This window comes from Methylocystis borbori, assembly GCF_036576025.1.
Lineage (GTDB): Bacteria > Pseudomonadota > Alphaproteobacteria > Rhizobiales > Beijerinckiaceae > Methylocystis > Methylocystis borbori.
In genome coordinates, this window is record NZ_JAZHYN010000003.1 from 1 (window position 1) to 57,671 (window position 57,671).

The 57,671-nt window shown below is 62.0% G+C and carries 47 protein-coding genes, 1 tRNA gene and 1 pseudogene (1 of these 49 running past the window's edge); 13 read left to right on the forward strand and 36 right to left on the reverse strand.

The window, feature by feature from the left end; translation table 11 throughout:
* The 16 genes and pseudogenes from V3H18_RS01525 to V3H18_RS01600 form a co-directional block, all read right to left on the reverse strand.
* Positions 1-457, reverse strand: a pseudogene (locus V3H18_RS01525) (hypothetical protein); the annotation flags it as partial.
* A gap of 237 nt (positions 458-694) precedes the next feature.
* Positions 695-1,459 carry an outer membrane protein gene (locus V3H18_RS01530; RefSeq protein ID WP_332080110.1) on the reverse strand — a complete coding sequence of 255 codons (765 nt, stop codon included), beginning with the start codon at positions 1,457-1,459 and terminating at the stop codon, positions 695-697.
* A gap of 69 nt (positions 1,460-1,528) precedes the next feature.
* Positions 1,529-4,057 (reverse strand): TonB-dependent receptor, encoded by a 2,529-nt coding sequence (locus V3H18_RS01535; RefSeq protein ID WP_332080111.1) that lies wholly within the window; start codon positions 4,055-4,057, stop codon positions 1,529-1,531.
* Between the two features lie 333 nt (positions 4,058-4,390).
* Positions 4,391-5,200: a cytochrome b/b6 domain-containing protein gene (locus V3H18_RS01540; protein WP_332080112.1), complete on the reverse strand. Its 810-nt coding sequence runs from the start codon at positions 5,198-5,200 to the stop codon at positions 4,391-4,393.
* 21 nt (positions 5,201-5,221) lie between these two features.
* Positions 5,222-5,728, reverse strand: a complete 507-nt coding sequence (locus tag V3H18_RS01545) for a c-type cytochrome (protein ID WP_332080113.1) — start codon at positions 5,726-5,728, stop codon at positions 5,222-5,224.
* A 70-nt stretch (positions 5,729-5,798) separates the two neighbouring features.
* On the reverse strand, positions 5,799-6,353 hold the full coding sequence (locus tag V3H18_RS01550; protein ID WP_332080115.1) for a peroxiredoxin: 555 nt from the start codon (positions 6,351-6,353) through the stop codon (positions 5,799-5,801).
* 75 nt (positions 6,354-6,428) lie between these two features.
* The gene (locus V3H18_RS01555; RefSeq protein ID WP_332080116.1) at positions 6,429-6,974 is read right to left on the reverse strand and encodes a rhodanese-like domain-containing protein; all 546 of its coding nucleotides are present in this window, start codon (positions 6,972-6,974) and stop codon (positions 6,429-6,431) included.
* Between the two features lie 46 nt (positions 6,975-7,020).
* Positions 7,021-7,914, reverse strand: a complete 894-nt coding sequence (locus V3H18_RS01560) for a dienelactone hydrolase family protein (protein WP_332080117.1) — start codon at positions 7,912-7,914, stop codon at positions 7,021-7,023.
* 53 nt (positions 7,915-7,967) lie between these two features.
* Entirely contained in the window at positions 7,968-8,381 is a 414-nt protein-coding gene (locus tag V3H18_RS01565) for a hypothetical protein (protein ID WP_332080118.1), read from the reverse strand.
* Complete coding sequence (locus tag V3H18_RS01570) at positions 8,378-8,734, reverse strand: cupredoxin domain-containing protein (protein ID WP_332080120.1); 357 nt, start codon at positions 8,732-8,734, stop codon at positions 8,378-8,380. Before V3H18_RS01570 ends, V3H18_RS01565 begins: the two co-directional genes overlap by 4 nt.
* Positions 8,731-10,194, reverse strand: coding sequence for a DUF1501 domain-containing protein (locus tag V3H18_RS01575; RefSeq protein WP_332080121.1), 1,464 nt, complete (start codon positions 10,192-10,194; stop codon positions 8,731-8,733). Before V3H18_RS01575 ends, V3H18_RS01570 begins: the two co-directional genes overlap by 4 nt.
* Positions 10,195-10,238: 44 nt before the next feature.
* Positions 10,239-12,584, reverse strand: coding sequence for a DUF1549 and DUF1553 domain-containing protein (locus V3H18_RS01580; protein WP_332080122.1), 2,346 nt, complete (start codon positions 12,582-12,584; stop codon positions 10,239-10,241).
* A gap of 374 nt (positions 12,585-12,958) precedes the next feature.
* Positions 12,959-13,408, reverse strand: coding sequence for an RrF2 family transcriptional regulator (locus V3H18_RS01585; protein ID WP_332080124.1), 450 nt, complete (start codon positions 13,406-13,408; stop codon positions 12,959-12,961).
* A 120-nt stretch (positions 13,409-13,528) separates the two neighbouring features.
* Positions 13,529-15,817 carry a family 2A encapsulin nanocompartment cargo protein cysteine desulfurase gene (locus V3H18_RS01590; RefSeq protein ID WP_332080125.1) on the reverse strand — a complete coding sequence of 763 codons (2,289 nt, stop codon included), beginning with the start codon at positions 15,815-15,817 and terminating at the stop codon, positions 13,529-13,531.
* Between the two features lie 68 nt (positions 15,818-15,885).
* Positions 15,886-16,833: a family 2A encapsulin nanocompartment shell protein gene (locus V3H18_RS01595; protein WP_332080127.1), complete on the reverse strand. Its 948-nt coding sequence runs from the start codon at positions 16,831-16,833 to the stop codon at positions 15,886-15,888.
* 229 nt (positions 16,834-17,062) lie between these two features.
* Positions 17,063-17,701, reverse strand: coding sequence for a helix-turn-helix domain-containing protein (locus V3H18_RS01600; RefSeq protein WP_332080129.1), 639 nt, complete (start codon positions 17,699-17,701; stop codon positions 17,063-17,065).
* A 234-nt stretch (positions 17,702-17,935) separates the two neighbouring features.
* Between V3H18_RS01600 and V3H18_RS01605 the strand changes: the two genes are divergently transcribed.
* Positions 17,936-18,427, forward strand: coding sequence for a GlcG/HbpS family heme-binding protein (locus V3H18_RS01605; protein ID WP_332080131.1), 492 nt, complete (start codon positions 17,936-17,938; stop codon positions 18,425-18,427).
* 59 nt (positions 18,428-18,486) lie between these two features.
* Complete coding sequence (epsC, locus tag V3H18_RS01610; protein WP_332080132.1) at positions 18,487-19,434, forward strand: serine O-acetyltransferase EpsC; 948 nt, start codon at positions 18,487-18,489, stop codon at positions 19,432-19,434.
* Positions 19,435-19,601: 167 nt separating this feature from the next.
* On the opposite strand, the gene V3H18_RS01615 is transcribed toward epsC, so the two are convergent.
* From V3H18_RS01615 to V3H18_RS01635, 5 genes are all read right to left on the reverse strand, one after another.
* On the reverse strand, positions 19,602-21,080 hold the full coding sequence (locus tag V3H18_RS01615) for an MBL fold metallo-hydrolase (protein ID WP_332080133.1): 1,479 nt from the start codon (positions 21,078-21,080) through the stop codon (positions 19,602-19,604).
* A 113-nt stretch (positions 21,081-21,193) separates the two neighbouring features.
* The gene (gene tam, locus V3H18_RS01620; RefSeq protein WP_332080213.1) at positions 21,194-21,964 is read right to left on the reverse strand and encodes a trans-aconitate 2-methyltransferase; all 771 of its coding nucleotides are present in this window, start codon (positions 21,962-21,964) and stop codon (positions 21,194-21,196) included.
* Between the two features lie 115 nt (positions 21,965-22,079).
* Complete coding sequence (locus V3H18_RS01625; RefSeq protein ID WP_332080134.1) at positions 22,080-25,208, reverse strand: efflux RND transporter permease subunit; 3,129 nt, start codon at positions 25,206-25,208, stop codon at positions 22,080-22,082.
* The gene (locus tag V3H18_RS01630) at positions 25,205-28,327 is read right to left on the reverse strand and encodes a multidrug efflux RND transporter permease subunit (protein ID WP_332080135.1); all 3,123 of its coding nucleotides are present in this window, start codon (positions 28,325-28,327) and stop codon (positions 25,205-25,207) included. The genes V3H18_RS01625 and V3H18_RS01630 overlap by 4 nt, the downstream gene beginning before the upstream one ends.
* Complete coding sequence (locus tag V3H18_RS01635; RefSeq protein ID WP_332080136.1) at positions 28,324-29,583, reverse strand: efflux RND transporter periplasmic adaptor subunit; 1,260 nt, start codon at positions 29,581-29,583, stop codon at positions 28,324-28,326. The genes V3H18_RS01630 and V3H18_RS01635 overlap by 4 nt, the downstream gene beginning before the upstream one ends.
* A gap of 277 nt (positions 29,584-29,860) precedes the next feature.
* On the opposite strand from V3H18_RS01635, the gene V3H18_RS01640 reads away from it, so the two are divergent.
* Positions 29,861-31,219 carry a PQQ-dependent sugar dehydrogenase gene (locus V3H18_RS01640; RefSeq protein ID WP_332080137.1) on the forward strand — a complete coding sequence of 453 codons (1,359 nt, stop codon included), beginning with the start codon at positions 29,861-29,863 and terminating at the stop codon, positions 31,217-31,219.
* A 136-nt stretch (positions 31,220-31,355) separates the two neighbouring features.
* Here V3H18_RS01640 and V3H18_RS01645 read toward each other — a convergent pair whose 3' ends face one another.
* From V3H18_RS01645 to V3H18_RS01680, 8 genes are all read right to left on the reverse strand, one after another.
* Entirely contained in the window at positions 31,356-32,141 is a 786-nt protein-coding gene (locus tag V3H18_RS01645) for an enoyl-CoA hydratase-related protein (RefSeq protein WP_332080138.1), read from the reverse strand.
* A gap of 146 nt (positions 32,142-32,287) precedes the next feature.
* Entirely contained in the window at positions 32,288-33,637 is a 1,350-nt protein-coding gene (locus V3H18_RS01650; RefSeq protein ID WP_332080139.1) for a nicotinate phosphoribosyltransferase, read from the reverse strand.
* A 17-nt stretch (positions 33,638-33,654) separates the two neighbouring features.
* Entirely contained in the window at positions 33,655-34,239 is a 585-nt protein-coding gene (locus tag V3H18_RS01655; protein WP_332080140.1) for an isochorismatase family protein, read from the reverse strand.
* A 202-nt stretch (positions 34,240-34,441) separates the two neighbouring features.
* Positions 34,442-34,696: a hypothetical protein gene (locus V3H18_RS01660; protein ID WP_332080141.1), complete on the reverse strand. Its 255-nt coding sequence runs from the start codon at positions 34,694-34,696 to the stop codon at positions 34,442-34,444.
* A gap of 116 nt (positions 34,697-34,812) precedes the next feature.
* Positions 34,813-35,760, reverse strand: a complete 948-nt coding sequence (locus V3H18_RS01665) for an aldo/keto reductase (protein ID WP_332080142.1) — start codon at positions 35,758-35,760, stop codon at positions 34,813-34,815.
* Between the two features lie 18 nt (positions 35,761-35,778).
* Positions 35,779-36,108, reverse strand: coding sequence for a 2Fe-2S iron-sulfur cluster-binding protein (locus tag V3H18_RS01670; RefSeq protein WP_332080143.1), 330 nt, complete (start codon positions 36,106-36,108; stop codon positions 35,779-35,781).
* A 41-nt stretch (positions 36,109-36,149) separates the two neighbouring features.
* Complete coding sequence (mtnC, locus tag V3H18_RS01675; RefSeq protein WP_332080144.1) at positions 36,150-36,854, reverse strand: acireductone synthase; 705 nt, start codon at positions 36,852-36,854, stop codon at positions 36,150-36,152.
* Between the two features lie 20 nt (positions 36,855-36,874).
* Complete coding sequence (locus V3H18_RS01680) at positions 36,875-38,953, reverse strand: thioredoxin domain-containing protein (protein WP_332080145.1); 2,079 nt, start codon at positions 38,951-38,953, stop codon at positions 36,875-36,877.
* Positions 38,954-39,240: 287 nt separating this feature from the next.
* Between V3H18_RS01680 and V3H18_RS01685 the strand changes: the two genes are divergently transcribed.
* The gene (locus V3H18_RS01685) at positions 39,241-40,476 is read left to right on the forward strand and encodes a class I SAM-dependent methyltransferase (RefSeq protein WP_332080146.1); all 1,236 of its coding nucleotides are present in this window, start codon (positions 39,241-39,243) and stop codon (positions 40,474-40,476) included.
* Positions 40,477-40,501: 25 nt separating this feature from the next.
* Here V3H18_RS01685 and V3H18_RS01690 read toward each other — a convergent pair whose 3' ends face one another.
* From V3H18_RS01690 to V3H18_RS01700, 3 genes are read right to left on the reverse strand one after another with little or no spacing between them, the layout of a single operon-like run.
* Positions 40,502-43,615, reverse strand: coding sequence for an efflux RND transporter permease subunit (locus tag V3H18_RS01690; protein ID WP_332080147.1), 3,114 nt, complete (start codon positions 43,613-43,615; stop codon positions 40,502-40,504).
* A gap of 15 nt (positions 43,616-43,630) precedes the next feature.
* Positions 43,631-44,773, reverse strand: coding sequence for an efflux RND transporter periplasmic adaptor subunit (locus V3H18_RS01695; RefSeq protein WP_332080214.1), 1,143 nt, complete (start codon positions 44,771-44,773; stop codon positions 43,631-43,633).
* A gap of 46 nt (positions 44,774-44,819) precedes the next feature.
* Positions 44,820-46,370 (reverse strand): efflux transporter outer membrane subunit, encoded by a 1,551-nt coding sequence (locus V3H18_RS01700; protein WP_332080215.1) that lies wholly within the window; start codon positions 46,368-46,370, stop codon positions 44,820-44,822.
* A gap of 404 nt (positions 46,371-46,774) precedes the next feature.
* Here V3H18_RS01700 and V3H18_RS01705 point away from each other — a divergent pair, with 404 nt between their 5' ends.
* A complete protein-coding gene (locus V3H18_RS01705; protein WP_332080148.1) occupies positions 46,775-47,425 on the forward strand; it encodes a TetR/AcrR family transcriptional regulator in 651 nt (216 codons plus the stop codon).
* 47 nt (positions 47,426-47,472) lie between these two features.
* On the opposite strand, the gene V3H18_RS01710 is transcribed toward V3H18_RS01705, so the two are convergent.
* Together V3H18_RS01710 and V3H18_RS01715 are read right to left on the reverse strand one after the other, a co-directional pair.
* Positions 47,473-48,816 carry an LLM class flavin-dependent oxidoreductase gene (locus V3H18_RS01710; protein ID WP_332080149.1) on the reverse strand — a complete coding sequence of 448 codons (1,344 nt, stop codon included), beginning with the start codon at positions 48,814-48,816 and terminating at the stop codon, positions 47,473-47,475.
* 79 nt (positions 48,817-48,895) lie between these two features.
* Positions 48,896-49,660 (reverse strand): SDR family NAD(P)-dependent oxidoreductase, encoded by a 765-nt coding sequence (locus tag V3H18_RS01715; RefSeq protein ID WP_332080150.1) that lies wholly within the window; start codon positions 49,658-49,660, stop codon positions 48,896-48,898.
* 281 nt (positions 49,661-49,941) lie between these two features.
* Here V3H18_RS01715 and V3H18_RS01720 point away from each other — a divergent pair, with 281 nt between their 5' ends.
* From V3H18_RS01720 to V3H18_RS01730, 3 genes are all read left to right on the forward strand, one after another.
* Positions 49,942-50,982 (forward strand): alpha/beta fold hydrolase, encoded by a 1,041-nt coding sequence (locus V3H18_RS01720; protein ID WP_332080151.1) that lies wholly within the window; start codon positions 49,942-49,944, stop codon positions 50,980-50,982.
* Positions 50,983-51,084: 102 nt separating this feature from the next.
* The gene (locus V3H18_RS01725; RefSeq protein WP_332080152.1) at positions 51,085-51,729 is read left to right on the forward strand and encodes a DUF938 domain-containing protein; all 645 of its coding nucleotides are present in this window, start codon (positions 51,085-51,087) and stop codon (positions 51,727-51,729) included.
* A gap of 150 nt (positions 51,730-51,879) precedes the next feature.
* Positions 51,880-52,236, forward strand: a complete 357-nt coding sequence (locus tag V3H18_RS01730; RefSeq protein WP_332080153.1) for a YdhR family protein — start codon at positions 51,880-51,882, stop codon at positions 52,234-52,236.
* A 30-nt stretch (positions 52,237-52,266) separates the two neighbouring features.
* On the opposite strand, the gene V3H18_RS01735 is transcribed toward V3H18_RS01730, so the two are convergent.
* Entirely contained in the window at positions 52,267-52,869 is a 603-nt protein-coding gene (locus V3H18_RS01735) for a nitroreductase family protein (RefSeq protein ID WP_332080154.1), read from the reverse strand.
* A 328-nt stretch (positions 52,870-53,197) separates the two neighbouring features.
* Here V3H18_RS01735 and V3H18_RS01740 point away from each other — a divergent pair, with 328 nt between their 5' ends.
* From V3H18_RS01740 to V3H18_RS01755, 4 genes are all read left to right on the forward strand, one after another.
* Positions 53,198-54,265: an SGNH/GDSL hydrolase family protein gene (locus V3H18_RS01740; protein WP_332080155.1), complete on the forward strand. Its 1,068-nt coding sequence runs from the start codon at positions 53,198-53,200 to the stop codon at positions 54,263-54,265.
* A 167-nt stretch (positions 54,266-54,432) separates the two neighbouring features.
* Positions 54,433-54,855, forward strand: coding sequence for an SxtJ family membrane protein (locus V3H18_RS01745; RefSeq protein ID WP_332080156.1), 423 nt, complete (start codon positions 54,433-54,435; stop codon positions 54,853-54,855).
* A 60-nt stretch (positions 54,856-54,915) separates the two neighbouring features.
* Entirely contained in the window at positions 54,916-55,065 is a 150-nt protein-coding gene (locus tag V3H18_RS01750; RefSeq protein WP_332080157.1) for a DUF5989 family protein, read from the forward strand.
* A gap of 8 nt (positions 55,066-55,073) precedes the next feature.
* Positions 55,074-56,909, forward strand: a complete 1,836-nt coding sequence (locus tag V3H18_RS01755) for a carbamoyltransferase family protein (protein WP_332080158.1) — start codon at positions 55,074-55,076, stop codon at positions 56,907-56,909.
* Positions 56,910-57,144: 235 nt separating this feature from the next.
* Here the strand turns inward: V3H18_RS01755 and V3H18_RS01760 are convergent.
* A tRNA-Gln gene (locus tag V3H18_RS01760) sits at positions 57,145-57,218 on the reverse strand.
* Between the two features lie 289 nt (positions 57,219-57,507).
* On the opposite strand from V3H18_RS01760, the gene V3H18_RS01765 reads away from it, so the two are divergent.
* A protein-coding gene (locus V3H18_RS01765) for a Ppx/GppA phosphatase family protein (protein WP_332080159.1) crosses the window boundary here: on the forward strand, positions 57,508-57,671 show its 5' end (the start). It continues 862 nt past the right edge of the window; only the first 164 of its 1,026 coding nucleotides appear in the window; the start codon lies at positions 57,508-57,510; its stop codon lies off the right edge, out of view.

The following is a 57,671-nucleotide window of genomic DNA, read 5'->3' on the forward strand; positions in this document are numbered from 1 at the left end:
GCGCGGCGACCGCCGGGGCTCCCGTCGCGCGCGGCGCGGCGCTGGGCTTGGGGGCGACTTTCTCGGTCTTCGGCTTAGCCGGCTGCGGCGGCGGTTTGGGCTTTTCTTCGACCGGCGCGATGGGATCGATAACCGCGGGCGGCGGCGGCAGTTCCGGAATCTCCATCGTTTCAGGAGGCGGCAATTCGTCTTGCGGCGGCGGCTCCTCCTGGACCGGCATCGGCGCCAGTTCGATGACCTGCTCTTCCTCGGCGATCTTTTCGGCGGTCCTGAAAGTCAGCGTGACGAGCGCGCCCAGAATCACCGCATAGAGCAGAACGGCGCCGACCTGGGCGGGATAATGCGGGCGCGCGGGAGTGGATTGAAGCAGCGACTGCACGCCCTGCGAGTCGCCCTGATCGTCGCCGAGCGCATGATTAGTGACGTCTTGGTAAGTCGGCGCAGCGGCGATCGACATCGTCGGGAACCTCTTTCGCGGGTAAAACTCGATCAGCAATATATGATAAATCCTATCGTCGCAATATGATTATATAAGCAGATCAAAAAAATCAGCCCGCGCTGCGCAATATCGCCGCGCGAAGCAAATACCTAGTATTCCATAACAGAAGCGGCGGGCCCGAGCGCCAGCCCGACCCCGCCGCGACATCGCGATCCATGTGGTTATTAACTCATGTTTCTCTAGCGGGCGTAAAGGCTATTTCGTCACGGGCGGCGGAGGGGGAGCCGCCGCCAGCGGCGTCGCCGGCCCGCCAAAGGCGAAATGATAATTCAACCCGCCGCGCACAATATGGCCTGCGCTTCGGACATTCGCCGGGATGGACCCGAGCGTCGTCGCGTAATTGACGCCGGAGTTCGCGAGCCAGGCATAGAGATATTCCGCCTTGACGGAGATGCGATCCGACCAGGCGTATTCGACGCCGGCGCCGGCGGTCCAGCCGGGACGCACGGTCGGGCCGGTGCTGACTTCGCCGAATGTCAGGGGAAGAGTCGCATCGAAGCGACGCGGCGTGAAATTCGTGCCGAAGACGAAACCGGCGGCGCCATAAGCGAGCCAGCGCGGCGCGAAGGCGTATCCGACGCGCACGCGCCCCGTGCCGAGGACGCCGCCATAGGTCGCGCTCGGATTGACGTAATTGACGCGCGCGACCTGCAGCGGACCGCGATAGCCGAAATCGGCCTCGAGGCCGAGAACGATATGTTCGTCCCACTGCCAATTATAGCCGACCGCGCCGCCGCCGACGAAAGCCTCGCCGCGCAGCGGCGTCGAAGAGAGCAGCGTGAAGTTCCCGTCGCCAAGCAGGGCGCCGGCGTAAATGCCGAGATAGGGCCCCTGCCAGCTGAAGACTGGCGGAGGAGGAACCGGCGGCGCTTTAGTCGCGGGAAGGTCGGCGGCGATCGCGCCGCTCGCCGCCAGGCTGAACAAGCCTCCGATGAACCCCGCTTCGATTTTCCGTATCATTGTCGCTGCTCCTTGAACTGACGCTTTTGCATCCGGGTGATTTGTTAAGAGGGTCATGGCGCGCGCCTCTCAGTACAATTTGACGCGCAAGGTGACGCCATAAGTGCGCGGATTGTCGGCCGCGAAGGTCAGTGTGGACGCCGCCGTCGGACTGCCGAACGCTTCAGTGACGACGACGCGTTCGTCGAGCAGGTTCCTCACCCAAAGGTTCGCGCTATAGGTCTCGTCTTCCGTTTTCAGACCGACGCCCGCGTTGACGAGCGCGTAAGCCGGCTGAAAGATCGGATAGATGGACACGGGGCTCGAGAGCTGCGTCTTGTCGCGCCATGTCGCATTGGCGTAGCTGAACAGCGTCACCGGAACCTGATAGCTCGGTCCGAAATCGCTGAAGATCGCGCCGAGCGGATATTCGTGATTGTAGCCGACGTTGAATGAGACGCGCGGCACCGGATTATTGCCGGAAACGCCGCCGGTGATCGGCATGCCGGAGAGGCTGATGTAACCGGGCGCGGGCAAGCCTGCGAAAATGCCGACGCCGCCCGCGTTGGCGGCGGCCGGCCAGGTCCATTCCTGCGGCGGCGCGGCCTTCGCATAGTCGATATAGCGCGCTTCCGTCAGGGCGCCGGAGAAGGTGAGCCAAAGCCGCTCAATGGGACTCCAGCGTCCGTCCCATTCAAAGCCGCGCAAGCGCACATGCCCGATATTGCCGAGAAAATTCTTGCGCAACGGAACGCCGGTGACGTCGGTATAATCCGTGTTCACGAGGATCGACTGAAAATTATAGATGTCGTTCCAGTAGAAGTTGGCGTTTAAAATCAGCTTGCCGTCGAGCCAGTTGGTCTTCGCGCCAAGTTCGTAATCCCAAGACGTTTCCGGCTTGGTGATGAGCGGCTGCCAGGCCTTGAAGTTGCCGGCGCTGTCGAGGATCGGCAAAGCCTGGGTGTTGATCGCGCCAGATTTCTCGCCGCGCGCGACGGAGCTATAGACCATCACATTTTCGTTGTAGCGGTAGGAGGGGTTGAGGAGTCCCGAAAGCGAATTGTTGCTCTTTTCCTGTCCGCCCGTGTCGAAATAGCTCGTGCCGCCGGTAGCCGTCTTCACCGCGGCGATCTGATTGACCGAACTTATCCCCTTGATCCAGCCGAAGTCGGAGCCGCCGCGAATTTCAAATGTATCGCGCAGGCCGAAGGTCAGCGCCCATTGTTCGTCGATGTGCCAGGTGGCCTGTGCGAACAGCGCCGTGCTGAATGTGCGCGCCTTGCCGTCGTTGCGATATTCGAGTCCCCAAAGCCCGTAGGGACTGGCGTTGAAGTTATTTTGGAACCATTGATTGGCCTGCGAACCGTAATCGACGTGATTGTAGGACCAGATTTTCTCGTAGAGATTATAGTTGCCGACCGTCCATTCGAGCGTCTGGCCGGAGGGCGAGGCGAGCCGCGTCTCATGCGAATATTGGTCGACATAGACGTCGTAGGCGTTGCTGCTGATGTCGGTAAGATTATTGCCGGTCGAATTTCTCGGATGCAGCACGAATTCGCGCCATGCCGAGACCGCCGTCAGCGTGTTCTCGCCGATCGTGTAATTGATCTCGTTCGACAGACCATGGGTGCGCTGGTCGAGCTTGCCGAGCCGCGTCAGATAAGGCTTGTAGGGATCAAAGGAAAATACCGGCCAATGCAAACGACTCGCGAGATTTTGCGAGTAGAGCCGCGCGGGCGCGCCGTTCGCCCATAAGGGGAAGGAATCGCCGATCGCGCCATTACCGTAATTGTTGTACTCGTCCGAACGGAGCCGGTCGAAGATGAGGCGGTCGGTGAAATTGTCGCCGACATAAAGGAGCTGGCCACGGACGCCCCAACGATTATTGTCCAATAGCTTTTGGCCGTTGAACTGGTTCTGAATCCAGCCGTCGCCCTTGTCGAAATAGAATGTCACGCGCCCCGCGAGCTTGTCGTCGATGATTGGCCCGGTGACATTCAGCTTCTCGATGAAGCGATTGTAATTGCCGAAAATCTGTTCGTAGGTCGCTGACCGCACGAAGGACGGAAGCTGCGTGCGAATGACCACGGCGCCGACGGTCGTGTTCTTGCCGAGCAGCGTGCCTTGCGGGCCGCGCGCCACCTCGAAGGACTGAAGATCGACGAAGTCGGCCCATTGAAAGCCGACATGCGTATAAAAGACATTGTCCACGATCAGGCCGACCGCGGATTCCGATCCGTCGGCACCCCCTGAAATGCCCGAGATGCCGCGAATGGACATCGCCGACGTGCGCGGATTGTTGATCGAGGGAATGAAGTTGGGAACCTTTTGAGCGAAATCCTGCATACGCTCCAGGCGTTCGCGCTCCTGCGTCTTGGGGCCGACGACGCTTACGGGCAACGGCACATCTTGCGCCTTCTCCTCGCGCTGACGGGCGGTGACCTTGACGTCCTCGACCTGCGCGCTTGCCGCCGCAGCCGCCGCCGGCTGCGCATCCTCCGCCAGAGCGCAGCGCTCGGCGCTCAACAGGCCTGCCGCAACGCCTCCCATGAGCGCCAAGGGCGCAAAGCGCACGCTCGACAGCAATCGCTTACGCAACGCATAATCGCTGGACCCCATTTCCCTCGCTCCATTCGCGCCGCCGTCGCCCTGACGGCGAAACAATTTCTACTGGCTCCGCGGGTGGCTGGCCGCGCATCCATCGATGTTCAATCGATCTATTGACTATGTAGGATTATAGCTAATGGTCAATATTTCACGGCATATCTGGCGCATGAATCATTTAAAATAGATGCGATTAATAGATAATGTTGCAAATCCGCAACAAGCGCGACGTCGGTCGCGCGGCCCATGACGCATGCGGAAAGCGGCCGCTCGCGCAAAAGCGCGCGAGCTTCGCGCGGATGTTCAGCGCGCCGCGCAAATCCCCTTCAGGAGAATTTTCTCAAGTCTTCAATAGTCGCTAAGACCCGCATCCGCTTGCGGGACGAAATGGAGCGCGAGCGCAAACGCGGCGGAAATCGCAAGCAGCAGGAAAATCGCGAGCCAGCTTTTTGAAGAGACAATGGCGTCCTCCGCGCCGACGAGATGGGTCGGCTTATGGCCCGTCACCATGGCGCGAATAAGCGGCTCGCCTTTGATCGTCACGTGAACGAGCACCGCGACGATATGCACGCCGACCGCGGCGGCGATCACATAAAAAATTTTGCGATGCAGGGAGGTGAGCGCGAGACTCGTCTCCTTGCTGACGAGACCTGCCAAAGGCCCGGCGTTGAAAATTTCGTCATCGCCGAAGAGGCCGAGAGCGGCCTGAACGCCGAGCGTAAATAGAAGCGCGAGCGCCATGAGCGCGCCGAGCGGATTATGACCCGCATAGCGCGTGCGCAGCCCGCGACCGACGGCGCTGAGATAGCGCAGCACGCTGCGCGGCCCCCGAACGAAATTATGGAATCTGGCGTGCCGCGTGCCGACGAATCCCCAAATCACGCGGAATATGACGAGAACGATGACCGCATAGCCAAACCAGAGGTGATAGACGAAATAGCTCGCGCCGAGCTTGTTGGTGACAAAGGCGCCTATGAAGGATGCGGCGAGGCTCCAGTGAAAGAAGCGCGTGGGCCAGTCCCACACCTTCGCCTTGCGGCCCGGCGCCGCCGGCGCGCTTGATTGCGCGGCGGACGAAAGGCGATCATTCTCGAGCGTCGTCATCGCGCGGCCCTGTCGATCTTCGAAAAGCCCCGCCCGCGTCGCGCGCGGGGCCATTTCTTGCTTCGTCTTATTTCCTTACTTCGCCTTATAGCTGTCGTGGCAGCCCTTGCAGTCCTGCGCGAGCGATGCGATCGCGGTCTTCAAGCCGTCGGTCGCGCCTTTCTCCTTGGCGTTGATGTCGACGAACGCCTGCGCATGCGTCTGGAAGTCCTTCAGCTTCTTGTCGAAATCGGCGCGGTTGCTCCAGACGTCCGCCTTCGCCTTCGAATCCGGCTCGCCGACATTCGAACCTTCGGGAAAGGATTCTTCGAGCAGGCCGGAAAGGAATGCGATGCGGGCGGCGCGCTTCGTCGCCTCGGCCTCGTCATAAGCGACGGTTCCTTTCGCGACGCCGCCGAAATAGCGGAAGTAATTTCCGATCAGGGAAAAGGCGGCCTTCCGGTTTTCGACCGCGACTTTCGTCGGCGAAGGTCCCGCGGGCTGCGGGCTCTGAGCTCTTGCCGACGCAAAGACAAGGGCGCTTAGGGCTGCAGCCCCGGCGACAGTCGCCATGCGGCGGGGACCGGTGGAGGATTGAAGCATATTTATCCCACTCCTGTTTGACGAAGACGCATGTTCTCGGCGCGGCCCTTTCCCCGCGACGGCTATTCTCTCAATACTTATGTTCTTCATGCCACTTGCGGACGAAGGCCAACGTCTCCTCGACATGTTTGACGGGGTTGGAGTCGACGAGAGCGAAGGCCACCTTTCCATCGGGCAGGATGACGTATGAAATCCGGTCGGCCACAGCCTCTCCGGCGGCGTTCGGCTTCAGCCGCTTCGCGTCATAAGCGTTGATGACGGAAAAATTCGGATCGGCGCCGATCGGAAATTTGCTCGCGCATTCCTTGGTGGAGAATTCGCGCTGCGTCTCGATCGGATCGCCGGAAACGCCGATCAGGCTAGCGCCGGCCGCGACGAATTTCTCATGCCCTTCGGCAAATTCATGCGCCTCGATCGTGCATCCGCGCGTGAATGACTTCGGATAGAAGTAGAGAACGACCGGGCCCTTTTTCAACGACTCGGCGAGCGAAAAATTAAAGTCCTTTCCGCCGATCGCCGCAGGCAGGTTAAAGTCCGGCGCTGACTCGCCGATGTTCAACGCCGCCTGGGCGCAGGTCGCCGCGAGCGTGAAGCACAGGCCCATGAGCAAACTTCCCGGTTTCATGACGCACCTCATTTCTGTCTGGTGAAAATGTCGCGCCGCGACGCGCGGCGCGAAGAAAAAGCGCGGTCGCCAGCTTTATTTGGCTTGGGGGGTGGCTGCAGTCGGCTCGGCCGCGGCCGTTCTTGGCGGCGGCGGCGCGATCTTGGTCAGCGTTCCGCCTTCATCCTGATAGTCGAGCACGCCGATGGCGCCGACGACATGAAAGCCGTAACTCGCCAGAAGATCGCCGATGGCGCCGGCGCGATGCGCGCGGTTCGAAACCGTCACGATCACGCGATCGCGCGGGATGTAGGCGAGGCTCTTCTGCACGTCATTGGTCTGAATGCTGAGATAGACCGGAAATCCCCCGATCTTCGTCAATTCGTCCGGCCTGCGAATGTCGAGAATAAGGATCTGCTCGGGCCGCGCCGCGAGCGAATCGAAGGCGGCGCGATTGAGGCGCAGGGTCTTATAGGTGTAGCGCGGATCATTCGCCGGCGTGACGGGCGCCGCCGCGGGAGCGGACGCCGCCTGTTGCTCTCCGGCTTGGGGCGCCTGTACTGCGTTATCCGCCGCAATGGCCGATGCGGCGAAGAGCACGAAGGCCAAAGCGACCGCGGAAGTCTTGAAGCTGGAGTTCATTTGAACGCTCCTGTCGGACATTTCTTGCAAAGACGCGCGTCTCTCGTCAGCCGCGCAGATGCGCGTTGAAGAAGTCGATGGTCCTTCCCCAGGCGAGCTTCGCCGCCGCCTCGTCGTAGCGCGGCGTCGTGTCATTGTAGAAACCGTGCTGCACGCCTGGATAGATGAAAGCCTGATAGTCGATACCGGCTTCCTTCAGCGCCGCTTCATAAGCGGGCCAGCCGGCGTTGATGCGCTCATCTTCCCCGGCGTAATGGATAAGAAGCGGCGCCTTGATGTTCTTGACCTCGTCCGCGGGCGGTTGCGCCCCATAAAACGGAACGCCGGCGTTAAGATCGGCGCCGAGCTTCGTCGCCAGAAAGTTGACGATCCCGCCGCCATAGCAGAAGCCGACGGCGCCGAGCTTTCCCGTCGCGTTCGGCAATTTCTTCAAGGCGCCGGCGGCGGCGATGAAATCGGCGCGCGTCTTCGTCTGATCGAGTTTGGGGAATAATTCGCGCGCCTTGTCCTCGTCGCCAGGATAGCCGCCGAGCGGGGCCAGCCCGTCGGGCGCGAAGGCGATGAAATTCGCAAGCGCGACGCGGCGCGCGACATCCTCAATATTGGGGTTCAATCCGCGGTTTTCGTGGATCACCAGAACCGTCGGCAGCTTTCCCTGCGCATTGGCCGGCTGCACGAGATAGCCCTTGACCGTTCCATTGCCCGCCGGCGACGAAAATTCGATCCTCTCGCCCTTGATGCGGGGATCGTCCTTCTTGACCTGCTCTCCGAGGGCGAATTGGGGCGACAACGCTTCCAGCGTCGCCGCCGCGCCGCCCGCGCCGAGGCCCAGCCGCGCCACGCGATCGAGAAAGCCGCGACGGTCTATGTCGCCATGAACATAGAGATCGAAGCTCTTGAGAACCTCAGGGTGAAAGTCTTTGGCCGTCTTCCGCGTCATGGTCCGCTCTCTTTATGCTTCTTTCATGCGCCTGCGCGTGATCGTCGCCGATCTCAACGCGCGAGGCGCGGCTTATAGATGTCATGGCAGGATTTGCAGAGTTGCGGCGCCTCCCGCGCCGAGGCGGCGGCGGCGTCGAAATCGTTCTGATCGATGTTCTTGATCGCGTCGCCGACGACCTGCAGGCCCTTGCGCGAGATTTCGACCGCGTCCGCGGCGCCCTTCTTCTTGAAATAGTCCTCGGTGTATTTGAAGCCGTTGAGGAGAATTTCGGCGTCTTCCTTCGCGGCCTCGGCGTTCTGGGCGGTGATGTCCGGCTCGAAATATTTGATCGTCTTGTCGAGATCCCGCATCAGGTCGTTATCATAGTCGCGCAGGTCGATCGCCGCGGCGACCGGCGCGCTCGAAAGCGCCGCCAAGAGCGCGAGAAGCGCAAACCTGCCGTTCCTTTTCTTGCTGTCGTTCATTGCGTTACAGAGATTCTGCCCTTCATGCCGAGATGCAGGCCGCAGTAGTAGGAAACCTCGCCGGGACTGGAGAGGACGACATCGAATGTCTCGTCTTCGTCGACCTGTTCGGGGGAGCGAGAGATCTCGCGCCCGCCGGACTCCACGACGATTGAATGCGGGACTTGATCCTTGTTGACAAACCTCACCCGCGCGCCCGCCTTGACGGCGATTTCGGCCGGCTGGAAGCCGAAGTTTTCGATCGCGACCGTCGCCGGCGAGTCGGCGGCGGGCGCTCGCGGGCCGGCGACGCCTGTCGCCAAACCCGCGAGCAGTGGAATCCTCGCTCCCCACCAAATCGTGCGAACGATCATGATTCCGGCGTGAGGATGTCCTTGACGACCTTGCCATAGACGACCGTCGGACGCTCGGCCCGGCCGGCGCGGCGATAGATCGTCTTGAGATGGTCGAGGCCGAGCAATTGCAGCACGGTGGCGTGGAGGTCGTAAGTGTCGACGGGATTCTCCACCGTCTTCAAGCCGATCTCGTCGGTCTGGCCATAGCTGAAGCCGTGCTTCAGGCCGCCGCCGGCGAGCCATTGCGTATAGCCCCAGGGATTATGGTCGCGGCCGTCGCCGCTCTGGCCGTAAGAAGTGCGGCCGAATTCCGATGTCCAGACGATGAGCGTCTGATCGAGCAGGCCGCGCGACTCGAGATCGCTGAGGAGACCGGCGATCGGCTTGTCGACCGCCTTGGTATGCGCGCCGTGATTCTTCTCCAGCTGGCGGTGCGCGTCCCAATTCGCGTCATCGCCAACGCCCGCGCCTTCAATCGGACCGGAGACGACCTGGATGAAGCGCACGCCGCGCTCGACAAGCCGCCGCGCGCGCAACAGCGCGACGCCATAGCTCTTTGTCGCTTCGTCGTTGAGGCCGTAAAGCGCCTTGGTCGCTTCGGTCTCCTTGCTGAGATCGACCGCCTCCGGCGCCGTCGCCTCCATGCGATAGGCGAGATCATAGGAGCGCGTGCGCGCCTGCAGCTCGGTGTCCTCGGGATGCTGAGCAGCGCGAAGGTCGTTGAGCTTCTTTAAGAGATCGAGACTTTCGCGCTGCTGTTCGAGGCCGATCAACTCCGGCGGCGCCTGATGCAGGATCGGCTGCGCGCCCGGACGGAAGGCCGTGCCCTGATAGATCGCCGGCAGGAAGCCGGAGCTCCAGTTCACCGAACCAGCGCGCGGCTCGCGCTTGCCGTTATAGAGCACGACATAAGGCGGAAGGTCCGGGTTGGCGGAGCCAAGCGCATAGACGATCCAGGCGCCGAGCGAGGGGCGGCCCGGCGTCAGATCGCCGGTGTTGAGCTTCAGGATCGAAATGTCATGAGTCGCGCCGACCGTGACGCTCGATTTGATGAAGGTGAGCTTGTCGGCGTGCTGTGCGATGTTTGGAACCCAATCGGAGAACCATGCGCCGCTCTCGCCATATTGCTTCCAGGTGCGGTTCGAAGCGAAGAGCTTGCCGACGCCGCCCTGCGTGCTGGTCTTGATGCCCTGCAGGAATGACTCCGGCACGTCCTGACCCGCGAGCTTGATCAGATCGGGCTTGTAGTCGAAGAGATCGAGCGTGCTCGGCGCGCCGTCCATATGCAGCCAGATGACCGATTTCACTTTGGGCGCGAAATGCGGCTCCTTGGGCGCCAGCGGGTCGACGAAAGTCGCCGCATTGGCGAGAGGCGCGCCGAACCAGCCGCCGCCGGGCATCATTCCGCTGACGGCGAAGCCGCCTGCTCCATAAGCTGCTCCCCGCAGCCATTCGCGACGCGACGTCTTGATAAGCATGGCGATGTTTCCTTTCAACCTGACTGGGCGCTCTACTGGGCGCTCTAGAAGCGGTAGATGAAGTCGTTCGAATTCACGACGGTGTGTACGAGATCGACGAAGGCGGCGGCGCGGAGCGGATCGCTCGGCTTCGTCTTCGCGCCGACCGGAATGGCGAGCGACAGTTTGCCATCCTCGGCCTTCGTCGCGATCGTCTTTTGATGCTCGGCGAGGAAGGCGCTCAGCGCCTCCTTCTCGGCGTCGGTCGGCTTGCGCGCGAAGAGGATTCGATACAGACGCTCGATCTGCGCGTTTTCGTCCGGCCCCGCCTCATTGATGATACGGCCCGCGAGCGCCTGCGACCATTGGAAGACGATGTCGCTGTTGTAGAGGGTCAGCGCCTGCAGCGGCGTCGTCGTCACGTCGCGCTTGCTGTGGATCTGCTGCGCATTCGCCATGTCGAAAGTTTCGAGCAGCGGATAAGGCAGGCTGCGCCGCGTGAAGATGTAAAGGCTCCGGCGGACATGATCCTTGGGGTCTTTCGAGGTGGTCCAGGCGGGATCCTGATTGAAATTGCCCCCGCCCGTGAGATTTTCCGGAATGGGCGGATAGACGCTTGGACCGCCCACCTCTCCGTTCAGCTTGCCGGAGGCGACGAGAATCGAGTCGCGAATTTCTTCGGCCTCAAGCCGCTTGCGCGGGAAGACGGCGAGCAGCTTGTTCTCGGGGTCCGCCTTGGCGACGTCCTCGCGATAATCCGAGGATTGCCGATAGGTGGCCGAGAGCAGAATGTCCCGGTGAAGTTTTTTGACGCTCCAGCCTTCGCGAACGAAGCGATCCGCAAGATGGTCGAGCAGTTCCTGATTGGTCGGCTTGTCGCCCGCCTTGCCGAAATCGCTGACCGTCGCGACGACGCCCTTGCCGAAATACTGGTTCCAGACGCGGTTGACGAAAACGCGCGCCGTCAGCGGATTGGCTGGGCTCGCGAGCCAATTGGCGAGCGCGGTGCGTCGGCCGGAAGACGTCTCGGTCGGCTTGATGTCGGGCGTCTCCGAGGTCATCGCCTCGGGAAAGGCGGGCTGCACCTCTTCCAGCGGACGTTCGTGATTGCCGCCGAAATAGATATGGGTGGGCGGCGCGTCGGCATGGCCGAGCTCGGTCGCGGTGGTGAATGTGTTCGCGCCACGCGTCGGGCGCTTATCGACGAATTTGCGCAGCTCCTGGGTGAGCTTCTGATACTCCTCCCATTTGGCGACGATTTCGGGACTGTGCTCCGGCGCCGATTTGTCTTCCGCGGCATAGCGCAGGAAGGCCGCCAGCGCCGCCTGATCGGTGACGACGTCGAGACGGTGATTGACCCAGCGGTCGAGCGCGTTCCACTGCTCCTTCGGCTTGAAGATCGACTCGCGGCTGTCGGTGAGATAGCGCTCCTTGTGATATTTCAGCGCCGCGTCATGGACGGAGTCGATGATCGCCTTCTGCTTGGCGCGAATGTCCTTCGTCGCCTCATCGTAGATCGCCTGCGCCTTCTCGTAAGCGATTTCCTGCTCGCCCTTCCTGGCTGGCTGCTTCTCGTGGAAAGCCGTATTGGCGAAGAAGGCTTGTAGCGAGTAATAGTCCTTCTGCGTGAACTTGTCGCTCTTATGATTGTGGCAACGCGCGCAGCCGACGGTCGTGCCGAGAATGGCCTGGCCGATCGTATCGACGATATCCGTCGTGATCTGATATTTGCGCTGAACGAGATCGCGCGAATTGGCGTTGTCGGGATAGCCCGCAAGGAAGCCGGTCGCGACCAGCACGTCCTGATCGTTCGGCGCGATCTCGTCGCCGGCGATCTGCTCCTGGATGAAGCGCGAGTAGGGCTTGTCCTCGTTGAACGCCTTGATGACGTAATCGCGATAACGGAAAAGATTCGGCCGCGTATTGTCGTTCTGGAAGCCGGTCGAATCGGCGTAGCGCGCAAGATCGAGCCAAAGACGCGCCTGCCGTTCGCCATAACGCGGCGAGGCGAGCAGCCGGTCGACGAGCTTCTCATAGGCGTCTGGCGAAGAATCATTCACGAAAGCGTCAACTTCCTCCGGCGCGGGGACGAGGCCCCAGGCGTCGAGCGTCGCGCGGCGGATAAAGGTCGCGCGATCGGCTTCGGGCGAGGGAGCCAGATTCTTCGCTTCGATCTTCGCAAGCACGAAAGCGTCGAAAGGCGAACGCACCCATTGCTTCTGCTTCACGACCGGCGCGAATTGCCCCTGCGCCGGCAACCACGACCAATGCGGCTTCGAGGCCGGTTTGGCGGCTTCGGCGCCCGCCGCGTCCGGCGCCGAAGCGGGCTTCTCCTCCGCGGCGACAGCAAGCGCCGCGATGGAGACGCTCAGGAACAGTGCGAGATAGCCTCTCTTTGCAATCGTCCTCATTTTTCAACCTCAATGCATCGGTTCGCCGCGCGGATTCCCTCGGCTCACATCGGAGCGCCGTCATCTCGTTGTGGGGTGGGGTTTGCCGTTCGCGACCTTTCGTTTGTTCGGTTCTTGGCGACGAAATTCTCGCGGCGTCGTGGCGCGAAACGATGTGACGTCGCGCGCAACTCGCCGTAGCGCCGCAGGGGCGTTCAATGACGAATTTAGGATATCAACTATATAAAGTCTAGCTAAAAGATATGAAATTAGGCCGGCTCGCGACGTCGATCACAAATGACTATTATCATTCATATTTTAATGGCTGATTCTCTTGGCGACGGTCCGTCCTGATCGCCATAGGAGCGGCTAATCCATGCAAAACTGTGGAAAATTCAAATGTCGTACATCAATTGCCCGTTCTCGGCGTGGGCGATGGCGCGCATCTCGGCGAGGCTGCAATTGTCCAAAACATCGGAAAGCGCGCGTTGCGCGTCGAGCATCACGAGGCGCACGGCGCAATGATCGACATCGCCGCAATCCTCGCAAGGATGAAAGCGCGATCGGCTGGCGCAGGGCAAAGGCGCGAGCGGACCGTCAATCGCGCGAATCACATCGCCGACCAGAATTTCGCTCGCGGGACGCGCCAATGTATAGCCGCCGCCCTTGCCCATCCTCGAATTCACAAAGCCCGCATTGCGCAGTTCGCCGAGAATGGCGTCGAGAAATTTCTTCGGAATGTTCTGCGTGGTTGCGATGTCCTTCACCGGCACGGGTTGGCCGGGAGCGAAATCCGCAAGATGGACCATCGCCTTGAGGCCGTACTTTCCTTTTTTCGTCAGCACTCGGGCGGTTCTCTTCGAAAAATGATTTGGTCGCCCGAGAACCTAAGGCCCGCGCCTCAAATAGTCAACTAAAACGATAGACTATAATAATAATTTAAGCTCTTGATATTTATGGCGCGCTTACGCCCTCTGCCTCCCGCCATAGCCGGCCTGCAAGCGCAACAAGGCCGCAACCAGCGCGTCGACATCCTCGCAGGTGTTATAAAAGGCGAGCGACGGCCGCACCGTCGCCTCGAGGCCGAAACGGCGCAGAATCGGCTGGGCGCAATGATGCCCGGCGCGGACGGCGATCCCTTCCCGGTCGAGCGCCTTGCCCACGTCCTGCGTCTCATGTCCATCGAGCACGAAGGAAAGAACCGAGGCTTTCTCCTTGGCCGTTCCGATGAAGCGCAGGCCGGGCACGGTTCGCATCTTCTCCATGGCGTAGACGAGCAGGTCATGCTCGTAACGCGCGATGACCTCCATGCCGATCGCCTCGACGTAATCGAGCGCGGCGCCAAGGCCTACGGCGTCGGCGATATTGCCGGTCCCCGCCTCGAAACGCTCCGGCGCGCCCTGATAGATCGTCTTCTCGAAGGTCACGTCGGCGATCATATTGCCGCCGCCCTGCCAGGGCGGCATATGTTCGAGAACCTCCTGCTTGCCATAGACGACGCCGATGCCTGTCGGACCGAATACTTTGTGGCCCGAAAAGACGAAAAAGTCGCAGTCGATCGACTGCACGTCGACGGGGAGGTGCGACACCGATTGCGCGCCGTCGATCAGCACCCGCGCGCCATGGCGATGCGCCATGGCGGTGAGTTCGTGCACGGGCGTCACCGTGCCGAGCGCATTCGAGACTTGCGTGAGCGCGACGATGCGCGTTCTCGGATTGAGCAGCTTCTCATATTCTTCAAGAATGATCTGGCCGCAATCGTCCACCGGCGCCACGCGCAGGCGCGCCCCCTTTTCGGCGCAGAGCTGCTGCCAGGGAACGATATTGGCGTGATGTTCGAGCCAGGAAATGACGATCTCGTCGCCCTCGCCCACATTGCGGCGACCCCAGGCCTGCGCCACGAGATTGATCGCTTCGGTCGCGCCGCGCACGAAGATCACGCCCTTGACCGAAGGCGCCTTCAGGAAGCGCCGGGTCTTTTCGCGCGCCGCCTCATAGGCGTCGGTCGAACGCGCCGCCAGGGCGTGCGCGGCGCGATGAATGTTGGAGTTTTCATATTCATAGAAATGCGACAGCCGGTCGATGACCGACAGCGGCTTTTGCGTCGTCGCGGCGTTGTCGAGCCAGATAAGCGGCTTGCCATGCACCTGTTGCTGAAGGATCGGAAAGTCGCGCTTGACGCTGTAGGGATCGAAGACGCCCGCGCGCGACGCAGGTTGAGCGGAAAGCTCGGGCTCGAATCCCTTCGCTTCCGCCGGCGACGTTGATGGAGCGACGCCGGGCGCATGTCCGCCGTCGTGGTCGATGAAATAAAGCGCGTCCGTCGCCGCTGGCCCTGCCGCGCCCGGTCCGATCATCGTCGGCGCCGCCGAGGAGACGATGGGCGGAATGGGCGGCGTAACGAATCCCGCGACATCGGAGAAGCGATGCGCATCCGCCTCCGACGGCCGCGCGAAGATGGCGCCCTCTTCGCTCAAGGGCGCGCTGGCGCCGTGCGCGTAATTTTCATATTCGCCATCCGGCGGCGGCGCATATCGCGCGACGTCGGGCGTCTCGGGAATGGGCGCTGGAACCGGCGCGCCATTCTTCGCGCGCGTCTCGAAGGACGAAGGCGCCGGCGCCGGCGCGGCGACGGGCCCGCGCTCATGCAGGAAATAAAGATTGTCGACTGGCGCCGGCGCGCCGCCGCCGGGAACCGCGGGCGCGTTAATGCCGAGGGCGGGCGCGCGTTCGGGCGCAAGATCGAGATTAAGAACGGTCGCGTCGAACATTCGCGGCAAACCCGTGAAATCGAGCCCGGATGGCGCATTGGGCGCGTCGGTGGATCCGAGCGAGGCGCCGGGCTGCGGCAGATCGGCGATTCCAAAGGGGCGCGTCGGCGATTGCATATTGGTCGGCGCCGAGGGTGCGGGAATGTTAGGCGTCGGCACGACCGAGGGAATAGTCGTCGGCGGGATGTCGGGCGGACCGAAGGGCGGACGCGCCGGCGTAAAGGGCGCGGCGGAAGTCACGACCGACGGCGCCGGCGTGTCGGGAAGGCTCGGCGCGGCGACGGGCAGGCCCGGCAGCGCCGATTGCGCCGTCAAATGGTCGACGGACGGATTGATCGGCGTTTGCGTCGGCGGCGCCCTGAAGAAGGCGTTGGCGAACTGCGCGATCAGGGCGGCGTCCGGCCAGTTTGGCGTCGCTTCCGCAGGGGCGTCGGAAAAACCCGGCGTTTCGATTGGAGGCGTCGGCGGCTGCGCAGGCTTCATGATGCGGGCGTCCTCAAATCCTCCGCCGGCGGACGCCGCCGGCGGCGAACAGGCACTGGCAAAGACGATCAGGCGTATGTGTCGTCGTATTTATGATATTTGCCGACGTTCACCTCTTCGAGCACGCCGAGCGCGTCATGGGTAAGGACCGCCGCCGAGCAATAGAGCGAGATCAGATAAGAGGCGATCGCCTTGCGATTAATGCCCATGAAGCGCACCGAAAGGCTCGGCGCGACCTCGCCCGGGACGCCCGGCTGGAACAGGCCGATGACGCCCTGCTTCTTCTCGCCGGTGCGCAGCAGAAGAATATTGGTGTTGCCGTTTTCGTCGATATAGAGCTTGTCGCTCGGCACGAGCGGCAGACCGCGCCAGGTCAAGAACGGCGATCCGAAAAGCGTGACGGTTGGCGGGGGAACGCCGCGGCGCGTGCATTCGCGACCAAAAGCGGCGATGGCGCGCGGATGCGCGAGGAAGAAGGCCGGCTCCTTCCAGACTTTCGCGATCAGTTCGTCGAGATCGTCGGGCGTCGGCGCGCCGCCCCGCGTCTTGATCTTCATCGACGGCGCGGCGTTCGGCAGAAATCCGTATTCCGCATTGTTGATGAGTTCGGCCTCCTGCCTTTCCTTCACCTTTTCGGTGAGCAGGCGGATTTGCTCCTGAATCTGATCATAGGGATGATTGTAGAGATCGGAAACGCGCGTCTGCACGTCGAGCACGGTCGTCACCGCATTCATCGAATATTCGCGCGGCGCGTCCTCATAATCGACGAAGGTCTCGGGCAGATCCGCGTCGCGGTCGCGGGCGGGACTGCATTGCACGTCCGCGTCGGTGAGCGCGGACGCCTCCTTGACGCGGTTCAGACGATAAATGCCCGCCTCGACCGGCACCCAGGGCAGAAAGGACACGAGCCATCTCGGCGTGATGCCGGACCATTGCGGACGCGTCTTCGTGGCGTTCGCAAGCTGCCTCGCGGCTGATTCGCTGAGCGTTCGTCTAGCTTCGGGATCGGCTGTCATCGCAAATTCCTTGAGACAGGCTTGGACAAAAAGAGCGCGGCTGAAACGCCGCCGGCGTCGCAGCAACCCTTACAAGAGCGACGAGGTCTTTGCAATAATATCAGAGTAAAAAAAATAATTTCGTCTTGCAATATACTATTCTAATACTGAATATATATACCTATACCTCGACTATGGCGTCCATCATTTTAATAGAGGATTCAGCCCGCGACGCGACGGCGTTCGCCCTTTACGACGCGCTTTCCGCGAATGCGTCGGGATCGTAGGACATCACGAGATAGAATGTCGCGGCAGACTCGGAGAGATTGCGATAGCTGTGCGGAACGTCCGCCAGGAAATCGATCGCGTCGCCTTCGGTCAGCCGTTGCGGCGCCTCGCGTCCCACCGCGATTTCGACGCGGCCTCTCGCGACGACGATATTCTCCTTCGTGCCCGGCGCATGCGCCTCCGCATGCTGAACGGCGCCGGGCGCGAGAGTGACCTCGTAGAATTCGACGGGACGCTCGCTGTCATAAGGGAACAGCGGGCGCGTGCGGCAATTGCCGTCCCGCGAAGCGACGGTCTGCGCATGGTCGTTACGCATGACGAGAACGCCCAGCCGCTCCTTAGCGGCGATCAGACTTCCCAAAGGAATGGCGAGCGCATTGGCGATGCGCCAGAGATGATCGAGAGTCGGCGTCTCGACGCCCGTTTCGATCCGCAAAAGCTCCTTACAATCGATTCCGCTAAGTTCGGCGAGGCGCTCGAAGGAACGGCCCTTCTTGCCGATGAGTCTCTTGAGTCGATCGGCGACGACAGCCGCGAGCGCGCCGCGAGAAGCCGGCCGACCCTCCAAGCCCGGGATGTGTCGCACGCGCGCGCGATTCATTTGATAATTCCGATCATTTATAACATTTAAATTGCGCGCGACCCGCCGGTCAAGCGGTTTTCACGCGGCGCAGCGGATTCAATAATACAATGTTTTACAAACTTAAAAAGGCTACATCGCCCGAAAAGTTACGCGGCGCTCGATCCTTCCGCGCGCCTTCTTGTCTCTATCAATATATCAATTTAATATGATTAAAGTCGCTGATCACGGCGGCTTCAGCGTGGAGCACATCTTATGAAATCCGTGTCCTTTTCTCTGGCGGCGAGCCTTGTCGCCCTCGCCGGCCTGACGCCCGCACAGGCGGAGCTCTTGACCATCAAGGCCCTCTCGACGCCGATCGCGCTGACGATCGCGGAGACCGCCTATCAGACGTGTCTGCAGCAGGGCTACAATGTCTCCGTTTCCGTCGTCGGCCTCGAAGGCCAGTCCCTCGTCGCGCTGCGCGGCGACGGCACCGCGCCGCATACGATCGAAAACAGCCAGCGCAAGGCCTATACGTCGCGCACCTTCCGGGTGCCGTCCGGCGAATTCGCCGATCGCGTAAAGGACACCCCCTCGGCCGGCGCGCTGCATCTCGCCAATGTCGTCGCGGCGCGCGGCGCCTTGCCGATCAAGGTCGGCGAGACGGTGATCGGCGCCGTCGGCGTCTCCGGCGCGCCAGGCGGCGAGAAGGACGAAGCCTGCGCCAAAGCCGCGATCGACAAGGTCGCCGATCAGCTGAAATAGCCACGCCTCGCCGGCGCCCGCGCGCCGGCGAATTCATTTCGCCGCTGAGGATCCTTTCGATGACAGCGCAAAACCCTCCCGCCACAGCGCCGCAGGATCGCCTGGGAGTGGGAAACATCGTGTCCGAGCTGCGCGCTTTGCGCGTCGCCTCGCAAAGAAGCCGCTACGGCGACGGCGCGCTGCCGGCGCTGCCCTCGCGCAAGGAAATGATAACAATCGTCGACGGACTCGTCGCCGCGCTCTTCCCGCGCCATTTCGGGCCGCCGGAACTCACGCCCAATAGCGTCGACGGCTATCTCACCTTCATTCTCGAAAAGACCCTGCGCGCGCTCGAAGAGCAAGTCAGCCGCGAATTAAAGCTCAATTCCCACGGCTCGGGAACGACGGCGCTCAACGACGCCGCTCGCGCCGCCGAAATCGCCGTCGCCTTTGCGCAGTCCCTGCCCAAGGTGCGCGCGCTCCTCGACGCCGACATTCGCGCCGCGCTCGAAGGCGACCCGGCGGCGCGCAGCCATGACGAGATCGTCTTTTGCTATCCGGGCGTCGCCGCGGTCATTCGGCATCGCCTCGCGCATCAGCTTTACCTCCTCGGCGCGCCGATGCTCGCGCGCGTCATCGCCGAAATGGCGCATTCCGAAACGGGCATCGACATTCATCCGGGGGCGACGATCGACGAGAGCTTCTTCATCGATCACGGCACGGGCGTCGTGATCGGCGAGACGGCGCGCATCGGCAAGCATGTGCGCCTCTATCAGGCGGTGACTCTCGGCGCAAAGCGTTTCGAAGTCGACGAGGACGGCGCGCTGGTCAAGGGCAAGGATCGTCATCCCATTCTCGAGGACAATGTCGTGGTCTATGCCGGCGCGACGATTCTCGGCCGCATCACCATCGGCAAGGGATCTTCGATCGGCGGCAATGTCTGGCTGACGCATAGCGTGCCGCCGGGCAGCAACATCACCCAGGCGAAAGCGCGCAGCGACAGTTTCGACAACGGCGGCGGAATTTGATTTTCAAAATCTCGGGGAAGAGCGCCTGCATGAACCGATGGCTTCATGCAGGTTTTTTTCGCGGCGAAGCCCCCGCCGCGCGCAACGCCAAAAAAAAGCCGCCCCGAAGGGCGGCAGTTTGCCAAGTGGAGAGGAAATACTGATAGGTTTCGGAGGGTCTCCTCGTGCTATTGCGCGAGCGGGGGTTGACCGATCGCTGCGCGCAGGTCCGCCAAAGTCACGATGCGCGGGCCATGAAGGCCAGCGATTTGCGCCACGTCCAATTTGAGCTTCTGAATATTTTCGTAGAGATTGACGGAATATGGATTTGCGGTTTTCGGCGGCGGCGCGTCCTTCGCCGCAGGCGTGTAAGCGTCGGCTTCAACCAGAATCTTTTCCTTCGGCAAATAGATCAGCGCCAATTCGTCGCTATGGCCATTGCCGGCGATGCGATGAATTTCGATCGTACGCGCACCGTCGGACAACACATGCTTGTCCGCATAGGTTTCGAATTTCGCGGGCTTCTTCGACTGCGCCAGCCGATCGGGACGCAGCGTATGCGGCGCGGCCCAAACCTTCTCGTAATAGGGCTTGTCGAGTTCATGCGTCACCACGGTCGCGCCGGCGTCGACAAGCGTGCGCAGACCGCCGGAATGGTCAAAATGAACATGGCTGTTGACGACATATTTGATCGGCTTGCCCGGCGCGATTTCGGCGACCTTGGCGATGACCGCAAGCGAGCGCTCCTCATTGAGCGGCGCCTCGACGAGGACGACGTGATCCTTCTGCTCGATCAAGACGCTGTGATGCGTGCCGCCGGTAAGCCAATAAACGCCTTCCGCGAGCTTTTCGGATTTCACTTCGGGCGGCTCGGCCTTGAAGCCCGCGACATTTTCGGGAACCGCGATATCGACGCCCGGATTGAGCCTGGCGGAGGCGACATTGATATGGAGGACCGGATGCTCGCCCTGAACCCGCGTGAGCTCCGCCGGGAACTGCACGCCGCCGAAATCCTTATAGTCTTTGAATTTCGTCTCGAAGAGCGTGTCGCCGAGCACCGGGCTGTCGATCCAGCTTCGCACCCATTCGACCTCGTTCTTCGCATTGATGAAGCCAATGTAATGATGCTTGTCAGCGCTATCGAAGGACACTTCGACGCCGGCCCCTGACGCCTGCGACTTGGCGCCATTGGCGAGCGCGGCCTTGAGGAAGCCTTGCGGCGTCTCCCAGATTTCGGAAATGCGCTGCTCGACCTGCGCCGGCTGGGGCGTCGCGACCGACGCGGCGCCGGGAGGCGCATTGTTCGGCGGCTGAAAGTTCCAGGCTTTATCGCCGCTCACCAGCCAGTTGAGCTTTTGCTCCGTCGGCGCTGGGCGCTGACGATTGGGCTCGACGACCTGAATGCGCGTCAGCGCCACTTGCGCGGCCGGAAACTCGTAATTGATCCTGGCCTCATAGCTGCTCACGTCAAATTTGGGCCAGACCGAATCTGGCGCGGTCGCCTGGCCGAAATTGAACCAATGGCCGGAGCCGGAGAACTCCAGCGATTTGAGATTTGAAGCGCCGAGCGCATTGGCCGCTTCCTGCAGCGACGCGGCATGGGCCGACAGCGCCGCGAAAGACACCGCGAGCGTCAAACCGCGGAGAAAATGAGACTGGCGTCGCATGGATGGCTCCCTTTAATCATACTTAATTTATAGATTAATAAGGGGATAAAATCAGGCCGTCAACGGCTTTTTAAGCCGGATGGCAAATTAAATTCTACTCGCTGAATAGATTATTATTTCCTGGCGACGAGAAAGAGGCGCGGATAGCGCAGCAGCACCTTCCCATCGGATTGGCTCGGATAAGCGGCGTCGAGTTCGGCGCGGTAACGCGCGAGGAACGCCGCGCGCTCCGCGGCGTTCAACGCTTCGAGGAAGGGGCGCAAAGCGGAGCCTTCGAACCAGTCGACAATGTCGTCGACGCTCTCAAGCGCGTGAACATAGGTCGTGTGCCAGATGTCGAGCCGCGCGCATCGCCGGCTGAGCAACTCGTAATATTCGTCGACGCCGCCGACGAGAACGCGCGTCTTGGCGATCGGCAGGAGTCGGGGCGCCCAGGGTCCGTCCGCCGCCACCATGCGCATCAGCGCATGCGACACGTCATGGATATTGTCCGGCATTTGCGCGGCGAGCGCGCCGCCCGGCTCCAGATCGGAGACGAGTTCGACGAGGCGCGCGCGATGGTCCGGCACAAAGTGCAGGGCGGCGTTGGCGAAGATCAGGCTAGCGGGCGCGCTCGGCCGCCAGGAAGCGATGTCGTCCTTGACGAAATCCGCGCCCCTCGCCCGCCCGCGCGCGACGTCAAGCATGTCGTCGGAAAGATCGATCCCGACAATGCGCGCCTGCGGAAAGCGCGCGGTGAGCAGCTCCGTGCTGTTTCCCGGCCCGCAGCCGAGATCGTAAACGCTGCGAGGCGAAAAATCGGGGATATGCGCAAGGAGGTCGCGCGCCGCCCGTGTGCGCTCGCGTTCAAATTTGAGATAAAGCGTCGAATTCCAGTCGTTCATTTTCGCAAGCGTCGCTTCATCCGCGCGCGCGGCGAAGCGCATCTCCAGAGAAACATCGTTCTTTTGCGGCCGGGACGGGTCGCAGGCGACGCAATCCGATTCCTCGGGCAATGGATTATGCCTCAATTCGCTTCCGCGGGCTCAAGGCCACGCGCCATCCGCCGACTCGCGCGGCGAGCCGATCCACATAAAGAAAGACCACGGGCGTCGTGTAAAGGGTCAAAAACTGGCTGACGATCAATCCGCCCATGATCGCGACGCCGAGCGGCTGGCGCATCTCGGCGCCCTCGCCGACGCCAATGGCGAGCGGCGCCGCACCCATGAGCGTGACCAGCGTCGTGATCAGGATCGGTCGAAAACGCAGGGCGCAGGCCTCCGTGATCGCTTCTCTCGCGGCGAGGCCGCGCGCGCGCCTTGCGTCGATGGCGAAATCGACGAGGATGATCGCATTCTTCATGACGACGCCGATGAGCAGCAGAACGCCGATCATCGCGATGATGCTGAGCTCGGTGCCGCACAGGAGCAGCGCAGCGAGCGCGCCGACGCCCGCCGAAGGAAGCGTGGAGAGAATCGTCAGCGGGTGGAAAAAGCTCTCATAGAGCACGCCGAGCACAATATAGACCGTCGCCAATGCGGCGGCGATCATGACGGGCTGATTGGCGAGGGCCTCCCGATATCCCGCGGCGGTTCCGGCGAAAGCGCCCTGGATGGAGACGGGCGCGCCGACGCTGCTCATCGCCTCCCTGATCGCCGCCTCCGCGTCGCCGAGCGATTTGCCCTCGGCGAGATTGAAGGAGATCGTCACGGCCGGGAAATGGCCCTGATGATTGATCTGAATGGGGATACGCCCCACGTTCAGCGAACTGAAGGCGGCGAAGGGGATCATGCGTTCCGCCGCCGCGCCGCCGCCCGCCCCCGCGCCGATGAAAAGCTCCGAGAGCGCGTTCGGCGTGTCGCGGAAGCGCGGCGCGACCTCCATCACCACATGATATTGGTTCAGCGGCTCGTAAATCGTCGAGACCTGTCTTTGGCCGAAGGCGTCATAAAGCGTGTTGTCGATCTGGCTCGCGGTCAGATTGAGCCGCGCGGCGGTTTCGCGGTCCACGACGACGTCGGTGCGCAGACCCTTGTCCCTCTGGTCGGAATCGATGTCGACAAGGACCGGGCTTTTGCGCAAGGCGTCGGTAATGCGCGGCGCCCAGAGCCTCAGTTCGTCGAGATCGTCGGCCTGGAGCGTATATTGAAAGAGCGCGCTGCTCGAACGCCCGCCAATGCGGATGTCCTGGACGGGCGAGAGAAAGACCTGCGCCCCGCTCACCTGCGCGAATTTCGGCCGCAGCCGCGCCGTGATCTGGTCGGCGGAGACGCCGCGCTCGCGCAGCGGCTTCAGCGTGATGAGAAGATCGGCGACATTCACCGAGCCGCCAGGGCCGAAGCTCCCGCCGATCACGCCGGAGGCTGTCTCGATCGCGGAATCATTCTTCAGAATTTGGACGATTTGTTCGAGCTTGGCTTTCATCACCGAGAAAGAGACGCTTTGATCCGCAACGATCGCGCCGCGCATGCGGCCTGAATCCTGGATCGGAAAGAAGCCCTTCGGAATGATGTTGAACAGATGGACGTTCATCCCGATCGTCGCGAGCAGCAAAAGCATCATGGCGCCCGGGCGATTGAGCGCCAGGCCCAGTGTGCCGACATAGCCCCGATGCAGCAGGGCGAAGGCCGCTTCGCTGAGCCGCAGCAGCCAGAATGTCGAATGGCGCGGCGCCTCGCGCAGAAGCTTGGCGCAAAGCATCGGCGTCGCGGTGACGGAAAGGGCCAGCGAGACGAGCGCCGCCACGGACAAGGTCGCCGCGAACTCCCGCATCATGAGCCCGATGATTCCGCCCATGAAATAGATCGGAAGGAAGACTGCGATCAGCGATAAGGTCATCGACAGCACGGTGAAGACGACCTGACGCGCGCCCTCCAGCGCCGCACGCGCGCGCGTGACGCCATTCTCCATCAGGCGCACGACATTTTCGACGACCACAATGGCGTCGTCGACGATGAAGCCCGTCGCGACGGTGAGCGCCATGAGGGAAAGATTGTTGAGGCTGTAGCCGAGGAAATACATGCCGGCGAAGGCGCCCAGAAGCGAAACGGGCACGGAAATGCTCGGAATGAGCGTGGCGCGCGCATCCCTTAAGAAAAGAAAGACGACGCCGACGACAAGGACGACCGTCAGCACAAGCGTCAATTCGATTTCATGCAGGGAGGTTCGGATGGTCAGCGTGCGGTCCTGCACGATCCGCATGTCGGCGTCCGCCGGCAAGGCCGCGGCGAGCGGAGGCATCAGCGCCTTAACGCGTTCGACGAGCTCGATGAGATTGGCGCCAGGCTGGCGAAAAATATTGACCTGCACGCCGACGCGGCCATTGCTGATTCCATAATTGCGCGTGTCCTCGACCGAGTCGATCACCTCGGCCACATCGTGAAGCCTGATCGTCGCGCCGCCGCGATAGCCGACGATCAGCCCGCGATAATCGGCGGCGCGCCGCGACTGATCATTGGCGTAAATCTGAAAGCGCCGTTCGCCCTCCTCGATCGCGCCTTTGGGACCATTGTAATTCGTCGCCGCGATTGCGGCGCGCACGGTCTCCAGCGACAGGCCATATTGCGAGAGGGCGCGCGGATTGATCTCGACCCGGACTCCGGGAAGCGAACTGCCGCCGACGACGACCTGGCCGACGCCTTCGATCTGCGAGAATTTCTGCTGCAGAATGTTGGAGGCGATCTCGAACAACTGACCCTGAGTCAGCCGGTCCGAGGTGAGCGCGATGATGACGACGGGCACTTCCGCCGGATTGGCGGTCCTATAGATCGGATTGTTGCGCAGATTGACGGGGAGATCGGCGCGGGCCGCGGCGATGGCGCCCTGAATGTCGCGTTGCGCGCCATCGATGCTGCGGCCGAGGTCGAACTGCATGGTGACGCGCGCCGACCCGACCGAACTGGAAGAGGTCATTTCGGTGACGCCGGCGATCTGGCCGAGACGCCGCTCCAACGGCATCGCCACCGAGGTGGCCATCGTCTGCGGGCTGCCGCCCGGCATCCCCGCATAGATGGAGATGACCGGATAGTCGATTTCCGGCACGGGCGCCGCCGGAAGCAGGAAGAAGGCGACGAGGCCGCTCAGGCAGACGCCGAGCATCAGCAGGGTCGTCGCCACAGGCCGGGAAATCGCGGCGGCGATCAAATTCATGCCCGGCTCGCCTTCGCTTGGAGACCGGCGGGCGCGGAAGTCTCGGCGGAGAAGCGTTTCGCCAGTCCGTCGAAAGCGAGATAGATGACGGGCGTCGTGAACAGAGTCAGCAACTGGCTGAGGATCAATCCGCCGACGATGCTGACGCCGAGCGGAAATCTGAGCTCCGATCCTTCGCCGCCCCCCAAAATGAGCGGCACGGCGCCAAGCAGCGCAGCGAGCGTCGTCATCAGGATCGGACGAAAGCGCAAAAGGCACGCCTGATAGATCGCCGCGCGCGGCGAGAGCCGCTCGTCGCGCTCGGCCTGCAAGGCGAAGTCGATCATCATGATGGCGTTCTTCTTGACGATGCCGATGAGAAGAATGATGCCGATGACGCCGATGACGCCAAGATCGCTTCGCGAAAGAATCAAGGCGAGCAGCGCGCCAATGCCGGCAGAAGGCAAGGTCGACAGGATGGTGATCGGGTGGATGTAGCTCTCGTAGAGCACGCCGAGAACGATATAGACGGTGACAATGGCGGCGAGGATGAGCAGCGCCGTGCTTGTCGACGAGGCGTTGAACGCCTGCGTCGCGCCCTGAAAGACGGTGATGACGCTTAGGGGCGTCTGCAGCTCGGCCTGGGCGTCGCGGATCGCCGACATCGCCGCGCCAAGGGAATAGCCCGGCGCCAGATTGAACGAAATCGTCGTCGCGGGAAATTGCGCCAGATGGTCGATCGACAAGGGCGCCGCGATTTCCCGCACCGTCACGAGCGAATCCAGCGGCGCCTCCGCGCCGCCCGTCGTCGGCGCCCGCAAGGAGCCGAGCGCGGCGAGACCTGGCGCGCTGCGCGTATCCGCCTCGAGAATGACGCGATGCTGGTTTGCCTGAGTGAAGATCGTCGAGACGATCCTCTGGCCGAAGGCGTCGTAAAGCGTATTGTCGATCGTCGCCACGCTGACGCCATAGCGCGCGGCCGCGTCGCGGTCGATTTCGACATAGAGCGCGCGGCCGAAAGGCTGGGCGCTGCTCGACACGTCGCGAAACGGCGGCATCGCCGAGAGCTGGTCGACGAGCCGCGGCGCGTAGGCGGCGAGCGCCTCGGCGTTCGCGTCCTGCAAGGCGAAATGATATTCGCCGCGCAGGCCGCCCGTATCGATGGTGAGGTCCTGAACCGGCTGCAAGAAGAGGGATACGCCTGCGATGGGCTTCGCGGCGTCCTGCAGACGGCGCAGAACTTCGGAAATCGACCCGTCTCGCTCTTCTCGCGGCTTCAGTTTGATGAGAAGGCGGCCGCTGTTCAGCGTGCGATTCTCGCCGTCGACGCCCAATGTGGAAGAGATCGACTCGACCGCGGGGTCCTGCAACAACAGTTCGGATAAAGTCTCGCGCCGCTTGACCATGGCGCCAAAGGACGAACTCTGTTCGCCGACGAGCGCCCCCTGTATCAGCCCCGTGTCCTGAATCGGAAAGAAGCCCTTGGGGATGACGACATAAAGGAAGATCGTCAGGCCGAGCGTTCCGACGAAGAAGAGCAATGTCGCGCGCGAATGGTTCAGGACGACCGTCAGCATCGCGCCGTAAACGTCTACGATCCGGTCGAACCAGCCGGCGCTTGCGCCATGGGCTTCGCCCGACGCATGCGCGTCGCGAGAAGAAAGAAGCTTCGCGCACAGCATCGGCGCGAGCGTGAGCGAAACGACCGCGGAAATGACGATCGTGACGGCGAGCGTCACGGCGAATTCGCGGAACAGCCGGCCGACGACATCGCCCATGAAGAGAAGCGGAATGAGGACGGCGATAAGCGAAATGGTCAGCGACACGATGGTGAAGCCGATTTCGCGCGCGCCGACCAGCGCGGCGTCGAGCGGCGCAAGCCCCTTCTCCAGATAGCGCGCGATGTTCTCGGTCATGACGATGGCGTCGTCGACGACGAAGCCGGTCGCGATCGTCAGGGCCATCAGCGTGAGATTGTTGAGACTGTATCCCAATAGATACATGGCGGCGAAGGCGCCGACGAGCGAGACCGGAACGGAAACGCTCGGAATGATCGTGGCGCGAACATTGTTGAGGAAGAGATAGATGACGGCGACGACCAGGACGACGGCGAGCAGCAGTTCGAACTGCACGTCCTCGATGGAAGCTCTGATCGTCGTCGTGCGGTCGGTGAGAATAGCGACGTCGACGGTCGCGGGCAGCGACGCCTGGAGCGAGGGCAGCAAGGCCTTGATCTGATCGACGACGGCGATCACATTCGCGCCGGGCTGGCGCTGCACGCTGACGATGATCGCGGGCTCGAGATTTCTCCAGGCGCCCAAGTCGCGGTTTTCCGCGCCGTCGACGACCTTCGCCACGTCGCGCAGCCGAACGGGGCCGCCATTGCGATTGGCGATGATGAGCTGGTCATAGTCGCGCGCGCTTTTCAGCTGATCATTGGCGTCGATGGCGAATTCCTGCGTGCGGCCGTCAATGTTGCCTTTCGGCAGATTGACGTTGGCGTTCGAAATCGCCGCGCGCAGGTCTTCGAGCGACATGCCGAGCGAGGCGAGAGTGGCGACATTGGCGCGCACGACGACGGCCGGCCGGTTGCCGCCGCTGACGGTGACGAGGCCGACGCCCGTGAGCTGCGATATTTTTTGCGCGATCCGCGAATCCGCAAGCTGCTGCACCTCGGTCAACGGCAGCGTCTTCGAGGCGAGCGCGAGCGTGATGACCGGGGCGTCCGCCGGATTGATCTTGGCGTAGATGGGCGGAGCCGGCAGATCGGTCGGCAGAAAGCTCGCGGCGGCGTTGATCGCCGCCTGCACCTGCTGCTCGGCGACGTCGAGAGTCAATTTGAGGCCGAACTGGAGCGTAATGATCGACGCGCCGCCCGAGCTCGTCGAAGCGATCTGCGTCAGTCCGGGCATCTGGCCGAGCTGGCGCTCGAGCGGCGCGGTGATCGAAGACGCCATCACTTCCGGGCTCGCGCCCGGATAGAACGTGCGGACCTCTATTGTCGGAAAGTCGACTTGCGGCAGGGCCGAAACCGGAAGCAGCCTATAGGCGATCGCGCCGGCGAGAAGAATGGCCGCCATCAACAGCGTGGTTGCGACCGGCCGCAGAATGAAAGGACGCGAAACGTCTATCGCGCTCATGAGGCGCCGTTCTTCGCGGCGGAACGTCGGCCGCGCGGCTCCTGATCTTGCGGCTCCTTGGTCGGAAAGCTCACCGCCATGCCGTCGCGGAGCTTGTCGGAGCCTTCGACGACGACGCGCTCTCCCGGCGTCACGCCGTTCTCAACGACGACGCGATCGCCGCCCGCGGGACCAAGCTTCACGGGGCGCATTGAGACGGTCGAATCCGGCCGAATGAGGTAAACATAGGGCCCTTGTGCGCCCTGCTGAATGGCGGCGGCCGGCGCGAGCGCGACGCCGTGCAGGGTTTCGACGAGCAGTTCGGCGTTGACGAATTGGTTCGGGTAAAGACTCTCGTCATTATTGTCGAACTCCGCGCGCAGCTTCACCGTGCCCGAAGATGAATCGATCTGATTGTCGATGGCGACGAGGCGGCCGCGCGCGAGTTCGACGGCGCGTTCGTGATCGAAGGCGACGACCGTGAGCTTTTCGCCCGCGCGGAATTTCTTCAGGACTGACGGCAGCCGGTTCTCGGGCAGAGTGAAGATCACCGTTATCGGCGACAATTGCATCACGACGGCGATGCCGCTGGCGTCGTTTGCCTGAACATAATTGCCGCGATCGACCTGACGCAGGCCGATACGGCCGTCGATCGGAGAGACGATTCGGCAATAGTCGAGATTGAGACGCGCCTGATCGACAAGCGCGCGATCGATCGCCGCCGTTCCCTTATATTGACTGATGAGCGAGCGCTGGGCGTCGATCTGCTGTTCGGAGATCACGCCCTTCATTTTCTTGGCGAGGGACTCGTAGCGGATGAGGTCGCGTTCGGCGTTGGCGAGCAGCGCGACGTCCTTTTGCAGTTGCCCTTCCGCCTGGGCGAGCGCCAGTTCATAAGGCCGCGGATCGACTTGGGCGAGCGTGTCGCCGAACTTCACATTCTGCGCTTCGGTGAATTTGACGTCGACCAGCTTGCCGGAAATCTGCGTCTTCACCACGGCGGTCGCGAAGGGCGTCACGGTGCCGAGCCCGGTCAATACGACCGGAAACTCTCCCGTCGCGATCTCCGCCATGGCGACGCGCGCGGCAAGGCCCCTGCCCGCGCCCCTGCCCGGCCCTCCCGCGCCCGACTGCGCGACGAAGGCCGAATAGGCGTAGGACAGTCCCGCGCCGATCGCCGAGAGAGCCAGAGCGCCAATGATGCAGCGACGGAGGGAAAGCAGCTCCCGGAAAGCTCTCGGCCGCGGATGGGAGGTCGCGGCGACATCGGGATTCATTGCGGAGGGCCTTCCTCAATTGCTGCGTCGGCGGCAAGGTTTTGGAGATATAACTCTAGTTTAATGATCGGGAAATAGCAAGAACCGCCCGAGCCGCCGCCGAGCGAAAAGACATGCGCCACAACGAGAAAGCGCGGCTAGCTCGACGGTTTTTTATGGTGAAAGTCACGCGAGTGTCATCTGCGCGGCGCAAGCGACCCGCTTGTCTTCCTTTCTAATCTAGTCGATATATATGAGACAGGCGTCAAAATGGATTGGTCGAGCAGGGAGGCGGCGTATGCGAAGAAAACGGATCGTCATTGGCGCGCTGGGAATGGCGCTCGCGACGAGCATGGCGCTCTGCGGCGTCTCGCGATCCGATACGGCGGGGCGCCGCATCGGCGTCGCGGCCTTCAGCGACTGGCGCGCGGACGATCCCGGACTTTGGCGAAAGATCGCGCCGCAGGATTTGCCGCGTCCCCTGGCGAGCGAGCCCAAGGCGTCCCGCTCCGAGGTCGTGGCGCGGCCGGACGGAATCCTTCCCAAGACGCTCGCGGGTTTTGCGATCGAAACATTCGCGACCGGGCTCAACGGACCGCGGGTCATTCGCGTCGCGCCCAATGGCGATATTTTCGTCACTGAGAGCCCGGCCGGGCGCGTGCGCGTCTTTCGTCTTTCCGAGGGGACGATCAAGCCAGAGGCGAGCGAGATTTTCGCGGGCGATCTGGAGCGGCCTTATGGGCTCGCCTTCTATCCGCCGGGGCCCGACCCGCAATATCTCTATGTCGGCACGGTGTCGAAAGTGCTGCGCTTTCCCTATAAGAAGGGCGATCTGAAAGCCACCGGGCCGGCGGAAGTCGTCGCCGCCTTGCCGGGCGACGGCGGCCATTGGACGCGCGATCTCGCCTTCTCTTCCGACGGCAAGACGCTCTTTGTCGCCGTTGGCTCGAAGACCAATGTCGCGGACGGGCATGCGCGCCCCTCGCCCGCGGAGATCGCGGAGCTCGAGGCGAAGAACGGCGTCGGCGCGGCCTTCGGGCCGGAACGCGATCGTGCGGACGTCCTCGCTTTCAATCCAGACGGCGGCGACAAGCGCGTCTTCGCCAGGGGCATTCGCAATTGCTCGGGTCTGCGGCTGCGGCCAAAGGGCGAGGAGCTATGGTGCGTCGTCAATGAGCGCGACATGCTCGGCGACGATCTGCCGCCGGACTACGCCACGCGGGTGAAGCCGGACGGCTTTTACGGCTGGCCCTGGTATTATATCGGCGCCAATCCTGATCCCCGTCACGCCGGCGCGCGTCCCGATCTCGCCGACAAGGTGACGATTCCCGACGTTCTGTTCCAGCCGCATTCGGCGCCGCTCGGCATCGCCTTCTATGAGAGCGAACAGTTTCCGGCGGAGTTCAAGGGCGACGCTTTCGTCGCGCTGCATGGCTCCTGGAATCGCGGAACGCGAACGGGCTACAAGGTCGTTCGCTTGAAGTTCAAGGACGGCCAACCGACCGGCGAATATCAGGATTTCCTCACCGGCTTCGTGCTCGACGACGCGAAAGTCTGGGGCCGGCCCGTCGACGTGGCGGTCGCGCCCGACGGCTCGCTGCTTGTGAGCGAAGACGGCAATGGAACGATCTGGCGCGTCTCCTATCCGGCGAAGTGAGCGAAGCGCGAAATTGGCGCATCGCCGCTATTCGCGGCGAGCGGCCTTCGCCTCATTGGAGCGAGCGCCGAAAAAATTGACGGACTTGTTCGATCAGAGGATTCCCTCTGACCGGAACGCGCGCTGGCGCCATCCGTCAGACCGCGTCTTTCGCTCCCCGACCTTTGTCGAGGAAGGCGCGCAGACGTTCGCGCGCCTCATCCGTCGATCGCCGGAGCGCCAGGCTATGCGCCGCCTCGCGCAATAGCTCGTCGTCGACGGGCCGGCCCTGGCAGCGCTCCAGAAAGTCCTTGGCGTCCGCCTGCGCGCCCGCCGCGCCGCCGAGCAATCCCTCGACGATCAGGGCCCGCGCCGCATTCAACTGGCCCTTGGGCCTGACCTGGTGAACGAGGCCCATTCCAAGCGCCGCTTCCGCGAAAATCGACTCTCCCGAAAGCGTCAGCCGCCGCGTTTGACGCATGCCGATCGCACGGATGAGAAAGGGCGCGATCATCGCCGGCGTGACGCCGAGCCGCACTTCACTGAGAGAGAAATAGGCGTCGTCCCCCGCCAGGACGATGTCGCAACAGGCGATGAGCCCGACGCCGGCGCCGAAAACCCCGCCATGCGCGACGGCGAGCGTGGGTTTCGACAGCCTGTCCAGGCGGAGCAGCATCGCCGCGAGCGCGAAGGCGTCTTCTTCGTTCTCGTAAAGCGTCTTTTGGGCGCCGCGCACCATCCAGTCGATGTCCGCACCGGCGCAAAAATTCTCACCGGCGCCTTCGAGCGTCAGGAGCCGCACGTCGTTCCGCTCGCCCAGACGTTGCAGAGCCTCATGAAGCGCAGCCACAAGTTCGCCGTCGAAAGCGTTGCGCTTTTCGGGGCGGTTGAGCCTTAACGTCGCGACGCCGCGCGGATCGACCGATTCAAGCAGCACGGGCATGTCGGCCTCACATGGAATTAATCCAGAAAAGATTGTTCGATCGGCGCATCATGCGCGATCAGCAAGCGAGTCCGATCCCGCGGCGCATGTCAAGCGGCTTTGGATATGAGATCAATCTGCGGCGGGCTTCGCGCGGGCGACGCGGGTCACGCCCGCGCCGTCGAGCTCTCGATCAGCCTCTCGCGCGTCTCCCGCTCGTAATCGGCGAGTTCAGGGCTGATCGCCACCTCCAAATGCGCCTGACACCCCTCGAGTCTTCGTAACTCGGCCGGCAACGTTGCAAGCGCCTGCGCCGCATAAGCGCAAATTTGCGAGAGTTCGAATGTTTCCGACGCGACGCGGCGGCCAGAGAGCATGACCGGTCGCAACAGGGCGACGCCCGGAAGATTCTCGCCATGACGGGCGATGACGTCCCGCATCGCCACGCCGTCCTGGAACTCGCGAAAAACCTGTTTGCGGCCCGGAAGCGATTTCTTGCCGGTCGAGAGCTTCATGCGCCCGACGCCCGCATATTCCGTGAGCTTATAGGCGATGTCGAGGACAGGCGCGTCGCTCGACGCCGCCATCTCCGTCCCGACGCCGAACATATCGATCGGCGCGCCGCGGGACGTCAGATCGTCAATCTTGGTTTCTTCAAGCCCGCCGCTTGCAACGATCCGCACATCACTCAAACCCGCTTCATCGAGGACTTTGCGCGCTTGCCGCGACAGGCTGTCGAGATCGCCGGAATCGAGCCGGATGGCGCGGACCTTGAAGTCGCGCCCGCGCTCTTTCGCAAGCGCCACGACCTTCTTCACGCCTTCGATCGTATCGTAGGTGTCGACAAGCAGAATCGTCTCGGGAAATACGGAGGCGAAAGAGCGAAAGGCCTCCATTTCGGAGAGCGAGGCCTCGACGAAACTATGCGCCATGGTTCCGGCGACGGGCAGTCCATAGGCGAATCCCGCCGCCATATTTGAGGTCGAGGCGACGCCGGCGATAAAGAAGGCGCGCGCGCCCTTTGTCGCCGCGTCGAGTCCCTGCGCGCGCCTCGCTCCGAAATCGGACACCAGGGCGCCGCGCGCCGCGACAACCACGCGCGCGGCTTTCGAGGCCAAGGTCGTTTGCAGGCCGATCTGATTGATAATGAGAGTCTCGAGAAGCTGCGCCTCGCCGAGGGGCGCGACGACTTCGATAATGGGTTCGTTTGGAAAGAAAGGCTCGCCCTCGCGCATCGCATAAATGTCGCCGGAAAATCGAAATCCTTCGAGCCAGTCGAGAAATGGCCGCGGAAAGATTTGCAATGACGCAAGATAGTCGATCTGCTCCGCCTCGAAGCGGAACCGCTCGATTTCGTCGAGAAGATCCGCCAGACCGCATGCGATCAAAAAATTGCGCCGCGCTGGAAAATTACGAACGAAGAGGCTGAATGTCGCCTGCTCGGACATGCCCAGTTCGAAATAGGCGCGGAGCATCGTGAATTCATAAAGGTCCGCGAAGAGGGCGTTGGAGGACACGATGGCGGGCCTCGCGTTCAGGATTTATCTTCGCCATCCTCGACGATGACGCCCGCATGGCGCAAGTCCTCCACGGCCTCCCGGCCTTTCTCCAACGTTATGGGGCGCGTGCCGGAAAGCCGCACATGCGTTTCGAAGCCGGCGGCGACCGCATCGAGCGCGCTCTCGCGCACGCAATATTCTTGCGTCAGCCCGACGATCAACACGCGACGCACTCCAACGCTACGCAGCCGATCCGCGAACCCTTCAACGGCGAACGCCGAATACTGGTCCTGTTCGAGCGCCATTCCCTTGCTGACGAGGATCGCGTTTTCCGGCAGACGCAGATCGTCGTGAAAGCGCGCGCCCGCGCTGTTCTGCACGCAATGCGGCGGCCAGGGTCCGCCCTTTTCATGAAAGCTCGCATGTCCGGGCGGATGCCAGTCGCGCACGGCGACGACACAGGCGTCCGCCGCGACCGCTTCTTCAATCAGCTCGTTGGCTAGGGGAACGATCTTGTCGCCGTCAGGGACTGGTAGAGCGCCGCCGGGACAAAAGTCGCGCTGCAAATCCACGACAAGGAGGGCGTCGCCAGCTCGCAGGCGCATCGCTCCGCTGGCCATGATTCCCCCTTCCGTTCGCGAAATCACATTGACCGGCCCTCGCCCGGGCGCAGTGTCTTTTGTGTCGCAATCGCTTTATGTAGCGTCGCCCTTGCTCCCGGCGCAAGCAAGCTGCGCCTTAATGCGAAGGCCGGTCGTCGCGGGCGGAACAGCCGACGCGAGCTATATGGCGAGGCTCAGGCGTCAGGAAGGCGCTGGAATCTTATGAAGGATCGAAATAGTCGATTTTTCCCTTCGGATCCCTATTGGGACAAGGAATCTCTTTAAAGATCACCTCGGCAAGAGCCTTGATGCCCACATTCGTGCGTAGCGACAATCGATTCGGATCGGTGGTCCAGCTCTGATAGGTCACGATGCCGCGCGTAATGCTGATCACCGTATATTTTTCGGAGTTCTTTTCGCCGCCCTTGCTCCTGTAGCATTTGCCGGGCTGAATATCCTCTTCCTTGATCGGCATGTCGTTCATCCATATTGCGGCGCGATGCGCGCCCGACGTGCAAAATCAGGACCAGAATCGATGGCGCTTTCCTCGCGCGTCGACGCCCGCATGGCCGCGCCTTATAGATCAATGCCCTATGCGCTGACGAAATCGAGGCGCATCAAGGTTCTCGCATCCAAAGCGACTTCCATCGCGCCGAAAATTTCCTCAAGCTGGGCGAGGCTCGTGACGCTGACGATCGGCGCCGTGACGCCCGGTTGGGCGAGGAGCCAGGCGATGGCGACCTGCGCCGGCGTCGCGTTCAATCGGAGCGCGGCGCCGTCGAGTTCGCGCAGAATATCGAGGCTGCGGTCGTCGAGAATGCGGGCGACGACCGCGCCGCGCGTCGCGCCGATTGTGTCGGCCAGGGAGCGATATTTGCCGGTAAGGAAGCCCGCTTCGAGCGGGCGGAAGGGAATGACGCCCAAATCTTCCCTAAGGCAGAGATCGCGCAAACCGCCTTCGTAAAAGCCGCGGGTGACGAGATTATAATGCGGCTGCAGGCAAGAATAGAGCGGCAGCCCCTGCGCGCGGGCGATCGCCAGCGCCTCAGCGAGACGCGGCGCCGAATAATTCGACGCGCCGATCGCGCGAACCTTGCCGCTCTCGATGAGGCGCGCGAAAGCCGCGAGCGTCTCTTCCAGAGGGACCGCCGTATCGTCGAAATGCGCTTGATAGAGATCGATCCGGTCGGTCTTGAGCCGGCGCAGCGAATCGTCGGCCGAGCGGATGATATGCGCCGCGGAAAGGCCCCTGCCCACATTCGGCATGTCGCCGCCCAGCTTTGTCGCGATCAATACCCGATCGCGCTTGCAGCTCGCCTTAAGCCAATCGCCGATGATCGTTTCGGACTCGCCGCCGCTGTGGCCGGGAACCCAAGTCGAATAAGTATCCGCCGTGTCGATGAGCGAGAAGCCGCGATCGACGAAAGCGTCGAGAATGGCGCAGGAGGTCGGCGCGTCGACCGTCCAGCCAAAGACGTGGCAGCCGAGCGCAAGAGGCGCGCAGCTCAGTCCCGATCCGCCGAGTCTGCGATGTCGCATGGAAAGGCCGACGACGCGTTAAAAGCTATTCAAATCCTCGGGCGCGATGCGCACGCGCATCCCGTCGAGGCTCGCATCGAATTTGATCTGGCAGGAGAGCCGCGAAGTCGCGTCGCGATGGCTGGCCGTCGCCAGCATGCGGCTTTCGCCTGGGCCCATGTGCTCGATTCTGGCGCCCTCGGGCAAAAAGACATAGACATGGCACGTCGCGCAGGCGCAACTGCCGCCGCATTGCGCGACCAGCTCCTCGACGCCGGCGCGCCGAATGAGCTTCATCAGCGTGACGCCGTCCTTGCCTTTGATTTCCTTTTGATCCCCGCTTCGGGTTTCCAGCGTAAAGCTCGCCATATGTCCTCATATCGCCCAAACGCGCCGCGAGACGTATCGATTCATCCCGGTTGAGGATCGAAGGCGAATTTCAGCGACGCGAGACCGGGGTAAACGGGATGCCCGCTTGTCGCACCGCCCTCGCGCGCGATGAAAGCCGTCGCCAGTCCCCCGGATTTTGCGGCGTCCAGCTCTTCCTCATTGCTCGCGATGACAAGGATCGAACCGCAGGGCAGGTCCAGGCGTTCGGCGATGACGGAATAGGAGGCTGGCTCGATCTTCTGGCCAATCGACGTATCGAGAAAATCCTCGAATAGCGGCGTGAGGTCGCCGAAGGCGTTATAGCGGAAGAGAAGCCTCTGCGCCAAAGCGGAAGCCGACGAATAGCCGAAGAGACGCAGACCCGAGGAGGTCCAAGCTTTGAGGCTGTCGGCGACGTCGGGATAAAGCTCCCCAGTGGTGGCGCCGGACTCGAAAGCGTCTTGCCAGATACGGCCCTGAATGGTCTTCAGCGGCGTCGCCTTGCGGTCCTGCTTCATCCAGCGCAGCAGGAGCGCTTCCGCTTCTGCGAGCTTGAGATCGAAGCCGCCCATGAGACGCCCGGTTTCCTCCAGCGCCTCCTCGATCTCTTCGTCCTCGGCATGCTCCGCGATATAGGCGCCAAGCCGCTCGCGCGCGATGGGCGCGAGCGTCTGCGCCATGAAAGACATGGGCGCCGCGGCGCCTTCCACGTCCAAAAGGATGGCGCGGACAGATTCGATCGTCATGCGCCTCTCGCAAGCATCATTTATGCCGTATCGAATTGCTCGAGCGTCGCGAGCAGCCCGGCCTCGTCCCATGCCGGCAGCGAGCAGGTTTCGCCAGCGCAAACGAAGGCCGCCGCGTCCTTATCGCCGATGGACTGCAAGCGCGCCGCGCCGACGGCGGACGGCGCCTCGGCGCCCTCCATATCCACGACGATACGATCGATGAAGGGCGCGCGCAGCGCGGCCTCATACAAATCCTGCCGCCTCAAACCCACTGTCACGATCGTCTTGGCGCGCAGGCGCGAGTCGAGCGCATTGAGCGTCGCGAGATGGCCGAAAAAATTCGCGCGCATTGAAGGGCCGAGCGCCGCGAACATGGCGTCGGCGCGCTGTCGCCATTGGTCGTCGCCGCTCAGCGCCGCCAGCCGAACCAGCGCCGAGAGATAGACGGGGTGGGCGTTGGGAATGGCGTCGTCGGCCGTCGGCGCAAGCTGCATGATCACATCCGCCGCGTCGTTCGCGGCCATGCGAAGAAGGCCGGTCTGCGGGTCGAGATGATAGGCTTCGAGCGCCTCCGCCCAGGCGATGGCGTCGGCGAGATAGTCTCCGCCGGAAACGGCGACGCCGCGCCAATTGCGCGCCTCGTGCAGCGCGAGCGCCGCGCGGATCATCGCGGCGTGATCGAGCGCCATGCCGGGACTGACGAGAACGTCGGCGCGCCAGCTATGCGCGAGGCGCCGCCGGCCCTGCGCGTCGCCATACTGCATGGTCGAGACGATGAAATCATAGGCGCGCGCCGCCATCTCGATCCACGCCGGCTCGCCAAGCGCCGTCGCCGCATTGGCAAGAGCGGCGATCATCAGCCCGTTCCAATCCGCCATGATCTTGTCGTCGCGGCCCGGATGAACGCGGCCTTCACGCGCGAGGAACAGTCTTTCCCGCAAGGTCGCGAGCTGCGCTTCTTCTTCCGGCGTCGCGGGCGGACTCAAAAGACGATTGAGGATCGTCGCCATTTCGCCGCGCGATTCGTCATGCCAATTGCCGGCGGGCGACGCGTCATAGAATTTGCCAAAGAAAGCCGCGTCCGCTTCGCCAAGACAGGCGACGAGTTCGTCATAGGTCCAGACATAGAAGCGCCCTTCGGCGCCTTCGCTGTCGGCGTCGAGGCTGGCGCAAAAGGCGCCGCTCGAATACGTCATTTCCCGTCGCAGCCAGCCGACTGTCTCAGTCGCCCGTCGCCAGAAAAGATCGTCGCCGAATTGGCGATAGCACAAAGCGAGGACTTCGAGAATCTCGGCGTTGTCGTAAAGCATTTTCTCGAAATGCGGCGCAAGCCAGCGGTCGTCCGTGGAATAGCGCGCGTAGCCGCCGCCCAGATGATCGTAGATGCCGCCATTGGACATTTTGGTCAGCGTCAGCCTGACGAGATCGCGAAAGACCGGCGTCTTACCATTCGCGCCGGCGCGCCAAAGAAATTCGAACACTTGCGTATTGGGAAATTTCGGCGCGCCCCGCAGTCCGCCGTCCTCCGCGTCGATCACTTTCACGATCTGCGACGCGAAATTGAACAATTGCGCCGGCCCCAGCGCGACGGCCCCCTCGCCCGCTTCCGCTTTGACCGATTGTTCGAGCCGTTCGCGCACCGCCTTGGTGTTTTGCGCGATGGCGTCAGGCTCGGCGCGAAATGCTTCGGAAACGCGCTTCAAAACGGAGACGAAAGCGGGCCGACCATATTGGTCGCTCTTGGGGAAATAGGTTCCGCCCCAGAAAGCTTCGCCTTCCGGCGTCAGAAACATGGTCAGGGGCCAGCCGCCCCTTTGTCCCAGCGCCTGCAAGGCGGTCATATAGAGATGGTCGATGTCCGGCCTCTCTTCGCGATCGACTTTGATATTCACGAAGAGTTCGTTCATGACCGCGGCGGTCTCAGGGTCTTCGAAGCTCTCATGCGCCATCACATGACACCAGTGGCAGGCCGCATAGCCGACGGAAAGCAGAATGGGCTTATGCGCCGCGCGCGCTTCTTCGAGCGCCTGCGGCGTCCACATCCGCCAATGCACCGGATTATGGGCGTGCTGCAGCAGATAGGGGCTGGCGGCCCGATGAAGCTCATTGCCCGACATGGATTTGTCCCTTCGCAGGGGAGATAGCGCGCCGGCCCTGTTGCAAAATGGCCGCCAGCCGCGACGAAAGCGAGCCTGCGCGATTTCTTTATCTTAAAAAGGCGACGCGAATCGCTGCGCGATGAGGGCGTAATCGATTGGATTAATGAAAGCTTTCGAGTCCGCGCCCTTCTCGATGCGCGCTCTGCTGAGTGGCGGCCTAGCCCCACAAACATCTCTAAATTAACATCGCAAATGAACCTCTCATTGGACGCCGATTATTTCTCCGGAAGCCGATCGATTAAAACATGAGTCGCCGAAAAGAACTTCTCAAACATGCGTCCAAAAGCGCGAGGGGCATAGAAATAGGCCCCTATTTTTCGCCCATCGCCTCGAAGCGCGACGGCTATAATTGCCTCTATCTCGACGTGTTTGACACGGAAACCATCAAGCGTCGCGCCGCGTTGGACCCCTTTCTCACGCCGGAGCAGGTCACGCGCGTCGAAGACGTCGATCTCGTCGGCAACGCCTTGCATATCGACGAACTATGCCGCGAGGCGGGAGAGATCGAGCCATTCGACTACATCATTTCGGCAAATAATTTCGAACATCTCCCCAACCCGATTAAATTTCTACAGGCTTGCGGACGCGCGCTCAAAAAGGGCGGCGTTCTTTCCATTGTCGTTCCGGATAAAAGCGGATGCGTCGATTTCTACAGGCCCCGCACCAGTCTGACGGCCTGGATCGAAGCGTTTTTCGCGCAAGCGGAGCGCCCGACCCACGCGCAGATATTCGAGCAGCTCGGCATGAGCGCGAGAAGCATCGGCGACATAGAGCCCTCCGCCTCCTTCAGCTTTGTCGCCGAACGGAAATTACGGGAAGCCTTCGAAGATTGGGCAAGAAGCCGAAACGCCAATGACGCATCCTATGTCGACGTTCATTGCTCCGCGTTCACGCCAGGCAGCTTCAGGCTTCTTTTGACGGACGCTTTTTTTCTGGGTCTGTCGCCCTTCATCGTCGAGGAAGTGACGGCGGATATGGTTCAAGGAGGATTTTTCGCGCATCTGCGCCTGGCGGGCTACGAAACCTTCTCTGAGGAGGAGACAGCCGCGCATTACGCCCATCGCCAGGAAATCCTCCAGCAGGTCATCGAGGACGAGGCGAAAGTCCTCGAGAGCGAACGCATCAGCCAGATCTTCGAAAGCATGTCCAGGCGCTACGGCCGATCCCATGGAGGCGGCGTCCTTGCGATGGCGGGCGCGCTCGGCTTGTTGCTACGCAGGCGTGACGTGAAGCTCGTCAAGCCTTATCTCGCCGTCAAAACATCCGCCCTTTTCGATCCGGCTTTCTATGCGCGCTCCGTCGGAGGCGGCGCCGCGCATTATCTCCTGCATGGCGCGAAAGAGGGCCTCGATCCGGGTCCCTTTTTCTCGACGACCGGATATTTGCGACAAAACCCGGACGTCGCGCAGACAGGGATGAACCCTCTCGCCCATTACGAACTTTACGGTCGCAAAGAGGGCCGTAAGCTCGCTTTGCGATAGCGCGGACACCGGGTTTCCTCGTCAATTAAGGCTTAAGCTCGAACAGCCCTTCGTCGAGCGGCTCGGACGCGTCCTTGCCGGACGATCCCACAGCCTGCGCCCGGACATGATGGTCGGCGGCGAGCACGAGATAGACGGCTGGCAGGACGAACAGCGTGAAGAGCGTGCCGATCGAGAGTCCAGAAGCGATGACAAGGCCCATATTGTAGCGCGAGGCGGCGCCGGCGCCGCTCGCCGTGATGAGCGGCAGCACGCCGAGCACCATGGCGGCGGTGGTCATCAGAATCGGGCGCAGTCGAATGGAGGTCGCCTCCAGAATCGCCTCGCGCTTCGACTTGCCCGCAAGTTGCAGCTCATTGGCGAATTCGACGATCAAGATGCCGTGCTTGCTGATAAGGCCCATCAGCGTCACGAGGCCTACCTGCGTATAGATGTTGATGCTCGCGTCGCCAAAGCCGAGCATGATGAACATCAGAGCGCCGGCGATCGACATGGGCACGGAGACGAGAATGATCAGCGGATCGCGAAAGCTCTCGAATTGCGCCGCGAGCGCCAGAAAAATGATGATCAGCGCGAAGCCGAAAGTGACCGCAAAACCGCTCGACTCTTGCACGAATTGCCGCGAGGGACCGGCATAGTCGATCGTATAGGTTGGCGGCAGCACCTTATGCGCGACCTCTTTCAGCGTGTCGAGCGCTTCGCCGGCGATGATGCCTGGAGCGGCCACGCCCGAAATCGTCACCGAATTGATCTGCTGGAAGTGATTGAGCGACTCGGGAACGATCGTGGTCTCGAGCTTCGCGACGGTCGAAAGCGGCACCAAGGAGCCGTCCGCCGTCTTGATGTAGTAATTCAGAATCTGATCGGGATTCAGGCGAAACTGTTGGGCGACCTGCGGAATGACCTTATACGAGCGGCCGGCCAGCCCGAAATATTGCGTATAGCCGCCGCTCAATGCGGTGGTGAGCGCGCCGCCGACATCGATCATCCTGAGGCCGAGCTGCGCCGTCTTTTCGCGGTCGATGACAACGGACAGCTGCGGCTGGTCGATCTTGAGATCGGTGTCGAGGAACATGAACTTTCCGGTCGCCAAAGCTTTCGACAAGAATTCGCGGGAGATGGCGTCCATCTTGTCGAACGGGTCGGTGCTCTGAAAGACGAATTGAATGGGCAGACCCATCGAGCCTGGAAGCGGCGGCGGCTGGAAGGCGACGAAGCGCACGCCGGGGACGGCGCTCAGCTCCTGCTGGAGCGTACGCTGCAACGCCTCGGCCCCGAGCTTGCGCTCGTCCGCAGGCTTCAGCACCATGCCGTTCAGATTCATCGCCGCCGAATTGATCTGAAACACGCTGTCCGTCTCAGGGTGCTTGGCGATGATTTTATAGGCCTGATCGGCGTAATAGAGTTTTTGCTGGAGAGTGGCGTTCGGCGCCGGCGTCGCCTGCGCCAGAATAATGCCCTGGTCCTCGTTGGGCGCGAGTTCGCTCTTGGCGTTGGAATAGAGCCAATAGATGCTCGCCAGCACCAAACCGCCGAAGACGAGCGTGACCGGGACAAAATTGAGCGAGGAGTCCAACAGGCCGTGATAGCGGTCCCTGACGGCGTCCATCCTGGCGTCGATGAAGCCGACGATGCGGGATTCGAGCGTCTTCTTGCTTAGATCCGGGGGCTTGAGCGCCAGGGCGCAGCTCACCGGCGACAAAGTGAGCGCGATGATCCCCGACACGGTTACCGCTGACGCTAGCGTAAAAGCGAATTCGACGAAGAGCGCGCCGGTGAGGCCGCCCTGGAAGCCGATCGGCACATAGACGGCGATCAGCACGATCGTCATGGCGACGATCGGTCCGGCGAGTTCGCGCGCCGCCAGCAGCGCGGCGTTGAAAGGCGTCAGGCCTTCGCCAAGATGTCGGTTGACGTTTTCGACGACGATGATCGCGTCGTCGACCACCAGCCCGATCGCCAAGACGAGCGCCAGCAGCGTCAGCAGATTGATCGAAAAGCCGAGCGCGAAGAGAAAGGTCAGAGAGCCGATCAGCGAAAGGGGGATCGCCACGATCGGGATCAACACCGATCGCCACGATCCCAGAAAGGCGAAGACGACCGCGGTGACGATGAGGACCGCTTCGATCAGCGTGTGAATCACCTCGTCGATGGAGCTGTTCACGAAATTCGTCGTATCGTAGACGATCTCGCTGTTCAGTCCCTCGGGCAGTGCTTTGACAATGTCGGGGTAAACGTCTTTGACGCCTTTGACGACATCGAGCAGATTCGCGCTCGGCGCCACCAGAATGCCGATATAGACCGCCTGCTTGCCGTTGAACGACACCGAGGATTCATAGTCGTCCGCGCCGAGCGTGACATTGGCGACGTCCCTCAGCTTCACATTGGCGCCGTTCACCTGCTTGACGACGAGATCGCGAAACTCTTCGAGCGAGTGAAGCGAGGTCGCCGCCGAAAGATTGACCTGCACCCATTGGCCCTTGGTCGAACCGAGGCCGGCGATATAGTCATTGCCCTGCAGAGAGGCGGCGACTTCGGCCGCCGTGAGCCCATAGGCGGCGAGCTTGACCGGATCGAGCCAGGCCCTGAGCGCGAATGTCTTGCCGCCGATGAGCTCCGCCGTCTGCACGCCCGGCACGGATTGCAGGCGCGGCTGCACGACGCGGATGAGATAATCCGTCACCTGGCTCGGCGTCAGCATGTCGCTCTTGAAGCCGATATACATGGCGTCGGTCGTCTGGCCGATCTTGACGGTGATGACGGGACGCTGCACGGCCTGCGGCAATTGGTTGAGCACGGAATCGACCTTGGTGCTGATCTCCGTCAGCGCCTTGCCGGAATCGTAATTGAGCCGCAGATTAGCGGTGATCGTGCTCACGCCGATCTGGCTCGTCGAAGTGAGATAGTCGATGCCGTTCGCCTGCGCGATGGCGTTTTCGAGCGGGGTCGTGACGAAGCCGGCGACGGTCGCGGGGTCGGCGCCGAAATAGTATGTCATCACCGTGACGACGGCGTTTTGCGTGCGCGGGTATTGCAGCACGGGCAAGGTCGTCAGCGATCTTAAGCCGAGCACGAGGATCAGGAGGCTCACCACGGAGGCGAGCACCGGGCGACGCACGAAAATGTCAGTGAAACGCATCAGCGAAGTCTCCGTTCACTGATCTACGGGCTTGGGATTGGCGTCGACGGGCGGCTGCGGACTTTCCGAAATGGCGAGCGGCGCGCCGTTTCGCAGCTTGACCTGTCCCGCCGTCACCACCGTTGCGCCTTCGGGCACGCCTTCGAGCACCGCCACCTCATCGCCGCGCGTCTCCCCGAGGCGAACAAAGGCCTGATGCGCGACGAGGCCGGAGCCTTGCGGCGCTTTCTTATCGGCGCTCTCCTCGGCTTTTTGCGCAAGGAACACCGAATTGCCGAAAGGCGCATAGACGATCGCCGTTTGCGGCAGCGTGATCAGGCGCTGGGGCTTGCCGGTCGCGATCTCGACCGAGGCGAACATGCCGGGCCGCAGCTTGCGATCGGCATTGGCGAGGCTCGCGCGTATTTGCACATTGCGGCTTGCGAGATCGACCTTGGAGCTGATCGCGTCGATCTTGCCGGTAAAGCTCTGGTCGGGAAAGGCGTCGACCTTAGCGGTAATCGTCTGGCCGACCGTGACGCCATTCAAGGCCTGCTGGGGCAGCACAAAGTCGAGAAAGATCGGATCGAGCGCCTGCAAGGTCACGATCAGCGTTCCCGCGCCGATATATTGGCCGATATCGATCTGGCGGATGCCGAGCCTTCCGGCGAAGGGCGCAAGCAATGTTTTCTGCGCAATCACCGCCTCCTGCTGCACGACCTGGGCGTTGGCGCTTCTCAGATTTGCGACGTCGGTGTCCACGCTCGCCTGGCTCGCGGCGTGGATTTTGAGCTGCGCCTGATCGCGGCGCAGGTTGATGGCGTTGAGCTCCGCCGTGGCTTTCAACGATTCGAGCCTGGCGTTGTCCGTATCCTTGCGCAGCTCGAGGAGAATCTTCCCCGCCTCGACGTCCTGCCCCGATTGGAAGTAAATCTTCTCCACGATGCCCGAGGTTTCGAGCGAGAGGTCCGCGCCATTGACGGCGCGGAAGGTGCCGATAGCGGAAAGCTTCGGAAGCCATTCCTGATAGACCGCCGTGGTCACCGAAACGGTCTGCGGCGGATTGGCCATGGAGGCGAGGAACTGCCCGATCATCATCGAGCGGAAACTGACGAAGCCGTAAAGGCCTCCGAATACGACGGCGACGCTCGCCAGCATGATCATCATCGGCTTGAACATCGATCCGAGACGGTCTTGCAAAAGCGTCTTAACCGGCAAAAGCGTCTTAACGGGCATTGGTGCGTTCCTCATGCTCCGCGCGTATAGCCGCCGCGATCGGCATGGTCGAAATGAGGTCGGTGGGTTTGGGCAGCGACGCTGGCGTCTCGTCGAGGCGGTTCCACCAGCCGCCGCCGAGCGCCTGCATGAGCGCCGCCGTATCGGAAAAGCGCGCAGCCTGCGCCTGGACGCGATTGAGACGGGCGCTGAGCAAGGTCTGTTCGGCGTTGAGCACCGTCGTATAGGTCGTGGAGCCGGCGGCGTATTGGGCTTCCGAAATGTCCAAGCTCTCGGCCGCGGCCTTTTCCGCCGCCACCTGCGAACGCAACGTCTCGGCGTCATGCTTGATCGCCTGCAAGGCGTTGGCGACGTTCTGGAAGGCGCTAATCACGGTCGCGCGATATTGCGCTTCCGCCTGTTCGAGCGCGGCGAGCTTCGCCTCGCGCTGGTGGAACAATCTGCCGGCGTCGAACGCCTGGCCGGCGAGCTGCGTCGCAAGATTGTAGACCGATGTCTGCGGCCAGAACAATTGCGAGAAATTTCCCGCCTGGCTGCCGCCGTTGCCCGTCAGCGTGAGCTGCGGCAGCATATTGGCCGTGGCGACGCCGACATTGGCGCTCGCCTGATGCAATTGCGTTTCCGCCGAAAGAACGTCGGGACGCTGGCGCACCAGATTGGACGGCAGGCTGAGCGGCAGATCGCGCGGCAGATGCAGATGCTCTATGTCGATCGCCTCTCCCTTGTCGTCGTTGGGAAAGCGGCCGAGATAGGCCATGAGCTGATTGCGCGTCTGCGCCCGCGCCTTTTCGAGCGGCGGCAGCGTCGCTTGCGCCTGGGCGACCAACGCCTTCTCCGAGACCACGTCGGCTGCGCTCACGGCGCCGAGCTCGAAGCGCTTCTCCAATATGTCGAGTTGCTTCTGATAGGCCGCGATGAGATCGCGCGTGACCTTGATCTGCGACGCATAGGAGGAATCGGTGATCGCCGCCGTCACGACATTGGCGGTCAGCGCGAGATAGGTCGCCTCGAGCTGGAAGCGCTGATATTCGGCGCCCGCGAAATCGCTCTCGACCGTGCGCGTCGTCTTGCCGAAGACGTCGGGCGTGAACGACACGGCGACATTCGAATTATGGAGCGTATAAAGCAGCGCCGTCGGCCCGCTCGCTGCGCTGCTTTGCGCGAAGCCGCCGAATTGCGCCGTCGTTATCTGCTGGCGCGCGACGCTCTGAGTCAGAGTGGATTGCGGAAAGAAGGAAGCCACATCGGCTTCCGTCGTTTCCCGCGCCTGGCGCAGCGCCGCTTCGGCGGCGGCGATGTTTGGATGGTTTTCCAGCGCCTCGGTCACGAGCGCAGAAATCTGCTTCGAGCGGAACAGCCGCCACCAGTCGCCCGGCACGTCGCGCCCGGAGACGAGCCGCTGCGATGCGCCGGCGGCGGCGGCGGCGGATTGCGTGACCGGCGAAAATTTGCCGGACGTATAGCCCGCGCCCTCGGGCGTCGGAGGTCCGAGAAAGTCGGGGCCCACCGCGCATCCTGGCAGCGACAAGGCCCCTAGGATCGCGGCCGCCGCCGCGAGGCGAAGAGGCGCTAAACGTCTCCCGCCGCAGGCGAGCGGCTGAGACGCTGCGCCCCGCGCGTCGATGTCGGCGCTGGATGCGACAGGCTGACCCTGAAGCGGAAACGGCGGCATTAACAACCCTGTCTGGAAAACTGAACGGTTCAGTTCTACTCGGTCATTATGTTGATGCGCGAAGTCCAAGTCAATGCTAAACTGAACCGTATAGTTCAGTTCGCGGCGAGGAGAGCCCCACGCGCGGACAGGTCTGAAATCAGACCGAATAGACCTGATTTTTACGTCATTCTTTCGGCAGGGACCAAGCTCGTCTATTTGGAATTCTTCCGGGCGGCGGAGAGCGAAAAAAGGGTCGGCGGCGAGCCAAAGACGGGGAAGATCGAGAGCATATGTCGACGAATGCAGAGCCGGCTCCGGGAACGGCGGAAGAGCATGTCCAAGGCCGCAAGGAGGCGCAAATCCTTTGCGCGGCGCGGCTGGAGTTTCTGAAACACGGGTTTTCGGAAACCAGCATGGACGCCATCGCGCGCGCGGCCTGCGTTTCGAAGGCGACGCTCTACGCCTATTTCCCCAGCAAGGAGGCGCTGTTCAGCCATCTGGTGCAAAAGGAATGCGAGGAGAAATGCCGCGACATCCCCGCGCCCGACCTCGACGGCGGTCTGACTCCCGCGCTCGAAGCCTTGTGCCGGCATTTCATTTCCCGCTTTCTGACCAAGGACTCCGCCGCCTTCTTCCAGACCGTCTCTAGCGAGCGCTGGCGCTTTCCCGAACTTTGCCGCCTGTATTTCACCACCGGCAAGAAGACGGTGCTCGACTTCGTCGCCGGCTATCTCGACGAGGCGAAGAAAAGAGGCCTCCTCCTGTTCGACGACGCGCATATGGCCGCCGAACAATTGCTCAATCTCGCCGTAGCCGATCTTCCGCTGCGCGTCGCGCTGGGTCTCGAACTGCGCAGCGAAGCGGAATATGAAAAAATCATGCAGGCCGGGATTACGGTTTTCCTGAAGGCCTATGGCGCTTCGAACGCTCCCCGCGCGTGAGACAAGACGTTCGTCCAGTCCAGCCGAACTCCCCGGGCGCGTAAGTCTCATTTCTCATTGGAAGACATATCGAAGAAGCGGTTGCCCGGACGCGGCAGGCCGAGATTTTCGCGCAACGTCGCGCCTTCATATTCGCGCCTGAAAATCCCGCGCCTTTGCAGCTCCGGCACGACGAGATCGACGAAATCGTCAAGTCCGCCCGGCGCATGGGAGAACATAATATTGAACCCGTCGGCGGCGCCCGTGAAAAGCCATTCCTCCATTTCATCCGCGATGGCCTTCGGCGCGCCGATGAAGCCGAACCCGGAATAGCCGCCAGCGCGTTGCGCGAGTTGGCGCACGGTCAGATTTTCCGCGGCGGCGAGCTCCATCATTCTTTCGCGCGCGCTCTTGCTTGAATTGGTCTCGGGAATGTCCGGCAGCGGCGCGTCGGGGTCGAATTTCGAGGCGTCGACGCCGAGCATGACCGAAAGCGACGCGATCGCGCTTTCATAATGTACGAGACTGTCGAGCTTGGCGCGTTTCGCGCGCGCTTCCTCCGCCGTTTCGCCAACGACGACGAAGGCGGCGGGAAGAACCTTCAAATGGTCGCGGTCGCGGCCGATCCTGTCCATGCGGCTTTTGATGTCGGCGTAAAAGGCGCGCGCGCTTTCCAAGCGGCCGCCGGCCGCGAAGACGACTTCGGCGGTTTCGGCGGCAAGCTGGCGGCCGGCTTCCGAAGCGCCGGCCTGCACGATGACGGGCCAACCCTGGATGGGCCTTGCGATGTTCAAAGGACCGAGGACTTTGAAAAACTCGCCTTGGTGATCGAGCGCGCGAAGCTTGTCGGGATCGAAATAGACGCCCGTTTCGACATCGCGGACGAAGGCGTCGTCCGCCCAGGAATCCCAAAGTCCCGTGACGACGTCGATAAATTCGCGCGCCCGTCGGTAGCGCGTCGCATGTTCGAGATGCTCATCGCGGCCGAAATTCTTCGCCTCCATCGGATTGCTGGACGTCACGACGTTCCAGCCGGCGCGGCCATTGCTGATATGGTCGAGCGAAGCCATTTTGCGGGCGATGTGATAAGGCTCGTTATAGGTCGTCGAGGCAGTGGCGATAAGGCCGATATGCTCGGTGAGGACGGCGAGCGCCGGAAGCAGCGTCAGAGGATCGAAGGAGGTCACGGTCGCGCTGCGCTTCAGGGCCTCGACCGGCATGTTGAGCACGGCGAGGTGATCGGCCATGAAAAAAGCGTCGAAGCGCCCGCGCTCCAGGGTCTGCGCGAAACGCGCCAAATGCCGGAAGTTGAAATTGGCGTCGGGATAGGAACCGGGATAGCGCCACCACGCCGTATGGATGCCGACCGGGCGCATGACGGCCCCAAGATGCAAGCGACGTTGCTCCGCCATGTTTCTCGCCTCGTTGGACTTCATTCGTAACGCGACTGATCCCTTCGCCGACTGTCATTCCCGGCAGGCCTGACCGGGATCAGAATCTCTCCTTATACGGCCTCAAATCCATCTCCTGCGTCCACGCCGAACGCGGCTGCTGGTGAATCCGCCAATAGGTCTCGGCGATCGCGTCAATATCGAGAAGGCCGTCGTCGCCGCGCGCATTCACGAAATCCGGCATGAGCCCGCGCAGCCATTCGCCATTGATGCCCCCGTCGATGACGACATGCGCGACATGGAGTCCGGCCGGCCCATATTCGCGCGACATGCTCTGGCTGATCATGCGCAGGCCAGCTTTGGCGACGGCGAAATGCGCAAAATTCGCGCTGCCGCGCAGACTGCCGGTGGCGCCAGTGAAGATGATCGTTCCGCGTCCGAGAGGCAGAAGCCGCCGCGCGGCCTCCTGGCCGACGAGAAAGCCGCCGAAACAGCCGATGCGCCAATAGGCTTCGAACTGCGCCGGCGTAATCTCGGCGAAGGGGATGCGCGCATTGGCGCCGGCGTTGAAGACCACGACGCTCGGCGCTTCATGCGCGGCGTCGGCGTCGAAGGCTTTGGTGAAGAGATTGCGCACGTCGCCCTCGTTAGTCGCGTCCGTCGCCACCGCCTCCGCCGATCCGCCGCCCGCCGCGACGCCGGCGACGACCCGATCCAGCTTCTCCCGCGTGCGGCCGGCGACGAAGACGTGAAAATTCTCGCGCGCGAATCTGCGCACGACGGCTGCGCCCAATCCCAATTCCACGCCGACGCCGACGACGATGGCCGAAGGCTTCTTTTGCGGCGGGGTCGTTTCTGCAGCCATGCGTTGCTCCTTAAGAGAAGATCGAACTCTTGGTCCCGCTTTTACCTCATCTCATTCATCGGTCGCGCAAGGACCGGTCGGTCATCGCAAATTTCATTCTGGCATTGAACGCCTTGCCCGAAGCGGCGAGGCGCCGCGCATAGGGAGCGGTTGGCGTCAAAATCCGACGGTCTTTTTTAAGTTGACTATTTCAGTATATATTATAGATATTATCGCAGATAACGAGAAGCGGCGGCGTGACATCGCGGAGTTGGCGCGCGCTTTCGGCGTGCGAGTCCCTCATGACCCAGGCGTATTACAGTCAGGCCAATCACGGCCCCTTCGCCGAGCATGGCCTCGGTGACTTCGAGCTGGAGAATGGCGAGCAAATACGCGGCCTCCGACTGGCTTACGCCACCTTCGGCCGCCTCGCGGCGGACAAGTCCAACGCCATTCTGTTTCCGACCTGGTATTCCGGCACAAGCAAGATCGTCGAGCAGGCCTATATCGGCCCCGGTCGTGCGCTCGACCCCGAAAAATACTTCATTATCCTGGTCAACCAAATCGGAAATGGTCTCTCTTCATCGCCCAGCAATACGCCCGCGCCTTTTGGCGCGGCGCGCTTTCCCGCCGTCGCCATCGGCGACGATGTGAAAGCCCAATATCGTCTGGCGACCGAGAAATTCGGGATTGAACGCCTCGCGCTGGTCCTTGGCGGCTCGATGGGGGCGCAGCAAACCTATGAATGGGCCATCCGCTATCCGGACGCCGTCCGCCGCGCCGCGCCCATCGCGGGCCTCGCCAAGGGAACGGCGCATAATCGCTTTCTGGTCCAGACCTTCATCGACGCCATCGCGAGCGATCCGGCGTTTGATGACGGCTGGTACGCCGACGCCGGCCGGGTGCATCGCGGCCTTCGCCGTCACGCTGGCCTCTTCGCGGCGTCGGGCTTCACGCCGGATCTCTTCAACCGCCGCGCCTGGGGCGGCCTCGGCTTCACCACGCGCGAAGATTTCGTCACCGGCTTTGTCGAAAACCATTTCCTGCCCCAGGACCCGAACAATCTCATCCTGCTGGCGAGGAAATGGCGCGACGCCGACGTGACGCGCGGCGCCGGCGAGAGCCTCGACGCTTCGCTCGCCCGCATCAAAGCCAAGACCTTCGTCATCGCGATCGAAGAGGACGGCTTCTTTCCCCTGAAGGATATCGCGGCGGAGCAAGAGAAAATTCCCGGCGCGAGCCTCAAGCGCGTGTCCTCGGTCTGGGGCCATCTCGCGCTCTTCGGAGTCGACCCCGCTTACAACGCCGCGATCGACTCCATTCTTTCGGAGCTTCTCGGCTGACGCCGCAGCGGCGCCCCTGCCCGATTTTTCCCGCCGCGCCGGCGGACAGCCTGTTCCCCAAGCCTGCACGAAGACGTGCGAACCGTAAGAAAGGACGACGCTATGTCAGACGAAAAGCCCCCGATCGATCCGCATCCCTTGAGCCCCTATGTCGCCTGGGCGGGGAACCGGAACAAAGACCCGATCCTGTCCGTATTCAGGGAGATATTCCCCAAGGAAGGCGACGCGCTCGAACTCGCCAGCGGCGCCGGGCTGCATATCAACTATTTCGCCCCGCATTTCCGCGGCGTGAAATTCCAGCCTTCGGACTATGACGTCGAGGTTTTCGAGACGATCAAGAAAAAGCGCGCGGACCAGGGCAACGACAATGTCGCGGACCCCGTCCGCATCGACCTGACCGACCCGTCGTCCTGGCCGACGGAGGACAAGAAATATGACGCGATCTTCGTCATTAATCTCTTTCAGGTCGCGCCTGTCTCGATCGCCGAAGGCATTACCGCGCTCGGCGCGCGCGTGCTGAAGCCCAACGGCTTCATCGCCATCTACGGGCCCTTCAAGCTCGATGGCGAATTCACGACGCCCTCGAACGCCGACTTCGACGCCACGCTGCGCGGCGCGGGCGTCACCGAATGGCATCTGAAGGATACGAAGGACATCGCCGCGGCCGCGGCCGCCAATGGCCTCGCGCTGAAGGAAAAGGTGAGCCTTCCCGCCAATAATTTCATTCTCAAGATTGCGCGCGCATAAGATCGCGCGCACGCTTGAACGCACATGCGTCGATGCGCCTTGCGCGCGTCGAGGCATGCCGTTCAGGTTTTAGAATTCGACGCCTCGAAGCCCCCTTTCTCGCGCAAAAAGCCGAAGCGAGGCGGCGCCCCAACGCAAAGGAGCAGGACGATGAGCATCAAGAAGGTTTTTCTCTACGCGGAAATTCAGGTCGCGATCCCTTTCGAGAAGATCGACTGGAAAACGATCGACAAGCAGATGAAGGAGAATCCCGGGCTGAAGAGCAAGACCTGGCTCAGCGGCGTCAATAATCACTCAATCGGCGGATTCTACGAATTCGATTCTGTGGAGAACGCCAGAGCCTATGCCACAGGCTATCTGGCCAAGGCGGCCGACCAGCTCGGCGGGTTGCTCTCCGTGAAGCTGTTCAACGGCGATGTCACGGCCGAAGCGAGCAAGGCCATCTATTCGCCATTTTACGCCAATGAGGCCGGGCCGGTTCGGGTCCCCGCTGAAGCGGACGCCTAAAGTCCCGAGGCGGGAGGCGTTCCGTATCGGTTAATTGGCGTCTGCGGCCGCGCCGGCCGCGTCAAATTCTCGCGGTTCATCGCCCCATTCCACCGCGAGAGCGCGATCGTCGCTTTCCTTGCGTTTGGCCGGCGCCGCCGGCGCGCCGAGATAGACGAAACCGATAATGCGCGTCTGAGGAGAAAAGCCGAGCGCCTCCACGACGCGCGGGTCGTGAGCGGGCGCGCCCGTGCGCCAAATGGCCCCAAGGCCGAGGGCGTGCGCGGCGAGAAGAATATTCTGCGTCGCCGCGCCGCCCGCAAGGATCTGCTCGATTTCGGGAACCTTTGGATTGGGGGTGGGCGTGACGGCGACGACAAGAATCGCCGGCGCGCGCAGCGGCTTGAGCCGCTCGCGATCGAGCGCCTCCGGCGCGACGCCCGGCTCGCTCACGCGCAAGGCGTTGGCGACGACGTCGCCAAACCGTTGACGCGCTTCGCCGCGAATGATGAGGAATCGCCACGGACGCAGCCGCGCATGATCGGGCGCGCGCGCCGCGGCGCGCAGAAGGATCGCGAATTGCGCATCGGTCGGCCCTGGTTCCGACAAGGCCGAAACGCTCGATCGCGTGGCGATGGCTTCAAGAACATCCATTTCTCTTTCTCCCTGCGCCGCGTTTTGGACGATTGAGAACCGCTGGATCACACTGCATTTGGGCGAAGCCGCCCCGATGCGGATAACGGAAGCGATCTTTCCATAATGCGCGCGGGCGGTCAGGCCAAGCCCGAGCCCCGCGATCAAAAAGGGCGGTCGCTTCGGCCGCCGGTTGACGAGGGTTGCGCGCCAGCTTGCCAAGAGCCAGGATTGACTGAATGATCGGCCCGGCATAGGGCTTCGCGCCGCGACGCGCGCGTCAGTCCCGACTTGCATAGAGCTCCCGCGCCAAGAGCCGCCCATTCCCGTCTTCCAGGCCTCGATCATAATGACGAACATCAAGGCGCTCGCGCAGGCAATTATCGTCAACCTCATCGTTTTCATGGTTATGGCGTGCATCGCCTTATTGGCTTTGGAATTGATCTTGAGGACGACGGAGCTGCTCGATCAAACCAACAGCCCGACCCCGTCATACATTCCCGACCGTCTGAAAAACGAAGATAGCCGCATCGGCAAAATAGGATTTATTGACGTCAACGGCTTTCGCACCGCCGTCGAAATCCCCGATCTGATCGATCATTTGCGACATAATAAGAGATGCAAGATCGTCGTTTTGGGCGATAGCTACGTTTGGGGCGACGGCCTGAGCCCGGATATGCGATGGCCGGCGAAATTCCAGAATTTAGTCAATTGCGACGTCTATCCTTTCGGTAAGAACGGCTGGAGCAGCCTGCATTATTTCGGATTTTATGAAGAGTATCTGAAAGATCTAGATTTCGACTATTTGCTGATTGGGCTGGTGGCGAACGACCCGCATCCAATGGGGAAGTTTCTCGGGCACAATTACGAGCCTACCTTCATGCCTTATCATTTGACGGATCTGTACTCGATTTCATACATGTTTAATCTACAAAAATACGATTATCTTCTGAATAAGAGCCTTGCTTTTGGCTATATCGATCAGCTTGTAAAGAATTATCTCGCGACGAAAGCGCCGATTGTTGGTTCTCCGCAGCACCCGCCAATCATCGCCTACAATTACAAAAGCTGGACAGACCGAATTTACGAAGACGACATCTATAATCTCTGGGAGTCGGCTCTTGCCGATTTCGCAAAGATTTCACGCCACCGATTTGGGTTTTTGTTCACGCCCATCGACGCGACGTCTGACGAGCAAGCGCGATGGAACAAGATCGAGCGCACGTTGCAAAAGTTCAATTTTGTCTATGAGAACGCTTTGGAGGACCAGAAGGCGATTTTTGGCGATGCGCCGCGGCCGAGATCATTCTGGGCGAATCCGGCAGACGGCCATCCGGGCGACGTTCAGACGACGATCTTCGCCAATAAAGCCCTGCGGCTTTTGAAGAGGCTTGGATATAAAGACAATGTAAAATAAAATTTCGCGAGACCAGCGCGCCGGCGATTTTTCGCAGGGCGCGGCGGTTTGACTTTCGTAAAGTCAGGGCGTTATCGAAACTGAGCAATATTGGGCGCGCTATGCGACAAACAGGAACGGCGCATCGACGCCAGATGACCATAAGCGCAATTCGAACGGCCGCGTGAATGTCGAGTCACGAACCCCTTCAATCGCATCGCAATGTCGCTTCGGGTTCGAACCGGAACTTCGGACTGACCTTCGCCGCGGTTTTTTTTATTCTCGCCATATGGCCCTTGCTGCGGCATGGCGAATCGCCGCGTTGGTGGGCCCTCGCGGTCTCGCTGGCGTTTCTCGGCCTCGCCCTTTACGCCGAAGCGCGTCTCGCGCCGCTCAACCGCCTCTGGTTCAAGCTCGGTCTTGCGCTGCATTCGGTCGTGGCGCCGCTCATCATGGGCCTGCTGTTCTATGCCGCTGTCACGCCGATGGCGTTGGTCATGCGCGCGCTCGGCAAGGACATTCTCCACTTGCGCCGCAACGACGCGAAATCATATTGGCGCGACCGCGCGCCGCCGGGGCCTGCTGCGGGCTCGATGAAAAACCAATTCTAGCGCCAGCGCGAAACGCGGGCGGGCCGCCGGGAACGGCAATCCAGTAAGAAAGGGAACGATATGTCGTTCATTAAGGAGCTGTTCGCCTATCTCATCGCTCAAAAGAAGTTCTGGCTCTTCCCCCTGATCATGCTTTTCGCCATCATCGGGGCGATCTTCGTCGTCAGCCAGGGTTCGGTCGTCGCGCCCTTCATCTACACGCTGTTCTGAGAAGCGAGATGATCGTCCTCGGCATCTCCGCGTTTTATCATGACAGCGCGGCGGCTCTGGTTCGCGACGGCGAAATCGTCGCCGCCGCGCAGGAAGAGCGTTTCACTCGCAAGAAACACGACGCCCGTTTTCCCGAAAATGCGATCCGCTACTGCTTGCGCGAGGCGGGCGTCGACGGCGAGAAAGTGGACCGCGTCGCCTATTACGAGAAGCCTTTCGTAAAGTTCGACCGCCTTCTCGAAACTTATCTCGCCTTCGCCCCAAAAGGCTTTTCCTCTTTCCGCAAGGCGATGCCCTTATGGATGAATGAAAAGCTGTTCCAGCGGGACCTGCTGCAGAAAGCGCTCAGCGCATTGGACCCGGCGCTGGGCGGCGCCGACAAGCTGCTCTTTTCGGAGCATCACTTCTCGCACGCCGCTTCCGCTTTCTATCCCTCGCCCTTCCCGCGCTCGGCGGTGCTGACGATGGACGGCGTCGGCGAGTGGACGACGACTTCCCTTTCCCTCGGCAATGGATCCGATCTGTCGATCACGAAGGAAATCCATTTTCCGCATTCGCTCGGACTGCTTTACTCGGCTTTCACTTATTACACCGGGTTCAAGGTCAATTCTGGCGAATATAAAGTGATGGGCCTCGCGCCTTATGGCGAGCCGAAATATGCGTCGCTGATCTTCGAGCATCTCATCGACGTGAAGCCGGACGGATCATTTCGGCTCAACATGGATTATTTCGATTATTGCACCGGGCTCAGGATGACCGGCGCGGAATTCGACGCGCTTTTCGGCGCGCCGGCAAGAACGCCGGAGCAGCCGCTCGAACAGCGGCACATGGACCTCGCCGCGTCGATCCAGGCCGTCACCGAAGAGATCGTGCTGCGTCTTGCCCGTTCGATTGCGCAGGAAACGGGGGAGAAAAATCTTTGCCTTGCGGGCGGCGTCGCCCTCAACTGCGTCGCCAATGGCAAATTGCTGCGGGAAAAGATTTTCGACGGGCTTTTCATCCAGCCGGCGGCGGGCGACGCCGGCGGCGCGCTCGGCGCGGCGCTCGCCGCCTACCATCTCCAAGAAGGCGGCGCGCGGCGCATTTCCGGCGATCGCGACGCGATGAAAGGATCCTATCTCGGGCCTGCCTATGATCAGGCCGATACGGAACGCGAACTCGAACGAATCGGCGCGAGGTTTTCCGTCGTCGACGAAGACGGACTCATCGAGGAGACGGCGCGGGCGCTGGCGTCGCAGCAGGCGGTCGGCTGGCGGCAGGGCCGGCTCGAGTTCGGTCCGCGGGCGCTGGGCGGCAGCTCGATTCTCGCCGACCCACGCTCGCCGAAGATGCAGAAAAATCTCAATCTCAAAGTCAAGTTCCGCGAGAGCTTCCGGCCTTTCGCGCCTTCCGTCTTGCGCGAACGGGTGAGCGACTGGTTCGAGATGGAGGGCGACTCGCCCTACATGCTGCTAGTCGCCGACGTGAAGGAAAGCCGCCGCCGTGAGATGACGCAGGACGAACAGGACCTGTTCGGGATCGACAAATTGAATATCGTCCGTTCGGACATTCCTGCGGTCACCCATGTTGATTATTCGGCGCGCATTCAGACGGTGCATGAAGACACGAATCCGCGGTATCACCGATTGCTGAGCCGCTTCGAGGCGTTGACGGGTTGTCCGGTTCTCGTCAATACGAGCTTCAATGTGCGCGGCGAGCCGATCGTGACGACGCCCCAAGACGCCTTTCGCTGCTTCATGGGATCGGATCTCGACTTTCTCGCTGTCGGCAATTGCGTCTTACGCAAGCAGGATCAGGATCAAAGTCTCGCCAAGAGTTACGAAAGCGCTTTCGAACTTGATTGATCGGGCGACCCGCCTCTGATCCCGGGCGGCGCGCGCGGTTCAGTTGGGGCTGTGCCGACATTCTGCCGGACCCCCGATGAATATTGATGTCTATGCGGCGCTTCGCGGCGTCGCCAGTCGCGGCGTTCTGCTTGGGGAAGGGGCGCGCTCCAATGTCGGTTCAGCGACGGGCCGATGGCCGGCGTGATCCGAACGCCCGTGGACGATTAAAAACTAGTTTTATTCAATAAGTTATTGGCTGGGGGACCTGGATTCGAACCAAGATTAACGGAGTCAGAGTCCGCTGTTCTACCGTTGAACTATCCCCCAAGGCCGCGCGAGAGGCGGATCGCAGGTGAATTAGCTAAGAGCGGCGCATGGTGTCAACCACGCCAGGTCCCGGCCACACCGCGCCGACCCAAAAAGGCCGGACGCCTTGCGAGCGGCGCGCCGATCCTGCAAAAAGGGAGTTTACGCGGCGGCGCGTGACGGCCAGCGATTCGCCGCGACGGCCGCAGCGGAGCGCCGCCACATACGGCTGGGCGAGAACGGCTTGGCGGAAACGGCTTGGCGGAAACGGCTTGGCGTGATGGATCGAGCATTGGGACCCGATCGGCCCTTGACGGCGGCGCCCGCGGCGTCTCCCGATTGGAGCCGGCACACCTATGCGGCGCTCGATCTCGGCACCAATAATTGTCGCCTGCTGATCGCGCGGCCGGAGCATCGCCCGCGCCGCCGCAACGCCGAGCTTCTGCGCGTCATCGACGCCTTCTCGCGCATCGT

Bases quoted from the DNA above. Each gene is read 5' to 3' on its own strand.
- V3H18_RS01530 (WP_332080110.1), bottom strand. From the start codon at position 1,459: ATGATACGGAAAATCGAAGCGGGGTTCATCGGAGGCTTGTTCAGCCTG.
- V3H18_RS01535 (WP_332080111.1), bottom strand. From the start codon at position 4,057: ATGGGGTCCAGCGATTATGCGTTGCGTAAGCGATTGCTGTCGAGCGTG.
- V3H18_RS01540 (WP_332080112.1), bottom strand. From the start codon at position 5,200: ATGGCCCCGCGCGCGACGCGGGCGGGGCTTTTCGAAGATCGACAGGGC.
- V3H18_RS01545 (WP_332080113.1), bottom strand. From the start codon at position 5,728: ATGCTTCAATCCTCCACCGGTCCCCGCCGCATGGCGACTGTCGCCGGG.
- V3H18_RS01550 (WP_332080115.1), bottom strand. From the start codon at position 6,353: ATGAAACCGGGAAGTTTGCTCATGGGCCTGTGCTTCACGCTCGCGGCG.
- V3H18_RS01555 (WP_332080116.1), bottom strand. From the start codon at position 6,974: ATGAACTCCAGCTTCAAGACTTCCGCGGTCGCTTTGGCCTTCGTGCTC.
- V3H18_RS01560 (WP_332080117.1), bottom strand. From the start codon at position 7,914: ATGACGCGGAAGACGGCCAAAGACTTTCACCCTGAGGTTCTCAAGAGC.
- V3H18_RS01565 (WP_332080118.1), bottom strand. From the start codon at position 8,381: ATGAACGACAGCAAGAAAAGGAACGGCAGGTTTGCGCTTCTCGCGCTC.
- V3H18_RS01570 (WP_332080120.1), bottom strand. From the start codon at position 8,734: ATGATCGTTCGCACGATTTGGTGGGGAGCGAGGATTCCACTGCTCGCG.
- V3H18_RS01575 (WP_332080121.1), bottom strand. From the start codon at position 10,194: ATGCTTATCAAGACGTCGCGTCGCGAATGGCTGCGGGGAGCAGCTTAT.
- V3H18_RS01580 (WP_332080122.1), bottom strand. From the start codon at position 12,584: ATGAGGACGATTGCAAAGAGAGGCTATCTCGCACTGTTCCTGAGCGTC.
- V3H18_RS01590 (WP_332080125.1), bottom strand. From the start codon at position 15,817: ATGAAGCCTGCGCAGCCGCCGACGCCTCCAATCGAAACGCCGGGTTTT.
- V3H18_RS01595 (WP_332080127.1), bottom strand. From the start codon at position 16,833: ATGACAGCCGATCCCGAAGCTAGACGAACGCTCAGCGAATCAGCCGCG.
- V3H18_RS01600 (WP_332080129.1), bottom strand. From the start codon at position 17,701: ATGAATCGCGCGCGCGTGCGACACATCCCGGGCTTGGAGGGTCGGCCG.
- V3H18_RS01605 (WP_332080131.1), top strand. From the start codon at position 17,936: ATGAAATCCGTGTCCTTTTCTCTGGCGGCGAGCCTTGTCGCCCTCGCC.
- epsC (WP_332080132.1), top strand. From the start codon at position 18,487: ATGACAGCGCAAAACCCTCCCGCCACAGCGCCGCAGGATCGCCTGGGA.
- V3H18_RS01615 (WP_332080133.1), bottom strand. From the start codon at position 21,080: ATGCGACGCCAGTCTCATTTTCTCCGCGGTTTGACGCTCGCGGTGTCT.
- tam (WP_332080213.1), bottom strand. From the start codon at position 21,964: ATGAACGACTGGAATTCGACGCTTTATCTCAAATTTGAACGCGAGCGC.
- V3H18_RS01625 (WP_332080134.1), bottom strand. From the start codon at position 25,208: ATGAATTTGATCGCCGCCGCGATTTCCCGGCCTGTGGCGACGACCCTG.
- V3H18_RS01630 (WP_332080135.1), bottom strand. From the start codon at position 28,327: ATGAGCGCGATAGACGTTTCGCGTCCTTTCATTCTGCGGCCGGTCGCA.
- V3H18_RS01635 (WP_332080136.1), bottom strand. From the start codon at position 29,583: ATGAATCCCGATGTCGCCGCGACCTCCCATCCGCGGCCGAGAGCTTTC.
- V3H18_RS01640 (WP_332080137.1), top strand. From the start codon at position 29,861: ATGCGAAGAAAACGGATCGTCATTGGCGCGCTGGGAATGGCGCTCGCG.
- V3H18_RS01645 (WP_332080138.1), bottom strand. From the start codon at position 32,141: ATGCCCGTGCTGCTTGAATCGGTCGATCCGCGCGGCGTCGCGACGTTA.
- V3H18_RS01655 (WP_332080140.1), bottom strand. From the start codon at position 34,239: ATGGCCAGCGGAGCGATGCGCCTGCGAGCTGGCGACGCCCTCCTTGTC.
- V3H18_RS01660 (WP_332080141.1), bottom strand. From the start codon at position 34,696: ATGCCGATCAAGGAAGAGGATATTCAGCCCGGCAAATGCTACAGGAGC.
- V3H18_RS01665 (WP_332080142.1), bottom strand. From the start codon at position 35,760: ATGCGACATCGCAGACTCGGCGGATCGGGACTGAGCTGCGCGCCTCTT.
- V3H18_RS01670 (WP_332080143.1), bottom strand. From the start codon at position 36,108: ATGGCGAGCTTTACGCTGGAAACCCGAAGCGGGGATCAAAAGGAAATC.
- mtnC (WP_332080144.1), bottom strand. From the start codon at position 36,854: ATGACGATCGAATCTGTCCGCGCCATCCTTTTGGACGTGGAAGGCGCC.
- V3H18_RS01680 (WP_332080145.1), bottom strand. From the start codon at position 38,953: ATGTCGGGCAATGAGCTTCATCGGGCCGCCAGCCCCTATCTGCTGCAG.
- V3H18_RS01685 (WP_332080146.1), top strand. From the start codon at position 39,241: ATGAGTCGCCGAAAAGAACTTCTCAAACATGCGTCCAAAAGCGCGAGG.
- V3H18_RS01690 (WP_332080147.1), bottom strand. From the start codon at position 43,615: ATGCGTTTCACTGACATTTTCGTGCGTCGCCCGGTGCTCGCCTCCGTG.
- V3H18_RS01695 (WP_332080214.1), bottom strand. From the start codon at position 44,773: ATGTTCAAGCCGATGATGATCATGCTGGCGAGCGTCGCCGTCGTATTC.
- V3H18_RS01705 (WP_332080148.1), top strand. From the start codon at position 46,775: ATGTCGACGAATGCAGAGCCGGCTCCGGGAACGGCGGAAGAGCATGTC.
- V3H18_RS01710 (WP_332080149.1), bottom strand. From the start codon at position 48,816: ATGGCGGAGCAACGTCGCTTGCATCTTGGGGCCGTCATGCGCCCGGTC.
- V3H18_RS01715 (WP_332080150.1), bottom strand. From the start codon at position 49,660: ATGGCTGCAGAAACGACCCCGCCGCAAAAGAAGCCTTCGGCCATCGTC.
- V3H18_RS01720 (WP_332080151.1), top strand. From the start codon at position 49,942: ATGACCCAGGCGTATTACAGTCAGGCCAATCACGGCCCCTTCGCCGAG.
- V3H18_RS01725 (WP_332080152.1), top strand. From the start codon at position 51,085: ATGTCAGACGAAAAGCCCCCGATCGATCCGCATCCCTTGAGCCCCTAT.
- V3H18_RS01730 (WP_332080153.1), top strand. From the start codon at position 51,880: ATGAGCATCAAGAAGGTTTTTCTCTACGCGGAAATTCAGGTCGCGATC.
- V3H18_RS01735 (WP_332080154.1), bottom strand. From the start codon at position 52,869: ATGGATGTTCTTGAAGCCATCGCCACGCGATCGAGCGTTTCGGCCTTG.
- V3H18_RS01740 (WP_332080155.1), top strand. From the start codon at position 53,198: ATGACGAACATCAAGGCGCTCGCGCAGGCAATTATCGTCAACCTCATC.
- V3H18_RS01745 (WP_332080156.1), top strand. From the start codon at position 54,433: ATGTCGAGTCACGAACCCCTTCAATCGCATCGCAATGTCGCTTCGGGT.
- V3H18_RS01750 (WP_332080157.1), top strand. From the start codon at position 54,916: ATGTCGTTCATTAAGGAGCTGTTCGCCTATCTCATCGCTCAAAAGAAG.
- V3H18_RS01755 (WP_332080158.1), top strand. From the start codon at position 55,074: ATGATCGTCCTCGGCATCTCCGCGTTTTATCATGACAGCGCGGCGGCT.